At 59.6% G+C, this 56,378-nt stretch carries 54 protein-coding genes, 1 tRNA gene and 1 pseudogene (1 of these 56 only partly in view); 31 read left to right on the top strand and 25 right to left on the bottom strand.

Annotated elements, in window-relative coordinates:
* Positions 1–359 precede the first annotated feature (359 nt).
* A complete protein-coding gene (locus ABID12_RS12170; RefSeq protein ID WP_354434414.1) occupies positions 360–866 on the bottom strand; it encodes a hypothetical protein in 507 nt (168 codons plus the stop codon).
* Between ABID12_RS12170 and ABID12_RS12165 the strand changes: the two genes are divergently transcribed.
* Positions 849–1,448, top strand: coding sequence for a helix-turn-helix transcriptional regulator (locus ABID12_RS12165; RefSeq protein ID WP_106310334.1), 600 nt, complete (start codon positions 849–851; stop codon positions 1,446–1,448). The genes ABID12_RS12170 and ABID12_RS12165 overlap by 18 nt on opposite strands.
* A gap of 20 nt (positions 1,449–1,468) precedes the next feature.
* Entirely contained in the window at positions 1,469–1,795 is a 327-nt protein-coding gene (locus tag ABID12_RS12160; RefSeq protein ID WP_319517430.1) for a tetratricopeptide repeat protein, read from the top strand.
* A gap of 21 nt (positions 1,796–1,816) precedes the next feature.
* Here ABID12_RS12160 and ABID12_RS12155 read toward each other — a convergent pair whose 3' ends face one another.
* From ABID12_RS12155 to ABID12_RS12145, 3 genes are read right to left on the bottom strand one after another with little or no spacing between them, the layout of a single operon-like run.
* Positions 1,817–2,365 carry a flavin reductase family protein gene (locus ABID12_RS12155; RefSeq protein ID WP_354434413.1) on the bottom strand — a complete coding sequence of 183 codons (549 nt, stop codon included), beginning with the start codon at positions 2,363–2,365 and terminating at the stop codon, positions 1,817–1,819.
* Positions 2,362–2,703: a ferredoxin FdxA gene (fdxA, locus tag ABID12_RS12150; RefSeq protein ID WP_106310024.1), complete on the bottom strand. Its 342-nt coding sequence runs from the start codon at positions 2,701–2,703 to the stop codon at positions 2,362–2,364. Before fdxA ends, ABID12_RS12155 begins: the two co-directional genes overlap by 4 nt.
* Positions 2,704–2,761: 58 nt before the next feature.
* On the bottom strand, positions 2,762–3,364 hold the full coding sequence (locus ABID12_RS12145; protein WP_354434412.1) for a superoxide dismutase: 603 nt from the start codon (positions 3,362–3,364) through the stop codon (positions 2,762–2,764).
* Between the two features lie 358 nt (positions 3,365–3,722).
* On the opposite strand from ABID12_RS12145, the gene ABID12_RS12140 reads away from it, so the two are divergent.
* Positions 3,723–4,154, top strand: a complete 432-nt coding sequence (locus tag ABID12_RS12140) for a group III truncated hemoglobin (protein WP_354434411.1) — start codon at positions 3,723–3,725, stop codon at positions 4,152–4,154.
* A gap of 358 nt (positions 4,155–4,512) precedes the next feature.
* Here ABID12_RS12140 and pdxH read toward each other — a convergent pair whose 3' ends face one another.
* Positions 4,513–5,133 carry a pyridoxamine 5'-phosphate oxidase gene (pdxH, locus tag ABID12_RS12135; RefSeq protein WP_354434410.1) on the bottom strand — a complete coding sequence of 207 codons (621 nt, stop codon included), beginning with the start codon at positions 5,131–5,133 and terminating at the stop codon, positions 4,513–4,515.
* Positions 5,134–5,391: 258 nt separating this feature from the next.
* Here pdxH and fabI point away from each other — a divergent pair, with 258 nt between their 5' ends.
* The 3 genes from fabI (at position 5,392) to aroC (ending at position 8,146) form a co-directional block, all read left to right on the top strand.
* On the top strand, positions 5,392–6,210 hold the full coding sequence (gene fabI / locus ABID12_RS12130) for an enoyl-ACP reductase FabI (protein WP_106310014.1): 819 nt from the start codon (positions 5,392–5,394) through the stop codon (positions 6,208–6,210).
* Positions 6,211–6,393: 183 nt separating this feature from the next.
* Positions 6,394–6,987, top strand: coding sequence for a histidine phosphatase family protein (locus ABID12_RS12125; RefSeq protein ID WP_354434409.1), 594 nt, complete (start codon positions 6,394–6,396; stop codon positions 6,985–6,987).
* A 61-nt stretch (positions 6,988–7,048) separates the two neighbouring features.
* A complete protein-coding gene (aroC, locus tag ABID12_RS12120) occupies positions 7,049–8,146 on the top strand; it encodes a chorismate synthase (protein WP_354434408.1) in 1,098 nt (365 codons plus the stop codon).
* A gap of 35 nt (positions 8,147–8,181) precedes the next feature.
* On the opposite strand, the gene ABID12_RS12115 is transcribed toward aroC, so the two are convergent.
* Positions 8,182–9,375, bottom strand: coding sequence for a winged helix-turn-helix domain-containing protein (locus ABID12_RS12115; protein WP_354434407.1), 1,194 nt, complete (start codon positions 9,373–9,375; stop codon positions 8,182–8,184).
* Between the two features lie 112 nt (positions 9,376–9,487).
* Between ABID12_RS12115 and ABID12_RS12110 the strand changes: the two genes are divergently transcribed.
* Genes ABID12_RS12110 through ABID12_RS12100 form a run of 3 tightly spaced genes read left to right on the top strand, consistent with a single transcriptional unit; the run spans position 9,488 to position 11,348 of the window.
* Entirely contained in the window at positions 9,488–10,165 is a 678-nt protein-coding gene (locus ABID12_RS12110; RefSeq protein WP_354434406.1) for an energy-coupling factor ABC transporter ATP-binding protein, read from the top strand.
* A complete protein-coding gene (locus ABID12_RS12105) occupies positions 10,165–10,788 on the top strand; it encodes an energy-coupling factor transporter transmembrane component T family protein (RefSeq protein WP_354434405.1) in 624 nt (207 codons plus the stop codon). Before ABID12_RS12110 ends, ABID12_RS12105 begins: the two co-directional genes overlap by 1 nt.
* Positions 10,785–11,348 carry a biotin transporter BioY gene (locus ABID12_RS12100; protein WP_354434404.1) on the top strand — a complete coding sequence of 188 codons (564 nt, stop codon included), beginning with the start codon at positions 10,785–10,787 and terminating at the stop codon, positions 11,346–11,348. The genes ABID12_RS12105 and ABID12_RS12100 overlap by 4 nt, the downstream gene beginning before the upstream one ends.
* Positions 11,349–11,353: 5 nt before the next feature.
* Here the strand turns inward: ABID12_RS12100 and ABID12_RS12095 are convergent, their stop codons facing one another.
* Positions 11,354–11,752 (bottom strand): acyl-CoA thioesterase, encoded by a 399-nt coding sequence (locus tag ABID12_RS12095; protein ID WP_106309988.1) that lies wholly within the window; start codon positions 11,750–11,752, stop codon positions 11,354–11,356.
* A gap of 301 nt (positions 11,753–12,053) precedes the next feature.
* Between ABID12_RS12095 and ABID12_RS12090 the strand changes: the two genes are divergently transcribed.
* The 5 genes from ABID12_RS12090 to ABID12_RS12070 all read left to right on the top strand — a co-directional run bounded on the left by ABID12_RS12090 (position 12,054) and on the right by ABID12_RS12070 (position 17,343).
* Positions 12,054–12,308 (top strand): exodeoxyribonuclease VII small subunit, encoded by a 255-nt coding sequence (locus tag ABID12_RS12090; RefSeq protein WP_354434403.1) that lies wholly within the window; start codon positions 12,054–12,056, stop codon positions 12,306–12,308.
* 41 nt (positions 12,309–12,349) lie between these two features.
* Positions 12,350–13,279, top strand: a complete 930-nt coding sequence (locus ABID12_RS12085) for a pirin family protein (RefSeq protein WP_354434402.1) — start codon at positions 12,350–12,352, stop codon at positions 13,277–13,279.
* A gap of 61 nt (positions 13,280–13,340) precedes the next feature.
* Complete coding sequence (gene dxs, locus ABID12_RS12080; RefSeq protein WP_354434401.1) at positions 13,341–15,260, top strand: 1-deoxy-D-xylulose-5-phosphate synthase; 1,920 nt, start codon at positions 13,341–13,343, stop codon at positions 15,258–15,260.
* A gap of 60 nt (positions 15,261–15,320) precedes the next feature.
* On the top strand, positions 15,321–16,100 hold the full coding sequence (locus ABID12_RS12075; protein WP_319517445.1) for a TlyA family RNA methyltransferase: 780 nt from the start codon (positions 15,321–15,323) through the stop codon (positions 16,098–16,100).
* A complete protein-coding gene (locus ABID12_RS12070; RefSeq protein WP_354434400.1) occupies positions 16,090–17,343 on the top strand; it encodes a class I SAM-dependent RNA methyltransferase in 1,254 nt (417 codons plus the stop codon). Before ABID12_RS12075 ends, ABID12_RS12070 begins: the two co-directional genes overlap by 11 nt.
* Positions 17,344–17,507: 164 nt before the next feature.
* On the opposite strand, the gene ABID12_RS12065 is transcribed toward ABID12_RS12070, so the two are convergent.
* From ABID12_RS12065 to ABID12_RS12040, 6 genes are all read right to left on the bottom strand, one after another.
* Positions 17,508–17,999: a BA14K family protein gene (locus ABID12_RS12065; protein ID WP_319517447.1), complete on the bottom strand. Its 492-nt coding sequence runs from the start codon at positions 17,997–17,999 to the stop codon at positions 17,508–17,510.
* A gap of 180 nt (positions 18,000–18,179) precedes the next feature.
* Positions 18,180–18,860, bottom strand: a complete 681-nt coding sequence (locus ABID12_RS20860) for a BA14K family protein (protein WP_435528224.1) — start codon at positions 18,858–18,860, stop codon at positions 18,180–18,182.
* A 148-nt stretch (positions 18,861–19,008) separates the two neighbouring features.
* Entirely contained in the window at positions 19,009–20,046 is a 1,038-nt protein-coding gene (locus ABID12_RS12055) for a histone deacetylase family protein (RefSeq protein WP_354434399.1), read from the bottom strand.
* Between the two features lie 149 nt (positions 20,047–20,195).
* The gene (locus tag ABID12_RS12050) at positions 20,196–20,726 is read right to left on the bottom strand and encodes a GNAT family N-acetyltransferase (protein WP_354434440.1); all 531 of its coding nucleotides are present in this window, start codon (positions 20,724–20,726) and stop codon (positions 20,196–20,198) included.
* A 9-nt stretch (positions 20,727–20,735) separates the two neighbouring features.
* On the bottom strand, positions 20,736–21,302 hold the full coding sequence (locus ABID12_RS12045) for a helix-turn-helix domain-containing protein (protein WP_435528227.1): 567 nt from the start codon (positions 21,300–21,302) through the stop codon (positions 20,736–20,738).
* Between the two features lie 97 nt (positions 21,303–21,399).
* Positions 21,400–22,788 (bottom strand): hypothetical protein, encoded by a 1,389-nt coding sequence (locus ABID12_RS12040; protein WP_354434397.1) that lies wholly within the window; start codon positions 22,786–22,788, stop codon positions 21,400–21,402.
* Between the two features lie 355 nt (positions 22,789–23,143).
* Between ABID12_RS12040 and lepA the strand changes: the two genes are divergently transcribed.
* Positions 23,144–24,970 carry a translation elongation factor 4 gene (gene lepA, locus ABID12_RS12035; RefSeq protein ID WP_354434396.1) on the top strand — a complete coding sequence of 609 codons (1,827 nt, stop codon included), beginning with the start codon at positions 23,144–23,146 and terminating at the stop codon, positions 24,968–24,970.
* A 78-nt stretch (positions 24,971–25,048) separates the two neighbouring features.
* On the opposite strand, the gene ABID12_RS12030 is transcribed toward lepA, so the two are convergent.
* From ABID12_RS12030 to ABID12_RS12010, 5 genes are all read right to left on the bottom strand, one after another.
* Positions 25,049–25,606 carry a YceI family protein gene (locus ABID12_RS12030; protein ID WP_354434395.1) on the bottom strand — a complete coding sequence of 186 codons (558 nt, stop codon included), beginning with the start codon at positions 25,604–25,606 and terminating at the stop codon, positions 25,049–25,051.
* Between the two features lie 19 nt (positions 25,607–25,625).
* Positions 25,626–26,198 carry a cytochrome b gene (locus ABID12_RS12025; protein ID WP_354434394.1) on the bottom strand — a complete coding sequence of 191 codons (573 nt, stop codon included), beginning with the start codon at positions 26,196–26,198 and terminating at the stop codon, positions 25,626–25,628.
* 78 nt (positions 26,199–26,276) lie between these two features.
* Positions 26,277–26,852, bottom strand: coding sequence for a YceI family protein (locus ABID12_RS12020; protein ID WP_106310666.1), 576 nt, complete (start codon positions 26,850–26,852; stop codon positions 26,277–26,279).
* Between the two features lie 196 nt (positions 26,853–27,048).
* On the bottom strand, positions 27,049–27,594 hold the full coding sequence (locus tag ABID12_RS12015) for a sugar O-acetyltransferase (protein WP_354434393.1): 546 nt from the start codon (positions 27,592–27,594) through the stop codon (positions 27,049–27,051).
* Positions 27,591–28,091, bottom strand: a complete 501-nt coding sequence (locus ABID12_RS12010; protein WP_106310662.1) for an acyl-CoA thioesterase — start codon at positions 28,089–28,091, stop codon at positions 27,591–27,593. Before ABID12_RS12010 ends, ABID12_RS12015 begins: the two co-directional genes overlap by 4 nt.
* Positions 28,092–28,305: 214 nt before the next feature.
* On the opposite strand from ABID12_RS12010, the gene ABID12_RS12005 reads away from it, so the two are divergent.
* Positions 28,306–29,154, top strand: a complete 849-nt coding sequence (locus tag ABID12_RS12005) for a hypothetical protein (RefSeq protein ID WP_354434392.1) — start codon at positions 28,306–28,308, stop codon at positions 29,152–29,154.
* A 3-nt stretch (positions 29,155–29,157) separates the two neighbouring features.
* Here the strand turns inward: ABID12_RS12005 and ABID12_RS12000 are convergent, their stop codons facing one another.
* On the bottom strand, positions 29,158–30,201 hold the full coding sequence (locus ABID12_RS12000; RefSeq protein ID WP_354434391.1) for a magnesium transporter: 1,044 nt from the start codon (positions 30,199–30,201) through the stop codon (positions 29,158–29,160).
* 237 nt (positions 30,202–30,438) lie between these two features.
* Between ABID12_RS12000 and clcA the strand changes: the two genes are divergently transcribed.
* Positions 30,439–31,785, top strand: coding sequence for a H(+)/Cl(-) exchange transporter ClcA (gene clcA / locus ABID12_RS11995; RefSeq protein WP_435528226.1), 1,347 nt, complete (start codon positions 30,439–30,441; stop codon positions 31,783–31,785).
* Between the two features lie 21 nt (positions 31,786–31,806).
* Here clcA and ABID12_RS11990 read toward each other — a convergent pair whose 3' ends face one another.
* On the bottom strand, positions 31,807–32,760 hold the full coding sequence (locus ABID12_RS11990) for a formylglycine-generating enzyme family protein (protein ID WP_354434389.1): 954 nt from the start codon (positions 32,758–32,760) through the stop codon (positions 31,807–31,809).
* A gap of 90 nt (positions 32,761–32,850) precedes the next feature.
* On the opposite strand from ABID12_RS11990, the pseudogene ABID12_RS11985 reads away from it, so the two are divergent.
* A pseudogene (locus ABID12_RS11985) lies at positions 32,851–32,937 on the top strand (integrase core domain-containing protein); the annotation flags it as partial.
* Here the strand turns inward: ABID12_RS11985 and ABID12_RS11980 are convergent.
* The 3 genes from ABID12_RS11980 to tssM all read right to left on the bottom strand — a co-directional run bounded on the left by ABID12_RS11980 (position 32,930) and on the right by tssM (position 38,634).
* Positions 32,930–33,208, bottom strand: coding sequence for an Hcp family type VI secretion system effector (locus tag ABID12_RS11980; protein WP_354434441.1), 279 nt, complete (start codon positions 33,206–33,208; stop codon positions 32,930–32,932). The pseudogene ABID12_RS11985 and the gene ABID12_RS11980 overlap by 8 nt on opposite strands.
* A gap of 421 nt (positions 33,209–33,629) precedes the next feature.
* Positions 33,630–35,045, bottom strand: coding sequence for a TssA family type VI secretion system protein (locus tag ABID12_RS11975; RefSeq protein WP_354434388.1), 1,416 nt, complete (start codon positions 35,043–35,045; stop codon positions 33,630–33,632).
* Between the two features lie 19 nt (positions 35,046–35,064).
* Positions 35,065–38,634, bottom strand: coding sequence for a type VI secretion system membrane subunit TssM (tssM, locus tag ABID12_RS11970; RefSeq protein WP_354434387.1), 3,570 nt, complete (start codon positions 38,632–38,634; stop codon positions 35,065–35,067).
* Positions 38,635–38,938: 304 nt separating this feature from the next.
* Here tssM and tssB point away from each other — a divergent pair, with 304 nt between their 5' ends.
* From tssB to ABID12_RS11905, 13 genes are all read left to right on the top strand, one after another.
* Positions 38,939–39,532: a type VI secretion system contractile sheath small subunit gene (tssB, locus tag ABID12_RS11965; RefSeq protein ID WP_354434386.1), complete on the top strand. Its 594-nt coding sequence runs from the start codon at positions 38,939–38,941 to the stop codon at positions 39,530–39,532.
* 32 nt (positions 39,533–39,564) lie between these two features.
* Positions 39,565–41,103, top strand: a complete 1,539-nt coding sequence (gene tssC / locus ABID12_RS11960) for a type VI secretion system contractile sheath large subunit (protein WP_435528223.1) — start codon at positions 39,565–39,567, stop codon at positions 41,101–41,103.
* Positions 41,104–41,116: 13 nt separating this feature from the next.
* Entirely contained in the window at positions 41,117–41,575 is a 459-nt protein-coding gene (tssE, locus tag ABID12_RS11955) for a type VI secretion system baseplate subunit TssE (RefSeq protein WP_354434385.1), read from the top strand.
* Positions 41,576–41,726: 151 nt separating this feature from the next.
* Complete coding sequence (gene tssF / locus ABID12_RS11950) at positions 41,727–43,517, top strand: type VI secretion system baseplate subunit TssF (RefSeq protein ID WP_354434384.1); 1,791 nt, start codon at positions 41,727–41,729, stop codon at positions 43,515–43,517.
* On the top strand, positions 43,481–44,575 hold the full coding sequence (tssG, locus tag ABID12_RS11945; RefSeq protein WP_354434383.1) for a type VI secretion system baseplate subunit TssG: 1,095 nt from the start codon (positions 43,481–43,483) through the stop codon (positions 44,573–44,575). Before tssF ends, tssG begins: the two co-directional genes overlap by 37 nt.
* A 2-nt stretch (positions 44,576–44,577) precedes the next feature.
* Positions 44,578–46,062, top strand: a complete 1,485-nt coding sequence (gene tagH / locus ABID12_RS11940) for a type VI secretion system-associated FHA domain protein TagH (protein ID WP_354434382.1) — start codon at positions 44,578–44,580, stop codon at positions 46,060–46,062.
* Between the two features lie 4 nt (positions 46,063–46,066).
* On the top strand, positions 46,067–46,603 hold the full coding sequence (gene tssJ, locus ABID12_RS11935; RefSeq protein ID WP_354434381.1) for a type VI secretion system lipoprotein TssJ: 537 nt from the start codon (positions 46,067–46,069) through the stop codon (positions 46,601–46,603).
* Positions 46,604–46,632: 29 nt separating this feature from the next.
* The gene (gene tssK / locus ABID12_RS11930; RefSeq protein WP_354434380.1) at positions 46,633–47,985 is read left to right on the top strand and encodes a type VI secretion system baseplate subunit TssK; all 1,353 of its coding nucleotides are present in this window, start codon (positions 46,633–46,635) and stop codon (positions 47,983–47,985) included.
* Positions 47,982–48,809: a type IVB secretion system protein IcmH/DotU gene (icmH, locus tag ABID12_RS11925; protein ID WP_354434379.1), complete on the top strand. Its 828-nt coding sequence runs from the start codon at positions 47,982–47,984 to the stop codon at positions 48,807–48,809. Before tssK ends, icmH begins: the two co-directional genes overlap by 4 nt.
* Before the next feature lie 15 nt (positions 48,810–48,824).
* Positions 48,825–51,521 carry a type VI secretion system ATPase TssH gene (gene tssH, locus ABID12_RS11920; protein ID WP_354434378.1) on the top strand — a complete coding sequence of 899 codons (2,697 nt, stop codon included), beginning with the start codon at positions 48,825–48,827 and terminating at the stop codon, positions 51,519–51,521.
* A gap of 2 nt (positions 51,522–51,523) precedes the next feature.
* Positions 51,524–53,128, top strand: a complete 1,605-nt coding sequence (locus ABID12_RS11915; protein WP_354434377.1) for a sigma-54 interaction domain-containing protein — start codon at positions 51,524–51,526, stop codon at positions 53,126–53,128.
* A gap of 30 nt (positions 53,129–53,158) precedes the next feature.
* Positions 53,159–54,013 carry a type VI secretion system-associated protein TagO gene (locus ABID12_RS11910; protein ID WP_354434376.1) on the top strand — a complete coding sequence of 285 codons (855 nt, stop codon included), beginning with the start codon at positions 53,159–53,161 and terminating at the stop codon, positions 54,011–54,013.
* Between the two features lie 309 nt (positions 54,014–54,322).
* On the top strand, positions 54,323–54,553 hold the full coding sequence (locus ABID12_RS11905) for a response regulator transcription factor (RefSeq protein ID WP_354434375.1): 231 nt from the start codon (positions 54,323–54,325) through the stop codon (positions 54,551–54,553).
* Between the two features lie 830 nt (positions 54,554–55,383).
* Here the strand turns inward: ABID12_RS11905 and ABID12_RS11900 are convergent.
* Both ABID12_RS11900 and ABID12_RS11895 read right to left on the bottom strand, forming a co-directional pair.
* Positions 55,384–55,460: transfer RNA gene (locus ABID12_RS11900), tRNA-Pro, on the bottom strand.
* Positions 55,461–55,610: 150 nt separating this feature from the next.
* On the bottom strand, positions 55,611–56,378 hold the 3' portion of the coding sequence (locus ABID12_RS11895; protein WP_354434374.1) for a cation:proton antiporter. 1,821 nt of this gene lie beyond the right edge of the window; 768 of the gene's 2,589 nt are visible here — the last part of the coding sequence; its start codon lies beyond the right edge, outside the window; the stop codon is at positions 55,611–55,613.

Genomic DNA, 56,378 nt, shown 5'->3' with positions numbered 1-56,378 from the left:
TTACAAAAAGACAACGCTTCCGACAGATGCGTAGGCGACAACGAACTTTGAAATTCTGAAAATATCAGCGCCAGAATGGAAGCAAAATTGGCTGTTGTGCTGTGCACTGGACTAACAAGTTACGTATACGTTAAAAAATGATACAAAAGATTTTATAAAAACTGCTTTTATTGGCTTTCAGTCCCTTACGTAAGCGCAATTTGACTAATTCAGGACTTATTTTCAAACCATATTTTTTTTAAAAAATATAGAGATATTACAATGCGGTTATTTTCTTGCACCTATTGCGGACATAATTTGCGTTTCAGGCGCGCCATTTGCTCGAGTTGCTATCAACCGACACCGATATACAACCGTCTTCAATTGTGGCTCCTCTTGGTCGTAGCTATTGTGATCGCACTCGCAGCGATTGTTGTGGCAGTGGTTTCCTGATCAGCAGCCGACGAACACCGCATTTTCCGTCCGAATGTCCGGTGTTCGTCCGGCTTACCGGCTACATCTTTGCCGGTCGCCCGGAGAAGGGCAATATCCTTGCGGCCACCTTGTGCAAGGTGAGTGCCCCTGCGGATCGTGCCGCCAGCCGTGCCATGCTTCATGACGGACATTGACAATGGCGCCGAAAACGGGCTTTCGGTGTCCGGCCACTTCGGATCACCCCGAACAACCGTGGCGCAACGGACCACGCCATTTACAAAGCTATTGCTTTGAAAAGACGTGATCGTTATATGTTGCAAGGCAGGACAAAACACCGGCAGAGCATGGCACGCGACACCGAAATACTCCACAGCAGCGACAGTAATGCTGAGCGCGCCGAGCGTGGGTTCCACCGAACCAGCGACCGCATCTTGATGCAGTTGAAGATGCATGGTCCGCTGACGGCAGCCGACCTTGGAAAACGCCTGGGCACAACCGGTGAGGCAGCGCGGCAGCAATTGATGCGGCTTGGCGAAAGCGGCCTCGTTGTCGCAACCAGCCAGCGCTCCGGCGTCGGCCGCCCACGCCAGGAATGGAGCCTGACCGAGGCCGGCCAGACGCGCTTTCCCGACACCCATGCAACACTGACCGTCGAATTGCTCGACAGCATCCGCTCCGAGCTTGGAGAACAGGCGCTGAACACGGTGATTGCCGCACGCGAACGGCGCACCGGAAACGTCTATGCTGCCGCAATGGCCGGTTGCCGGAGCCTGAACGAAAAGGTCGAGGTCCTGAGCGAATTGCGCTCGGCGGAAGGCTATATGGCCGATTGGTCGGAACAGGAGGACGGAACGGTGCGGTTTGTCGAACATCATTGTCCGATCTGCGCGGCGGCAACGGCCTGTCAGGGCTTCTGTCGCTCGGAAATGGCGATTTTTCGCATGCTTCTCGGCCCCTCCGTCGAGATCAGGCGGGATGAACATATCGTCAATGGCGGCAGGCGCTGCACCTATGTGCTGAGCGAAACGCAATGACCAGAATGAGGGAGAGCTGCATGCCGCCCGGAATACGTCAGGCACTTGAAAAGCAGGTCGCCGCAGGCAGAGACAATGCGCTCTGTCGGCTGACCCTTGGTCGCATCGTCTTCGCCGAAGACCGGTTTGACGATGCCATCGCCCATCTTCTGCGCGCAATCGAACTCGACCCGGATTACTCCGCCGCCTATGCCGCCCTCGGCCGCGCCTACCAGCGCAAGGGCGAGACCGGAAAGGCTGTCGATACATTCGAAAAGGGTGCGGAAGTTGCCACCCGCAAGGGTGACCTTCAGGCAGCACGTCAGATGCAGGTTCTGCACCGCAAGCTTTCAAAGGCGAAGTCCTAGAGCGTTTCGGACCGAAGCGCCCTAGCCGGAGACCGCCTTGTAGCCGCGATCATGCCAGATCAGCGGCGATGCCCTCTCCTCGCGCGCGATATCGATAATGCCGCCGGCAAAGAGCGTGTGCGTGCCGGTATCAATCCGGCCGATCACCTCGCAATCAAGCGCCACCATGGCCCCTTCAAGCTTGGGATTGCCGGAAGACCAGGCCGTCCAGGTGCCGCATTTGAAGCGGTGAGCGGGCGCAATGCGTCCGGCGAAGGCATCCGCCACGGTCCATTGCGTAGCGGCGAGCATGGCAAGCGAAAACCTGCCCTCGCGTCCGATCAGCGTGGTCAGATGCGCACTGGTGTCGATCGACACCAGAATGGAGGGCGGCGAACCGCTGAGGGAGAAAACGGCGGTCGCGGTACGACCGGCCCGCTCCCCCTCAGAGGCTGCCCCCACGATGCAGACGGTTGCGGCAAGCGAGGCCATCGCATCGCGGAAGTCGCGTGGATCGATTGACGGACGGGCCGGCTTGGCAAGCGGCATCGGCCGGGAAGCGCCGTTTGCGGCAAAGGCATCGACCGTCATGATCCGTCTCCCGGCTTTTCGGAAAACAGGTCCCGGTATTTGTTCGGCACGCCTTCCATTTCCTTGGCGTTGTCCGGCGGCGTGCCCTTGACGATGATATTCGGCCAGACTTCGGCATATTTCCGGTTCAGTTCGATCCAGAAATCGAGGTCGGGTCCATCGACATCGGGAATGATCGCTTCCACCGGACATTCGGGTTCGCACACGCCGCAATCGATACATTCATCGGGATGGATGACGAGAAAGTTCTCGCCCTCGTAGAAACAGTCCACGGGACAGACTTCCACACAGTCCATATGCTTGCAGGCGATACAGTCTTCGGTAACGACATAGGTCATGAGATCACTGCTGGCGGGCGCCCTGCGCCTTCGAGGCGCAAGGCACCCGTCCTTTTCATCAGCCGAGGTTGGCTTCGGCGAATTCGTAGTTGGCGAGCTTGTCGAGGAAATTGCCGACATAGTCGGGACGACGGTTGCGGAAGTCGAGATAGTAGGAATGTTCCCAGACATCGAGACCGAGCAGCACCTTGCCCTCGCCGGTGGCCAGCGGGTTGGAACCGTTCGGGGTCTTCGCGGTCTTCAGCTTGCCGTCTTCGCCGAGAACCAGCCAGGCCCAGCCGGAGCCGAACTGGCCGACGGCGGCTGCCTTGAAGGCGTCCTTGAACGCGTCGACGGAACCGAAATCCTCGACGATCTTGGCTTCCAGACGGCCGGGAATACCGCCGCCATTCGGCGAAAGCGCGTTCCAGAAATGCAGGTGGTTCCAGTGCTGGCCGGCATTGTTGAAGACCGGCGCAAGATCGGGCTTATCCTTGGAAAAGGCGATGATTTCTTCAAGCGACTTACCCTGAAGGTCGGCATTCTTCTCAACGAAGCCGTTCAGCGTCGTCACATAGGTCTGGTGGTGCTTGCCGTGATGCAGTTCCAGCGTTTCCTGTCCCATGCCGCGTTCGGCAAGGGCGGAATGGGCATAAGGCAGGGCGGGCAGTTCAAAAGCCATTTTGTTTCTCCCGTGGTTGCGCGCCGAAGCGCGCCGGTTTAATTAACAAGCAATGCCTTTGAAAATCATGCGGCTGAATATGTCAAGAAAAGACTTGGAAAATTAACCGACGATCACAGGACAGGCGGCTGACGGTGCGCTGAAAGCAGAGCGTCAGGCTGGCGTGGCGCAAAACGAGATGAATGCATTCGCGCCCGGCCAGTCCGCCTCCCCCTCAGTCTTGAGCGGACGTCGAGGCGACAACCCGCGCCTTGCCGGACGCTGGCCATGATTGACGCGTTGAACACATCGGATGCGCAGCTTCGGTCCGGCGAGATACCGACTGAAGCAGGCGCATCAGGAAAATGGAACAGAAGCGATGTCAGAAATCCCCGAAAACACCCCGAAAGACGATGTCGTCACCGAAGACCTGATCCGCGACGTCGTGACCGAATTCTATGCCAAGGCACGCGAGGACGAGCTTCTCGGACCAATCTTCAAACGTGTCGTGCCGGATGAAAAATGGGCCGCGCATATCGATACCATTACCGATTTCTGGAGTTCGGTATTCCTGAAGACCCAGCGCTATCACGGCAAGCCGATGCCCAAACATCTGGCGATCCCGGAACTTTCCGATGAGCACTTCCTGCGCTGGCTAAAACTGTTCAGCGAGACGGCGCAGCAGCACTGCACGCCGGACACCGCACTCCGCTTCACCGAAAGAGCCCAGAAAATCGCCAACGCCATGCGCATCAACATCGCCATGCAGCGTGGACAGAATCTGGTGGAGTTGAAACCGCTGGGGGCATGAGCGCAGGCGCCAGACTGCTGACAAAGCTCGCCCCACTCTCCTTCGTCACCCTCGGGCTTGTCCCGAGGGTCCAAGCACGCATGAACGCGATAAGCGTATCGGTCAGAAAGTCAATTTAAAACAATCTATTACGGACCGCCAACGCCGCTCGTGCTGAGCGGTGGTTAGATCCTCGGGACAAGCCCGAGGATGACGTCCGTAAAAAGGATAGGTCTGTCAGCAGACTGAGCGCAGGCGCCTGCCTGCGCCGTTCGACTTCAGGCGCTTGGGTGCAAGCGCAAATCCGATTCTCGTCACCAAAGCCCTCGAAATCGCCTATGGTTCGAAAAACAGGCCCGCGCTCAACAACTGGCCGGTTTCAGGGGTACATCCTGACCTTATGCCAGCCGCCCTCGGGTTGTGACCGGCGGAATTCGATACGGTCGTGCAGTCTGAATTTGCCGTCGTGCCAGAACTCAATTGAAAGCGGTTTCAGCCGGAAACCGGACCAGTAGGGCGGCCGCGGCACTTCGCCGACGCCATATTTGGCGGTCTTCTGAGCAACGGCCTTTTCCAGCGCGAACCGGCTTTCCAGCGGGCGCGACTGTTTCGAGGCCCAGGCGCCGATGCGGCTGCCGCGCGGGCGCGACTGAAAATAGGCATCGGCTTCGGCATCGGAAACCACCTCGACCGGGCCGCGCACGCGCACCTGGCGGCGCAGCGATTTCCAGTGAAAGCACATCGCCGCCTTTGGCTGGGCGATAAGCTCCCTGCCCTTCTGGCTTTCGAAATTGGTATAGAACACGAAGCCGTTCACATCGACTTCCTTTACCAGCAGCATGCGCACATTCGGCAGGCCATCCTCGTCGACGGTGGCAATCGAGGCTGCGTTGGGGTCATTCGGCTCGCTCGCCTCGGCATCCTTCAGCCACTTGCCGAAGAGCGCGAAGGGATCGTTTTCCGCTGTAAAGTCGTTGGAGGTTTCGTCTGACTGGGACATGATCTGGTCTCCCGCATTGCACCGGGCCGGTGCATTTCATTGCGCATGCCCGCCCGAAACCGAAACCATGTCATTTGCCGTCCTGCTGCCTCAAAAGGCATTCCGGGCACCCGCCAGCGGGTGGCGGCGAATTTTGCAAGGGCTTGGCAATAACCTTTTCGGAAGCTAAAGCGGGTTCGACACGGTTCTGATTGCTTGAACCGCATTGCTGCCTATGCCATAGGCAGAAACGAAGAGAGTTGCAAGGAGCATCGACACATGGCTGAAGCAAACGGCCTCATGAAAGGCAAACGCGGCATTATTCTCGGTGTTGCCAACAACCGATCGATCGCATGGGGCATTGCCAAAGCGTGTCATGAAGCCGGCGCCGAGATCGCGCTGACCTGGCAGGGCGACAACCTGAAAAAACGGGTCGAACCGCTGGCTCAGGAACTGAACGCGCTGATGGCCGGCCATTGCGATGTGACCGACCCGGACAGCGTCGAAGAAGTGTTCAAAACCCTCGAGCGGGAATGGGGCAAGATCGACTTTGTCGTGCATGCGATTGCCTTTTCCGACAAGGACGAACTGACCGGCCGCTATCTCGACACGTCGCGCGAGAATTTCACGAAATCCATGGATATTTCGGTCTATTCCTTCACCGCCATTGCCCGGCGCGCCGAACAGATCATGAATGAAGGCGGATCGATGATCACGCTGACCTATTACGGTGCGGAAAAGGTGATGCCGCACTACAATGTCATGGGTGTTGCCAAGGCCGCGCTGGAAGCCAGCGTCCGCTACATGGCCGTCGATCTCGGCAATCGCGGCATCCGCGTCAACGCCGTTTCGGCCGGGCCGATCAAGACGCTTGCCGGTTCCGCCATCGGCGATTTCCGCTACATCCTGAAGTGGAACGAATACAATTCGCCGCTCAAGCGCAACGTCACCATCGACGAGGTCGGCAACACCGCGCTGTTCCTGCTTTCCGACCTTTCAACCTCGGTGACCGGCGAGGTTCTGCATGCCGATTCCGGCTATCATGTCGTCGGCATGAAGGCCGTCGATGCCCCCGATATTTCGGTCGTGAAAGACTGATCTTCCAGACGGCGCGGACCTCATCCCGCGCCGTTTTGCTTTGCGCTTTCCCCCCGCCACCGATAGATTCCCTCCTGTCCTCACCGCTTTTGCGGGCGCAGAAATTTCAAAACATGTGCAAAACCATTCTAACGCTTTGAATTTTCGCATCATCCTTTAACGAAAATTGAACGGTAAAAGACATTGCTGATTTACGCCATTCGCCACGGGCAAACCGACTGGAACGCCGAATACCGGCTGCAGGGCCAGAAGGACATTCCACTCAACGAGACCGGACGCGGCCAGGCGAAGAAGAACGGCGTGAAACTCGGCGAAATCCTCGGCAATGAAGCGCGGCACTACGATTTCGTCGCAAGCCCGCTGTCACGCACGCGCGAAACCATGGAGCGGGCACGCGCCGCCATGGGGCTGACACCCGAACTCTACCGCACCGATGACCGGCTGAAGGAGCTTTCCTTCGGCGACTGGGAAGGACGCACGCTGAAAGAGGTCGGCGGGTTCAGCCCGGAACTTCTGCATGAGCGCGAAAACGACAAGTGGGCTTTCGTACCGCCCGGCAACGATGCGGAAAGCTATGAAATTCTGTCCTGGCGCGTCGGCGCCTGGCTGAAGGATGTGGTCGGTCCGACCGTCTGCGTCTGCCATGGCGGCGTGATCCGGTCTCTTTTCCGCCTTGTCGGCGGTGTTTCTACCGAAGACGCCGCCGAGCTTCCGATCCCGCAGGATGCCGTTTTGCGCATCGATGCGGAAGCGAAAACCATCGGCTGGATGGAGTAGGCTTTCCCTCTGCCCTCAATTGCGATAGAGCGAAGCCGCGAAACGACGGCAGAGGTATTTCATGTCGCATAATACATTCGGACATCTTTTCCGCGTCACCACCTGGGGCGAGAGCCATGGCCCCGCCATCGGCTGTGTGATTGACGGTTGCCCTCCCGGCATTGAATTCGAACTCTCCGAGATCCAGAAATATCTCGACCGCCGCAAGCCCGGCCAGTCGCGTTTCGTCACCCAGCGCCGCGAGGCGGATGCCGTGAAGGTGCTCTCCGGCGTTCTGCCGCAAAGCGAGCGCGACAGCTACATCACCACCGGCACGCCGATTTCGCTGATGATCGAGAATACCGATCAGCGTTCCAAGGATTACGGCGAGATCGCGCGGCAATACCGTCCGGGCCATGCCGATTATACCTATGACGTCAAATACGGTCTGCGCGACTATCGCGGCGGTGGCCGCTCGTCCGCGCGCGAAACGGCAACCCGTGTCGCCGCCGGCGCCATTGCCCGCAAGCTGTTGCCGAATGTCACCTTCCGCGGCGCGCTGGTGCAGGTCGGCAAGCACAGGATCAACCGCGAGAACTGGGACTGGTCGGAAATCGACAACAACCCGTTGTTCTGCCCCGATGCCGAAATGGTGCCGATCTGGGAGCGTTACCTCGACGACATCCGCAAGGCCGGCTCCTCCGTCGGTGCGGTGGTGGAAGTGATTGCCGAAGGCGTGCCTGCCGGTCTCGGCGCTCCGATCTATGCCAAACTCGATCAGGATATCGCCTCCGGGCTGATGTCGATCAACGCGGTCAAGGGCGTGGAAATCGGCGAAGGTTTCAGTGCGGCCGAACTGACCGGCGAGGAAAACGCCGATGAAATGCGCATCGGCAAGGACGGCACCCCGCGCTTTCTGTCGAACCATGCCGGCGGCATTCTCGGCGGGATTTCAACCGGCGAGCCGATTGTCGCCCGCTTTGCGATCAAGCCGACATCATCGATCCTCACCCGGCGCCAGACAATCGACCAGGACGGACAGGAAGTGGAATTGAGAACCAAGGGTCGCCACGACCCCTGCGTCGGTATCCGCGCCGTGCCGATCGGCGAAGCCATGATGGCCTGCACGATTGCCGACCATTATCTGCGCGACCGCGGACAGACAGGCCGACTGGACTGAGCTTTTGCCGGAGCGTCCGGCAACACCGCAAAGCGTCAGACGTCGCGCCACCCTAGCAGGTATTCAACCCGCTCCACGCCGGTGAAGCGGGCAAGCCGCGACAACTCGGCATCGAGCTTTTCCAGCCGTCCGTTCGACGGACGCACGCCGGGCTCAAGCCATAGTTTGCGCACATCAAGCGCGCCACGCTTGCGATCCGCCTTCATATCGATGCGGCCGATCAGCCGTGCGCCCTCCAGAAGCGGGAAGACATAATAGCCATATTGCCGTTTCGGCTCAGGCACGAACACCTCGATCCGGTAGGAAAAGCCGAACAGGCGTTCGGCCCGCGCCCGGTCGCGCAACAGCGGGTCGAACGGGCTCAACACCCGCAGGCGTGACGGCGGCTCCGGCACCTCGGCGAGCGTATCGACCTCTTCGGCAAGAGCGAAGGCCTGGCGCGGCTTTCCCGCATCCACGGTTTCAAGGGCAACCTCCGCCAACTGGTCACGGTTGTTCTCCACCCAGATCCTCGCCTCCTGCGGCGTGACGATATCGAAGAAGGCGGCAATCTCGCCCGAGGTCGCAAAGCCCAGCCGCTTGAGGGCGGCCCGGCAGGCCCAATCGACGAAAGCGTCATGATCGACTTCGCCAAGGCGGTGTTCGTCCGGGATCACCCGCTCGGAGAGGTCATAGGCCTTCTGGAAATTGACCCGGTGGCAGATGGCGATGCGACCGGTGCGCCAGTGATATTCAAGCGCAGTCTTGGCCGGATGCCAGTTCCACCAGCCACCGGAGACGTGATCATCGTCCTTGAGATCACGGGAGAAAAGCGGGCCATTGTCCCTGACTGCGGCATAGGTCTGTTCGAAAACCGCTTCGAAGCCCTCCCCCTGCCATTTGCGCCAGCGTTCGACGAGGCGTTCCCGCTCGCGGGCAAAACGGTGCTTCCAGTAGGGATAAAAGCGCGTGGGAATGAGCGAGGCGTCATGGGTCCAATGCTCGAACAGACCGCGGTCCTTTTCCAGAAGCGCCGTCAGGTGATGGCGACGAAAGGTCTGGTTGCGGGAAAACAGAATGAGATCATGCGCGCGCTCGACGGTGCGGATCGAATCGACCTGAACAAAACCGATCTTCTCGATCAGTGCCAGAAGGCCAGCCTTGTCCATCGCCTGCGCCGGTGAGCCCGCAAGCCCCTGCCGGGCAAGAAAGATGCGGCGTGCATCCATGTTCGAAATCAATTTAGCCATACAGCGACCGTAGAGCGATTCGGACAAAATAAGAACATCCAAGCCTTTCGGAACCGTAGATTGATGCCTATAAGGAAGCGCCGGAGAGTTTGCACAAAAACCGGGGACGAATGTGAAGATCGAATTCCGTGAAGCCGGTGTGACCTTTGAGGGCCGTACGGCGCTTCATCCGCTGACATTGACACTGACCGGACACCGGGTCGGCATTATCGGGCTGAACGGTTCCGGCAAGACCACCTTTGCGCGGCTGATCAACGGGCTGACGAAACCAGGCACCGGAACCGTCATCGTCAACGGTCGCGACACGGTGAAAGAGCTGGCTGCCGTCAATGCCGATGCCGGCTATGTGTTCCAGTCACCGCAAAACCAGATCATTCTGCCGATCCTGCAGGATGATATCGAACTGGGACTGAAGGCGCGCGGCGTGGCAAAGGCAGACATTGCCGCACGTGCCGAAAGCACCCTTGCGCGGCTCGGCATCACCCATCTCGCCAGGCGGCGCGCCCATGAGCTTTCGGGTGGCGAGCTGCAACTCGCCGCCCTTGCCGCCGTGCTCGCCCCCCGCCCCTCGCTGGTCATTCTCGATGAGCCGACCAACCAGCTCGATCTCAGAAACCGCCGCCGCGTTGCCGAAACCATCGACGCATTGCAAGAGGACGTCATCGCGATCTCGCACGATCTGGCGACACTCGCTTCATTTGAGCGCGTATTGCTGTTTCACGAAGGCCGTCTCATCGGTGACGGCCCCGCCGGAACCGTTATCGAGCAATACGAGGCGATGAACCGCTGATGCAGTCGCTTTACGTCGAAGGCAACTCATTCCTGCACCGCATGGCGCCGGGGATAAAGCTCGCCGGCCTGATCGCATTCAGTATCGCCATCTTCCTGATCGGCAGTCTGACTGTGCTTGCCCTCATGATGGCCGTTGCCGCAGGCCTTTATTTCACATTGCCGATGCGGCCGCGTCAGGCGCTGGCGCGTCTTGTGCCGATCGGCGCGGCAATTCTTTTGGTTGGCGGATTCAATCTGATCTTCAATCCCTGGCAGGTCGCCGCCACCTCCGTTCTCAGGCTTTCGGCACTGATGTTTCTGGCTGCAGCCATCACGGCGGCAACGCCGGTTCCCGCCTTCATCGATACCATCACGCGCTGGGCCATGCCGCTTGAACGCGCCGGGCTCATCAGAGCTGCAGACATCGGCCTTGCAATCGGACTTGTGATCCGCTTCGTTCCGGATATCCTTTCGCGCTACAGCGCCATTCGCGATGCGCACCGGGCGCGCGGCATTGCCTTCAGGCCAACCGGCGCAATCGTGCCGCTGATCATCTTGACCCTGCGGGATGCGGACAGTATCGCCGATGCAATCGACGCCCGCGGCATTCGCGGACAGCCACAGAAAAGGAAGACGAAATGACCTCACGCGACCTGGTTCTGGTATCGCTCTTTGCGGCCATCATCGCGGCGCTCGGCATTCTCCCGCCGATCCCGATCGCCTTCATTCCCGTACCGGTCACGGCACAGACACTCGGTGTGATGCTGGCCGGCATCATCCTCGGCCGCAAACGCGGCGCGGCGGCGGTGTTGCTGCTATTCGTGCTGATCGTCATCGGCCTGCCGGTGCTTTCCGGCGGACGCGGCGGCCTTGGTGTGTTTGTCGGCCCCACGGCCGGCTTCCTGGTCGGCTGGCTGCCGGGCGCCTATATCGCAGGTGCGCTAGCCGAAATCTACGCCGATACGCAAAGCCCGCTGAAACAGACCTTCGGCTTCTTCATCGCGGCTACCATGGGCGGCATTGTGGTGGTCTATTTCCTCGGGATTGCCTGGCTGGCCTACGGCGCTGGCACCGGCGTCTCGAAAGCGGTGGCCGGAACGCTGGCTTTTGTGCCCGGCGATCTGATCAAGGCCGGGCTTGCAGCCCTTGCCGGCCGGGCGGTGATGCTGGGATATCCATTGCTGCCGAAAAGGTCGCTTTAAACGCCTCAGTCCAGAAACGAATAAAGCCAGTCCCGCGTCGCCTCCGGCAGGGGCGCGGGCTCGCCGCTTTCCTGATGCACGGCAGTCCACAAAAGCTCGACCTCTGCGGCAATCTCGTTTCCCGCCTGTACGGCGACGTTGAACCCGATCGACTTGCCGCCGATCTTTGCCGCGCGCACCGTCAACTGCGCCAGTTCGCCGTTTCTCAGGCCACGGTAATAGGTGCAGCCGACCTTGCGCACGACATAGGCCGGCTCGCCGTCCACCGCCGGGCGATAGCGCCAGAAACGCGCCAGCGCCTCTTCCGCATGCTCGATATAGGCGGCGGTGTGCATGCGCCCATGCATATCGATATCCCGGTAGGGAACACGCAGTTCAATTCGCTCCGGATGCCTGTCATCCATCGGCCACACCTTCCCGGCCACGCTCACCGCTTGCGGTCACGCAACCCTTTACGCAAAACCCGGCAAACCGGCATTGCGCACATCTGCGGCAATGCGGTCTACGTCTGCGTTCTATAGAACCTTTCCACATCAAATGCCATGACGGGCTGTTTGAAAGCTTGGGGCAATGGCCGCCTTGCCTGCCGGCCGCCCGATTGTCGACACGACAGCGCCTTGCATTCGCCACGCCTTGCATTACCTTGCCTGAACGGCATCGCCACGATAAGTGCGGGCGACAATCGAAATTTCAAGAGGCAAGACTATGACCGATCCAGCAAAGCCCACCGCCGTCTCCGAGCTGACGTTCGAACGGGCCGTGGAAGAACTCGAGCGGATCGTTGCGCGCCTCGAGCGCGGCGATGTGGCGCTCGATGAATCGATTGCCATTTACGCCCGCGGCGAAGAATTGAAAAAACACTGCGAAAAGCTGCTGAATGCCGCCGAGGCGCGTGTTGAAAAGATCCGTCTCGACCGGGATGGCCAGCCCGCGACGACAGAACCGCTCGATCAGGCCTGACGAACTCATGACAGCGCGGAAAGCGCAGGGGGTGTGCAGCAATGTCGTTCTTTCCGGGACCTGATCCTGAATTCGGTGATGCGCAATCCTGCAAGGCCGTTTCGCAGCTCATTCTTCCGCGCACCAGCGACATTGGCGGGTTCGAAGTCCGTCGCGCACTGCCGACCATCAAGCGGCGGCTCGTGGGGCCGTTTATCTTCTTCGATCGCATGGGGCCTGCCCGTTTCGGCGGCAATGGCGAGGCGCTCGACGTCAAGCCGCATCCGCATATCGGGCTGTCGACCGTCACCTACCTGACCTCCGGCGAGATCGGTCATCGCGACACGCTCGGCAACCACACCGTCATCCGCCCCGGCGATGTCAACCTGATGACCGCCGGGCGCGGCATTGTCCATTCGGAGCGCACGCCGGAAGACCTGAGGCTGCGCCCGCACGCCCTTTCAGGCGTCCAGACCTGGCTTGCCCTGCCCGAAAACGACGAGGAGATCGACCCGACCTTCGGCCACACCGAAAAGAACGCCCTGCCCACCATTTCGGAAAACGGCCTCAGCGGCCGCGTTGTACTTGGCAATTTTTCGGGCCTGAAGGCCGATGTGCATACATTTACCGATACGCTGTTCGTCGATCTCGCCTTGAGGCCCGGCGCCCGGTTTTCCTTTCCCGCCGAACATGAAGAACGCGCGATCTACGTGCTCGAAGGCGAAATCGAAATTGCCGGGGATGCCTTCAAGGCCGAGCAATTGCTGGTTCTTGCCCCGCACGACACGATCACAATTTCGGGCGCGGGGGAACACGGATGCCGTCTCATGCTTTTTGGTGGAGCGGCGCTCGAAAAACCGCGACATATCTGGTGGAATTTCGTTTCGTCCTCGAAGGAACGGATCGAACAGGCGAAAGAAGACTGGCGGCAGGGCCGTTTCGGCCTGGTGCCCGGCGACGAAACCGAATTTGTTCCTTTGCCCGGACGCTGAAATTCGCTAGAAACGATTTAGAAACAAGAGCGCGATCGGCTCGCGCATGAGGCCCGTTGCAGTGACGCTACCGTCCAAAACTTCCATTCTCGACCGGATCAACCTGCCCGCAGACCTGCGTGAGGTGGAGGATCACGATTTGCCGCAGCTTGCCGGTGAAGTACGCGCGGAGATGATCGATGCGGTTTCGCGCACCGGTGGCCATCTGGGCGCAGGCCTTGGCGTTGTCGAACTCACGATTGCGATCCACAAGGTATTCAATACACCGCATGACCGAGTGATCTTCGATGTCGGTCACCAGTGCTATCCGCACAAGATCCTGACCGGGCGGCGTGAGCGGATGCGCACCCTGCGGCAGGAAAACGGCCTTTCCGGCTTCACCCGCCGCGCTGAAAGCGAATACGACCCCTTTGGCGCTGGCCATTCCTCCACTTCGATTTCTGCCGGGCTGGGCATGGCGGTTGCTTCCGATTTGCAGGAAAATCCGCGCAATGTCATCTCGGTCATCGGCGACGGCGCGATGTCCGCCGGCATGGCCTTCGAAGCGCTCAACAATGCCGGCGCAATCGGCGCCCGCCAGATCGTGATCCTCAACGACAACGATATGTCGATTGCCCCGCCGACAGGGGCGATGAGCGCTTATCTGGCGCGTCTTGCCTCCGGCCGCGCCTATCTCGAGGTTCGCGATTTCTCCAAGCGGATCACCTCCTATCTCGGCAAGTCGATCGACCGCGTGATATCGCGCGCCGTTGGCCATGCCCGCGGTTTCGTCACCGGCGGAACCATGTTCGAGGAGCTCGGCTTCTATCATATCGGCCCGATTGACGGCCACTCCTTCGAGCACCTGCTGCCGGTGCTGCGCAACGCCCGCGACAATGCCCGCGGACCCGTGCTGATCCATGTGGTAACGCAGAAGGGCAAGGGCTATGCGCCGGCGGAAGCCGCGGCCGACAAATGCCACGCCGTCAGCCGCTTCGACGTGGTAACCGGGACGCAGACGAAATCGAAACCGAATGCACCGAGCTATACCTCCGTCTTTTCAAAAGCCCTGATCGAGGAAGCGCGGCGCGACGAAAATGTCGTGGCGATTACCGCCGCAATGCCATCCGGCACCGGTCTCGACAAGTTTCAGGAACTCTATCCGACCCGGCTTTTCGATGTCGGCATTGCCGAACAGCACGCCGTCACCTTTGCGGCGGGTCTGGCGAGCGAAGGCATAAAGCCCTTCTGTGCGCTCTATTCGACCTTCCTGCAGCGCGGCTATGACCAGGTGGTCCATGATGTCGCGATCCAGGGCCTGCCGGTGCGCTTTCCCATTGACCGGGCCGGGTTCGTCGGTGCTGACGGCCCGACCCATGCCGGCTCGTTCGACACCACCTACCTTGCCACCCTGCCCGGCTTCGTGGTGATGGCGGCAGCCGACGAGGCGGAGCTGATGCACATGGTCCGCACGGCCGCCGATTACAGCGAGGGGCCGATCTCGTTTCGCTATCCGCGTGGCGAGGGAACGGGCATCGAACTGCCGGAGCGCGGCGATATTCTTCAGATCGGCAAGGGTCGGATCATTTCGGAAGGCTCGAAGGTGGCGCTGCTCTCCTTCGGCACGCGCCTTGGCGAATGTCGCGAGGCGGCAACCGTGCTGAATGCGGCAGGCCTGTCGACGACAGTCGCCGATGCCCGTTTTGCCAAGCCGCTCGACCGTGACCTGATCCGCCAGCTTGCCGCCCATCACGAAGTGCTGGTGACCATCGAGGAGGGTGCAGCCGGCGGTTTCGGCGCCCATGTCATCCAGTTCCTTGCCAATGAGGGCCTGCTCGATCAGGGCCTTCGTGTGCGCCAGATGGTGCTGCCCGACATCTGGATGGAACAGGCCAAACCCGAGGACATGTACCAGAAGGCGGGGCTCGATCGTGACGGCATCGTCGATACGGTCTTCCGCGCACTCGGCCGCTCCGGCATCTCGACCGGCACGACGGGGTAACAAAGGCTGTCGCAGGCGCCGCCGCTTGCACTTTCGGCAAAATGCGTTCATGGAGCGGCTATGACCGATACCGCCCGGCGCCTCGACCAGCTTCTGGTCAGCCTCAACCATTTTGAAACCCGCTCGAGGGCGCGCGATGCCATTTTGCGCGGCGCCGTCAGCGTCAACGGAAAGACCGCCAGGAAACCGGGTGAAACCGTTTCGCCCGACAGTCTGATTTCGGTTGAAGATCCGGCCGGCGGCTATGTCTCCCGCGCGGCGCTGAAGCTGATTGCCGCGCTCGACCATTTCGCCCTGTCGCCGAAGGATGCGAACGCGCTCGATATCGGCGCCTCCACCGGCGGTTTCACGCAGGTTCTGCTGGAACGCGGCGCGGCCCATGTGACCGCCATTGATGTCGGCCATGACCAGATGGCAGCACGGATTGCCGATAGCCCGCGCGTGACCAATATCGAGGGTGTGAATGCGCGGCATCTTTCGCGTGACGATATCGGCGAAAGGCCTGTCGGCTTCGTGGTCTCCGATGTCTCGTTCATCTCGCTAAAGCTTGCCCTGCCGCCTGCGCTTTCGCTGGCCGAACCCGGCGCATTCTGCGTGTTGCTGGTCAAGCCGCAGTTTGAGGCCGGCAAGGCGAATATCGGCAAGAAGGGCCTGCTCAGGGATGCAGCGCTCGGCCCGGAAATTGCCGCCGAACTCGAAACCTGGCTCGTTGACGAGCAGGGATGGGAAAGCTTCGGCATCGCCCCCTCGCCGATTGAAGGCGGAGACGGAAACCGCGAATATCTGCTTGCCGGCAAAAAGCCCGGCGCAACCGGAAAACAGGACCGCCATGGCTGCTGAAACATTTGTGATCGAACGGCTCGGAAGCCAGGGCGACGGCATTGCTGCAAGCGCCGAAGGACCGGTTTACATCCCCTTCACCCTGCCCGGAGAGAAGGTCACCGTCGCGCGCGAGAAATCGAAGGCGACAATGCTGTCGCTGCTGGAAACATCGCCCGAGCGCATCGCTCCCCTCTGTCGCCATTTCGGCCCGGACGGCGAGAACGGCACCTGTGGCGGCTGTTCGCTGCAACACCTTGAGCGTAGCGCCTATGATGCCTTCAAGCGGCAGGTGGTGATCGATGCGCTTGCCACCCACGGCATCGACTGTCCCGTCGCGCCGCTGGTGCCATCAGGCCCCGGCGAGCGCAGACGGGCAAGCTTTGCCGGGCGACGCACCGAAAAGGGCATCCTGCTCGGCTTTTCCAGCCCGGAAAGCCATCACATCGTTGCCATCGAGGAATGTCCGGTGCTGACGCCGACGCTGTTTGCGCGCCTGCCCGCACTGAAGCTTCTTGCCGGCATACTGGTCTCCTCCGGCGAACCGTTCCGTATCGCCGTCCTGGAAACGCAGACCGGCCTCGACATCAGCTTTACCGATATAGCGGCCCCGTCTGAAAAACGCCGGCAGGCCGCTATTCGCGCTGTCATGACCGTCAAGGGCATCGCCCGGCTGACCATCGGTGACGAAATCGTCGTGGAACCGGTGAAAGCCGCGCTTGAAATGGCGGGCACCAGAATTCTGCCGCCGCCCGCCGGTTTTGCCCAGGCAACGCGGGCTGCGGAAGAGGCCATGGCCGCACTGGTTCTCAAGCACCTGAAAGGCCGCAAACGTGTGGCAGACCTGTTCAGCGGCTTCGGCACATTCGCACTCCGGCTGGCGGAAAAAGCACGCGTTCATGCCGTGGAATTCGACGGGCCGGCGCTGGCCGCACTGGATCAGGCGGCGCGAAACCGGCAGGGCCTGCGGCAGGTAACGACCGAGCGGCGCGACCTTTTCCGACGCCCGCTTCTGCCGCGCGAACTGGCGCCCTATGATGGCGTCGTATTCGACCCGCCGCGCGCCGGCGCCAAAGAACAGGCCGAAGAACTGGCGCGTTCTGCCGTTCCGCGCATTGTTGCGGTGTCGTGCAATCCGCAGACACTTGGCCGCGATCTGGCAATCCTGAAGGCGGGCGGTTATCGCATCGACAGGGTTGTCCCGATCGACCAGTTCTTCCGAAGCGCCCATGTGGAGGCTGTTGCCTTTCTCAGCCGCGGTTAGAGCATCGGGCGAAAAAGTGGAATCCGGTTTTTCGATAACCCGATGCGTCAAAACAAAGAGCTGGATCATCGGGCGGTTCAGATTAACCGCCCGATGATCCGGGACACAAAAAACCCCGGGGCCGCTGGCCGCCGGGGTCTTCGTTTTCATGACATGCGCCGAAATCAGTAATACGGCGACAGGCACTGCTTGCGCGGCCCGTTATAGGGCTGGAAGCTGTTATCGCTCGGGCGATAGGAGCGATAGCGCGACTCGCACCAGTTATAGTGCTTCGGATTGAGCCCGTAAGCCTGCTGCGGCCGGCTCCGCTGGTTGTTGGAGGCAACCGCGCCACCGATGATGAGGGCGCCCGCGCCGAGAATGGCGAGCGGAACCCATGAATCATTATCGTCGTCATAACGATGGTGACGGGGCGGCGGACGATGGCCCCAGCCATGACCGTTGTTGTGGCCATTGTGATAGTTCCTGCCGCCGTGACGGTAATGGCCTCCACCGTGATGACGGCGATCGCCACCGCGATACTGCACCGTCTCGATATTATCACTGACCGAGGAAGCCGGGTTCATTACCGGCATTGCTTCCGCAGGCAGAACGCTCACCGCCATGAATGCGGAGGCAATTGCGGCGATTGCCGTTTTGTTTGCCAATCTGGTCATCTGTTTCTCCTGTTTTCTGCTTCAGTGCCGAACGACCGGACGCCGAATTCGTTACTTTCAAAGCAGATGCTAATAGATCCAATCTGAACCCGGGATTAACGTTTCAGAAACCAGATAGGGTGCACGCGTTGCCGGTAAAATGACAGCGCATGCGTTCACAAATCGTGTTTCACCCGCCTGTCAGTAATACGGCGAGGTGCACTGTTTGCGCGGCCCGTGATAGGGCTGATAGGTGTTGTCGGATGCCCTGTAGGATTTGTAGTGATCCTCACACCATTGATAATGCTTGGGGTTTATCCCCGCCTGGGCCGGCGCCGTATTGCTGCTCGTTGCCGCAGCGGCAACACCACCGCCAATCAGAGCGCCTGCACCGAAGGTCAGGGCCGGACCCCAGTTGTTCCAGTACGGCCCACCATACCAGCCGGGTCCGTAAGGGCCGTAGGGGCCGCCATAGGCCGGCACCGGATAGGGCACGGGATACGGCCTGTAGGGCGGCGGCGGATGGCCATGATGCGGGCCGCCATGTCCGTAATGCGGACCGCCGTGCCCGTGGGGAGGACCACCATGCCCGTGCGGGGGGCCGCCGTGTCCATGAGGAGGGCCGCCATGCCAATGGGGATTGCCTGTGGGGTGAAACGCCGGTGGCCGGTGCAGTCCGCCGTGAAGCGCCGGCCCGGGGCCTCTGGGAAAACCACCGTGAAAAGCCGGTCCCCCGGCATGCGGCATCCCGCCGCCGTGAAAATGCATGCCGCCGCCATGGAATCCACCCATGGGCCGCGCCTGTGCGGGAACGATGGCCGCCGAGGCCAACATGCCTGCCGTTACAAGTGTAACAAATGCCTTTCTCGCTGTCTTGAACATGAGCTGCCTCCTGAACAAACATCGGAAGCGTCGGCGGATCACCGTATAAGCGACCCGTCCGCAATCCTGGGTCGTCTCGTTAGAACATTCAACCTGAATGCAGCATTAACGCAAAAGACATCGAAAATATGTCGCCCCGGACGGCCGGTCAGGCTTTGCCGTTTTCCAGCCCGATCAGGACATTGGCAACATTGTCGCCAATCTCATGCACGCCGTAACCGCCCTCCATGACGGTCAGCACCGGCAATCCGCATGCGGCAATGCGTGCCCCCATGGTGAGAAAATCCTCGGTCTTGAGGCGGAAGAAGGAAATCGGGTCCTTCTCGAAGGTATCAACGCCGAGCGACAGCACCAGCGCCTCTGCGCCGAAAGCCGAAATCCGTTCCAGCGCCGCCTCCAGCGCTTCGCTGTAGACCGGCCAGGCGGTATTGCGCAGCATCGGGAAATTGGCGTTGAATCCTTCGCCCCTGCCCTTGCCGGTCTCTTCCTTGTGACCCCAAAAATAGGGAAAGGCATCGTCCGGCTCGCCATGCAGCGAGGCAAAGAAGATGTCATCCCGCTCATAGGTGACATCCTGGGTGCCATTGCCATGGTGGAAATCGACATCGAGGATTGCAACCTTTTTCGTGCCGTTGTCGCGAAGCCGCTGGGCGGCAATCGCCGCGTTGTTCAGAAAGCAGTAACCGCCGAACAGGTCGATACCGGCATGATGGCCCGGCGGACGGCAGAGCGCAAAGGCGAAGCGGTTTCCCTTGCTCAGATAGTCGGCCCCGGTCATGGCGCAGTCCTTGGCCGCCAGTGCGGCCTGATAGGTGCCCTCGGTGATCGAGGTTTCGACGGAATTGGCATAGTAACCGATGAGACCGTCGATATTGTGCGGCGGGCGGGCATGATAGGAGCGGCGAACGGGCAGCGAAATCGGGATTGCCTCTGTGGTGAAGCCGGCTGAAAGCCAGCGCTCCCATACCGTTTCAAGAAATGCGAGATAGCCCGCATCATGCAGTTTCAGCGGCACGGAAAGATCATATCGCGTCGGCGCGACCTCGTCGGCAAAGCCCTTTTGCTTCAACGCCGCGCGGATCCACTCCGCCCGGAAAGGCCCCTCGAAGGGTTTCACCAGTTCACCGCCGTGCAACTCGGTTCTGGCATCACGCAGCTTGTGGTCTTCGGAGTAGATAACGCGCATTTCGAGGCCCCTTCATTCAAGAGTTACTCCCTTTCGGTAACCCCATTCTGACGCGAAATCCACAACACACGCCAAGTTCGGCCGGACAATTGCAGCGGCATGCCATTTGCCCGTCCGGCCCCGCCGTCCCGGAACGAAAATAACGGCTTTTACCGTGGCTGATCACCGAGCCGTTTGTAGAAGAACGTGGTGTCGCAATAACCGCCTTCGGGATAAAGCGCATAGTCGGGAACAACGCCCACCCGCTGCCAGCCAAGGCGCGGATAAATGGCCTCGGCATCGCTTCCTGTCGCCGTGTCGAGTACCAGAAGCCATCGGCCAGCTTCGATGCAGACAGTATCCAGCGCTTCCATCAGCTTGCGGGCAATCCCCCGTCCCCGAACCTTGCGGCGAACGATCAGTTTCATCACATCGGCGCGATGCGGCTGATTGGGTTTCTGGGCAAAGCCGGCCTGCACCGTCCCGACGATTTCACCCTCGATCTCAGCCGCCAGAAGCACAAGGGAACCGGCGGCGACCCCCGCGGCCACTTGCTGCCAGTAGGTTTCAACCCCTTCGTTATCATAAGGGGCCATGAAGCCCATGGAGGCATTGTCTTCGATACTGTCGGCCAGAAGTGCTGAAAGTGCGGGGATGGCGGCTTCGGTCTGCTGCCCGTTCAGGAGCGTGATTTCCATGATAAATCCTGTCTATGGTGCGCGTTCAATGATCACGGAATAGGTGACGTCGACCTGGCCCGGGTTTGAAAAAACATGCGGTTCGGCGACCGGCATGAACAGGCAGTCCCCTTTGGAAAGCTGACAGTTCTCCTCGCCGAAAGCGACATCGAGAACACCCGACAGCACCCAGATATGCTGGTTCAATCCCTCGGCGCCATGCTTGGGCGGGTAGGCAATACGGCCGCCAGCCGGAAAGCGGATCAGCACGATATCGACCGACGATCCGGTGCCCGCAGGCGAAATCGAACGGCGCGAATAGCCGGTTTCGGGATCGCGCCAGACCGGCTGATCGGCCCGGCGCGACAACGGATCGAACGGCCTGTCGGCATCGGCAAAGAAAGCGGAAAGCGAAGTGCCGAGCGCCGCACAGAGCTTGGCCAGCACCAGGGCCGAAGGCGACGCCTCAGCCCGCTCAATGCGTGAGATCATTGCCCTGCTGACATCGGAATATTCGGCAAGCCGGTCGAGGGTCAGCCCCTTTTCGGCGCGAAGCCGCTTGAGGTTGAGCGCAATGGTCCGGTCAAAGGTGACATCGATATTTTCCATGATGTGACCATGGAATTCTATTATAAGAGAGTCAAGCGTTTATTCTGAAGAAGTGCACACATCGTCGGGTGCTGTCAGCGTGGATATCTCAGGGATAGGAATAAGGCGCCGGCCCGCCACTAAATTTTGTCATTGTGCCATTGTCAGGAAACTGCGAAACGAGGTTGATGGTGTCGCCGTCTATGTAAGCGCCAGGAAACAGGTACGGCGCTTCGAAACTTGTTCCGGAGACAGTATAGTTGACAACCAATTTCCCGTCGCTCGATCGCCAGCCCTTGATGACCTGGCCGGGCAGCGGGGCAATGCCGGTAATGCCTGTCGGCGTGACGTTGCGAACGTAGACATAATTGTCGTCTTGCGATTGACCGATGACCGTTACAAAGGCACCCGATTGTGGTCCATATTTTTCAAAGGACGCAGTGGCTTCTATTCTATCGCCATCGTTCAGGTTTGCGTCGAAGTCCATGGACCAGGCGCCGTGTCCATCAGCCTGCACTGTAGCATAGCTTCGGGTTGTCGAATTTTCTGTCACAGCAACCGTCACCCAGCTATCGGGCATTGCCTTCCCGCTTACCCAATAATTTCGGCAGCCGTCAACGGCCTTGCTCAATGTCAGGATGCCGCCAGGAGAGGATGTGACCCATACGATTCTGATCCCGGAAAAATCACCATACATTCCCGGTGAGCAAACTGGATATACTTTCTCAAGTTGTTTGGCAGCGCTCCAGCCCGAATTTCTGGTCCAGGCCGTCGTCAATGCGTGGAGGTTAGGATAACCGTACCATGTCATCCGCAGTTCTTCACCATTGCTTGCAAGAGCGGGCGCACATTCAGAAATGTAATTGGCTTGGATGATTGCCGGTGTTGACAATGTGTCGTTTGAGTATCGAATGTAGACAATCGGTAAGTTGTTACCTCTAGCGCAGGCAAAAAATAGTTCACCATTATGTGCCGCCATTGCCGGGCCACCGGTGGCGAGGTAGCGGGTATTTTGCGGCGCGGACCAGTTTGTTCCGTCAAACCAGCAATACGAGAGCGTGGGAGTACTGTCATTCGTACTCCAGGCAAGAAAAAGTTGATTGTTGTAGACTGCAAGCGCCGGAGAAGCACTTGTGAAAGCACCTGAAATTTGTATCGCGTCACTCCAGCCGCGATTATAAACAGACCAATAGATCGCGCCGTAACCAGCGTGTTTGTAGGCAGCGTGGACCTGATTTCTATAGGTCGCCACGCCGGGAACCTCATCCGAGGAGAAACTGAACGGATACGCGGAGCAGGAGGGCCACGTTTGATCGGTTCCACACTTGTAGAGGATGGTATTGGAGTATAAGTCCTTCCAGAACACCCAATCTTCGCCGTTGAGACGCGTACAGCGTGCTCCCGAATTCGCCTGATAATACAGATGAGAGGCAACTTCGACTGGGTCACCCCAATATAGAAGGTCGCCAGAAACATATCCACGCATGCCGGGCTTCATGTGGTTCTCCATTGGTATATTCAGTTTTTTTAATGCAATTAATACTTGCACTCTTACCAATTTTTGCAACTTATGAGTATATTACAACGCCGCTGGCATCGCAATTTGGTTCGCCCACAGCCATTCATGGGTGTTTTAACCCGTGCAAATAAACTGTCAGGCTTTCGAGCTTACCGGAGCCCCTTCCAGCGACCGTCGACGAGAACATTAAATTGGTCGCCCTTCCGGCCTTGTCGAGTCAGCTTGACGAACAGTCGGTTTCAGGACCTCCAGGTTCTCTGCGGGATGGCTATTATTGAACCGTCGTGTGCAATTTCGCTTTCAGGAAACCGCGTCCGCTGCTATATGCGCGCGCATGAGCACAAATGATGACCGCATTCCGCTGGACCATATCCGCAACTTTTCCATCGTGGCCCATATCGACCACGGGAAATCGACGCTGGCCGACCGCCTGATACAGACATGCGGCGGGCTGGCGGAGCGTGAGATGTCCGCTCAGGTTCTCGACAACATGGATATCGAGCGCGAGCGCGGCATCACCATCAAGGCCCAGACCGTGCGCCTGCACTACAAGGCGAACAACGGCGAAACCTATGTGCTGAACCTGATCGACACGCCCGGCCATGTCGACTTCGCCTACGAAGTCTCCCGGTCGCTGTCGGCCTGCGAGGGCTCGCTGCTGGTGGTTGACGCCTCGCAAGGGGTGGAAGCGCAGACGCTTGCCAATGTCTATCAGGCGATCGACAACGACCATGAACTGGTCACCGTGCTCAACAAGGCAGACCTGCCCGCCGCAGACCCGGAGCGCGTGAAAGAGCAGATCGAGGATGTCATCGGCATTGATGCCTCGGATGCCCTGCTGATCTCCGCCAAGACCGGCATGGGCGTGCCGGATGTGCTGGAAGCCATCGTCCACAAGCTGCCGCCGCCGAAGACCGAAAAGGGCGCCGATGCGCCGCTGAAGGCGCTGCTGGTCGATAGCTGGTACGACACTTATCTCGGCGTCATGGTTCTGGTGCGCGTCATCGATGGCGTGCTGAAAAAGGGCCAGACCATCCGCATGATGGGCACGGATGCGAAATATCCGGTCGACCGCGTCGGCGTGCTGACGCCGAAGCTTCTGGTGGTCGATGAACTCGGCCCCGGTGAAATCGGCGTCATCACCGCCTCGATCAAGGAGGTGGCCGATACCCGCGTCGGTGACACGATCACCGAGGACAAGCGCCCGACCGAAAACATGCTGCCCGGCTTCAAACCGGCCCAGCCGGTGGTGTTCTGCGGCCTGTTCCCCGTCGATGCCAATGATTTTGAAGACCTGCGCGCTGCCGTCGGCAAACTGCGCCTCAACGACGCATCGTTTTCCTATGAAATGGAAAGTTCGGCCGCACTCGGCTTCGGGTTCCGCTGCGGCTTCCTTGGCCTGTTGCATCTGGAGATCATCCAGGAGCGGCTGGAGCGCGAATTCGACCTCGACCTGATCGCCACCGCCCCGTCCGTGGTCTATGAGCTGACGATGACGGACGGTTCGGAAATCGAGCTGCACAACCCGGCAGACATGCCGGAAGTGGTCAAGATCGCCGAAATCCGCGAACCGTGGATCAAGGCCTCGATCCTGACGCCGGACGACCATCTCGGCGGCATCCTCAAGCTTTGCCAGGACCGGCGCGGCATCCAGACCAACCTCACTTACGTCGGCAACCGGGCGATGCTCTCCTACGACCTGCCGCTCAACGAGGTGGTGTTCGATTTCTACGACCGGCTGAAGTCGATCTCCAAGGGCTATGCCTCCTTCGACTATCACCTCGACGACTATCGCGCCGGCAATCTGGTAAAGATGTCGATCCTCGTCAATGGCGAGCCGGTCGATGCGCTGTCGATGCTGGTTCACCGTACGGCAGCGGAAAAACGCGGCCGCGACATGTGCGAGAAGCTGAAGGAGCTGATCCCGAAGCACATGTTCAAGATCCCGATCCAGGCGGCCATCGGCGGCAATGTGATCGCCCGCGAGACCATTTCGGCGCTGCGCAAGGACGTGACGGCCAAGTGCTATGGCGGCGACGCCACCCGCAAGCGCAAGCTTCTGGAAAAGCAGAAGGCGGGCAAGAAACGCATGCGCCAGTTCGGCAAGGTGGAAATCCCGCAGGAAGCCTTCATCGCCGCGCTGAAGATGAGCGACGAGTAACAAGCAAGGCTGCTATCGATAAAAAGCCGCCGCATCTGATCGGTGCAGCGGCTTTTTCCGTATAAATCGCAGACTGCTTTATCGCGTCGCGGTCAGGTCCAGCGTTACCGTCACCGTTTCGCCAACGGTCTCGGCGTTCACCGCCGGGCCGAGTTTATAGTCCTTGCGCTCGAGCGTGGCCGTGCCGACGGCATGGGCGGTGTCGCCTTCGATATCGAGGGTGAAATTCAGCTCGATCGGCAAGGTCATCGCCTTGATGGTCAGCAGGCCGTCGGCCTTGTAGCTGCCATCGTCCAGCACCATCACATTGTCCGTGGTGAAATCGGCTGATCCGAATTCATCGACCGCGAACCAGTCGGCGGTCTTCAGCATGCCGTCATACTGGCCGTTTCCGGTCGCGGCACTTCCGGTCTCGATCTCGACGGTGATGAACGCGTCTTCCGGCGCGTCCGTGTCGAAGTCGATCGACGCCGTCCAGCTTTCAAACGTGCCGGTCAGCGTCTTGCCGCTCTGCGGAACTTCGAAACCCAGCGTGCTGCTGTCCTGGTCGACCGTCCATGTCTCGGCCATGGCCGGTGAGGCAAACGGAACAGCGAGCGCAAGGATGGTCGCGAGAGCTTTGATATTCAGGGACATAACGTTCTCCGATTTTTTGTCACGCCGCGTGCGAGGTGCGCACGGAAACCATGCGCTTCAGCGTCTCGTCACGGGCGATGAAATGGTGTTTGAAGGCTGCGGCAACATGGCCGGCAATCAGCAGGATCAGGAAATAGGCGCCGTATTCGTGCACGGCAGAGGCGAAGACCTCGGCCTGCCCCTTGTCCCCCGGCACCGGCAGATGCGGCATCTCGAACAGATTGAACACAATCGTCGGAATGCCCCAGGGCGAGGCCGAGACCACCAGCCAGCCGGAAAGCGGCAGCAGGAACATCATCGCATAAAGCCCGGTATGACCGAGATGGGCGACGCCCTTTTCCCAGACCGGCATATCCGCTGGAAGCTTCGGCGATGGATTGACCAGTCGCCAGGCCAGACGCAGCACGGCGAGCGTCAGCACCACGAAGCCGATCGACTTGTGCAGCTGAAACAGTGCGAAGGCATTCGGATCCGATTGCGGCAGCCGCACCATGTAAAGGCCAAGACCGAGCATGCCGATAATCAGCAGCGCCATGGTCCAGTGAAACAGGATGGCGACGGCGCCATAGCCAAGTCGTGTGTTCTTGATCATCGAAAAATCTCCGCAGCGCGTGGGCGAAACCGGTTGCCCGGTTCCGCCTGGAGCAGCACGATATCAGCTGTTCGGATCTTACTCGGCAATCAGCGCTTCGCCGGAGAACACGATGGAAACCTCATCACCGACATACGGCAAATACATGTCCATGCCGTAATCAGAGCGCTTGACGGTGGCTTCCATCAGGAAACCGGCAGCCTGCTTTTCCGCCATCGGATGCTCACCGAACGACAGCACATCAACAGTGAGAACTGCCGGATTGGTGATGTCCTTGATGGTCAGGTCGCCGGTCACTTCAAGCTCGGTATCCGAAACCTTCTTCACTTCAGTGCTGGTGAAGGTGATTTCCGGGTAATTGGCAACGTCGAAGAAATCAGCGCTCTTGAAGTGTTCGTCGCGGGCTTCCCAGAACGTGTCGAGGCTGTCGGCGTCGATCACGAACTCAACCGAGGAATTTTCCGGCGCATCGGCATCGATTGCCAGCGTGGCATCCCAGTCACCGAAGCGGCCATCGGTGATGGAATAGCCCAGATGATTGTAGCTGAATGACAGGTTGCTGTGCGACTTGTCGAATTCGTAGGAGACCGGCGCGGCAAAGGCCGAAGCGGACATCAAGGACAGAGCGACAGCCGTAGTAGCAAAACGAATCATAAATAACCTCTCGCTGGTGCGGTTGGAATGACGACCGGAATGGCCGCGTTCAGAACAACACCTAGAGCATTTCGCGCCATCGACAATTTCGCAAATATTGAACGAACTGTTCAACACCTCAAAGCATTGTTTCAAATGCGCTTTTTTAAGATGAAAAAAACGTGAGCGGCCGAAATATGCTGCAATGCAACCTCAATCACCGCAGCGGGCGGGCCGGATTTCCGGCAACAATGCTGCCCGCGGCAACATCACGGGTAACAACAGCCCCCGCCCCGACGATTGCCGCATCCCCGATCGAAACACCACCGAGAATGATCGCCCCGCCACCAATCCAGACATTCCGGCCGATACTGACGGGCCGCGCCACTTCCTCGCCCGCCCGGCGCCGTTCTGCGTCCCGGTGATGTTCGGCACAATAGATCTGTACCGAAGGCCCGAGCATCGTCCCCTCGCCTATTTCCACCCTGCCGCTGTCCAGAATGGTACAGCCGGCATTGATGTAGACCTGATCGGCGAGCCTGATGTTGAAACCGTAGGAACAGTGAAACGGCGCTTCGACGAACACCTCTTCGCCAACGCCGGCAAAACAGGCGGAAAGCAACGGGCCAAGAGCGCCGCGCCGGTCCGGCGACAGAGTATTATGCTCATGCACCGCATTCCGGGCCTCAGCCCGCAATCTATCGAGCTCCGGCTCGAGACAGCAATACCACTCTCCCGCCAGCATCCGGTCCTTTTCCGTCATCCCCGGTCGGCCTTGCCCGATTTGAGATCCCTGAACTTCTCGGCATATTCACGGCGCAGCTGATGACGCATCTTTGCTTCCTCGAACCGGCGTTTCTTGTCGTCCGTGTTCAGATCCAGAGGCGGAACAGGGGTCGGTTTTCCGTGTTCGTCCACCGCCACCATGGTAAAATAACAGGAATTCGTATGCCGCCGCTGACCGCTGCGAACATCTTCCGCTTCAACACGGATGCCGATTTCCATCGACGTCCGGCCGGTATAGTTGACCGATGAGCGCAGCGTCACCAGTTCGCCGACGGCGATCGGTTCCTTGAACGTGACCTGATCGACCGACAGCGTGACGGCATAGTCCTGCGAATAGCGCGCGGCGCAGGAATATGCGACCCGGTCAAGCAGGCTCAGCAGCGCACCGCCATGCACCTTGCCGGAAAAATTCGCCATATCGGGCGTCATCAAGACCACCATCTCGAGCTGGCTCGGGTCGTGAGCACGATCCATCTGTAACTGTCCCTCTCTTTTATCGTATGTCGCATCGGTTTGCCGTCCCGCTCAGCAAGCGCGGCCGGTGAGTTTTGCCCGAAAGCGTTTTGCAATCAACACCGGATCACAGATCGTTTCAGACGGTGCACTTAATCGGCTGTGTTGACCTTGTGCGCGCAAGCAGCCAAAGTCGCCGGCAACCGGATACATGCCAATAACAGAAGATTTCACGATGTCACAGGTCACCCATGCCGAGGCGCATCTTCAGCGAGGGCCGTGGCCTTTCGTGACGCTGCGTCATGAAACGCGCGGCGGGCAACTGCTGGACTGGCGTGCCCGCGATCACCGCAAGGGCCTGTTCAGGCACAGGCGCGCACTGGCGGGTGTACGCGCACCCGTCTGGCAGACTGCGTTCTATAACTGGATCATGGGCCTTGTTTTCGTGATCGGCGCCTCGCTGTTCATGGCCGGCAGCGCCATGGCGCTGTTTCCGAAAATCGTTGCCGGCCTGCCGGGCTGGACGACCAATGTCACCTTCTTCATCGGTTCCATTCCGTTCACGACCGCCGCCTATCTGCAATTGTTCCAGGCCGCCAATGCCGACCAGACGGCAGCGACCGCCGGCACGCGGGTCAAGCTCTTCGGGTGGTCACCCGAAAGCCCCGGCTGGCTCAGCGCCATGACCCAGTTCATCGGCACCGTGGCCTTCAATTTCAACACGTTCGATGCCATCAACACGCCGAAGGGATGGGCGGCCCAGGACCTGGTGATCTGGGTGCCCGGCATGATCGGCTCGGTGCTGTTTCTGGTCTCGGCCTATCTCGCCTATATCGAGGTTGGCCACGCCCATTTCTCCCGCCCCCGCCGCGAACTTGGCTGGTGGATTGCGGCAATCAACCTCATCGGATGCATCGCCTTCATGATCGCGTCGACGATTGCCTATGTGCCGCGCGCCGGAACCTCCGGCACCGTCATGAACATCTCCAACGCCAATCTCTGGCTGGGTGCGTTCTGTTTCGCCCTCGCGGCCGCCCTCAGCATGCGCGAAGCCCGCCATGCGGGAAACAATGCTGCGGTCTGAAACCTACTGGTGGACGACGACGATACCGAGCATCATGGTGGTGATGGTGAAATAGAGCAGAAGCCCGGTCAAGTCGACAATCGTGGTCAGGGCCGGGCCGGACACGACGGCCGGGTCCTGCTTCACCGCAATGGCCCCGAGCGGCAGCAATGCGCCGATCAGCGTGGCCGAGACCACCTGAGCGGCCAGCGCAACGGCAATCGCCAGCCCGATGCCCGAAAGTGTCAGCCCCTCCGGCACGTCGGCGACATTGGAGATCAGCACCACCTTGAGGAAGGCAAAGGCAAACAGCATCGCCGCCATCATCAACGATACCCGCATTTCCCGCCACATGATCGAAACGGCCTGGCTCCAGCGAATACTGCCGGTGGTCAGGACACGGGTGACGAGACTTGCCGACTGGGTGCCGACATTACCGCCGGTATCGGCAACCATCGGCATGTAGAGCGCGAGGATCACCAGCGCATCGAGCGCGCTTTCGTAGATATGGACGACATAGCCCGCGGCAAGACCGGCGATTGCCAGCCCCAGCACCCAGGGGAAGCGGCGGCGGAAATCCGACCATACGGAATGTTCGAAATAATCATCATTGACCGCGCCGGAAAGGCCGACAAAAACCTGGGCGTCTTCCTGAAGCGTATCCACCATGAAGCGGCTGGCTGTTGCGCCTTCCACGGTGCCGACAAGCCGGTTTTGCGGGTCCACGACCGGCATGAAATCACAGTCGCCCTCAACCATCTCGTGGGCCACGGATTCGGCGGACCGGCCGGATTGCGCCACCGGACCGTCAGTCCGTGCGACCTTGCCGACGGGTTCATCCGCCGGATGGCGCAAACAGTCATGCAGGCAGACGACACCGGCAAAAAGCCCCTGCGCATCACGAATGCAGGCCATCGTCGTGTGCCTGCCTGCCCTCTTGGAGAAAAGCTTCACGGCCTCGCCGCAGCTCGTATCCGGCTTCAGCATCAGCGGTGAGGTATCGGTTATCCGCGCCAGCGGCGTCAGAGGAGCGCCCAGTTCAAAATCACCAGCTGTTGCATCCGTCACGGCAGAGGTCCTTTCAGTTTTCCCTCATGAAACAAAGCCGTTTGAAACCTTGATGACGGTTTACCCAACAGGTGTGAACGACCCGCCGCCAAGGCTGGACTTCATTTCGCTTGTCTGCATACTGAGCCTGCGTGAAGGGGATGACACATGGCGCGCCTGCAACGCAAACAGGCATGACATACCCACTTTTCTGCTGATACTGACCCTTTGCAATCCGGCGCGTTCCTCATGGATGACATGTCACAGCTTCCCGATCAACCCGGCAACCGGCGTGCCGAGGCGCGTTTCATCATTCTGGCCGTAGCCGCGGGCATTCTGACCGGAACCGTCGGGTCGTTCTTCCATCTCGTCATCGACAAACTGCTGCGATGGCCGGAAGTGCTGGCGCACCATCTGGACGGCGCGGTTCTGGTCGCGGCCGCCGCGGTCATCACCATGTGCATCACCCTTGCCTCGGTTTATATCGTGCGCCGTTATGCGCCCGAGGCGGGCGGCAGCGGCGTGCAGGAAATCGAAGGCGCGATGAGCAACCTGCGCACCGTGCATTGGCGCAGGGTTCTTCCGGTGAAATTCCTGACCGGTATTGCCGCATTGTCGTCAGGGCTTGTGCTCGGTCGCGAAGGGCCGACGATCCATATCGGGGCGTCGCTTTCGGCAGCAATCACCGGTTTTTTCAAGGTTTCCGATGTCGAGCGGCGCGGGCTTCTGGGCGCCGGGGCTGCGGCAGGGCTTGCCTGCGCCTTCAACGCGCCGCTGGCGGCCGTGCTGTTCATCATCGAGGAAACCCACAGCCAGTTCCCCTACACATTCCGCACCTATATGGGCGTTATCGCCGCCGCCTTCTTTTCAACCGTGATGACAGAGGTCATCGGCGGCACGGCACCGGATTTCTCGATGTCGGTTCCCGCCCCCGCGCTCGCCCTTCTGCCGGCATTCGTGCTGCTTGGATGTGTTCTGGGGGCCGTCGGCGTCAGTCTCAATGCCGCGCTCATGGCCGTGAGCGGCTTCGTCATACGCATGCACAAACACGTGCCCTTCCTGATGCCGGCGCTGATCGGCCTTGCCGTCGGGGCAATGTTCATCCTGTTTCCGCGCGCCGTCACGGGCGGCGAGAACGTGATCGTCATGATGGCGCGCGAACATCTGGCGCTGAGCGCCCTTCTGGGGCTTGCAGTGCTGCGTTACATCAGCATGGTGGCCAGCTATTCCACGGGCACGCCGGGCGGCATTTTCGCGCCGATGCTGGCGCTCGCCATCTGTATCGGCCTTGCCTTCGGCACTTCGCTTGAAGGTCTGCTGCCTGCCGGAACCGCCGTGCCGCTCGCCTTCGGGATTGCGGCCATGGGCGGCCTGTTTTCTGCCTCCGTGCGCGCTCCGATTGTCGGCGTGGCGCTGACGCTGGAACTCACCGGCGCCTATACGATGACCATGCCGTTGATCGCCACCTGCCTAACGGCCAACCTGATCGCCCAGTGGCTCGGCGGCCATCCGATCTACGAGCAGCTTCTGGAACGCACCCTTGCACAGGCCGGCGTCCATCCCGAGCGCATGCCGAAAAAACGTTCGGGCACCGGTATTGCCTGAGGCAGGCCTCTGGCCGAAGCGTCAGGCGTCGTAAGCGACACGAAAGCCGACATTGCTGGCCGCGCTATCCGGGGTGAGCGCCATGCGCGCGGCAATCCTGTAGCGATAGCAATAGGAAATATGGCAGAGGAAAGAGCCGCCCTTCAAGAGCCGCTCGTCGGCGGCCACCGCATCGGCATTGCGCTTCTTGGCATGGCGTGACAGCGAGCGGATGCGATAGGGATCGGCCGTCCATTCCCAGACATTGCCGGCCATATTGTAGAAACCGCCCTCATTGGGCTCGAAGGAGCGCGCCGGGGCTGTCGCCATATAGCCATCGGCCATCGTATTGTGATGCGGAAACTGTCCCTGCCAGATGTTGCAGAAGATGGTCTCGTCGTCCGGTTCGGCATTGCCCCAGGTGAACTTGCGGCCACGCACGCCGCCATGGGCCGCCCGCTCCCATTCCGCCTCGCTCGGCAACCGACCGCCGACCCATTCGGCGAAAGCCTGCGCATCGGCAAGGGAAATCTGGGTCACGGGATGGTCGAGCCTATCATCGGTGTTGCTGCCCGGCCCCTCGGGCTGGTGCCAGTACGCACCATCGATACGCACCCACCAGGGCGTCGAAGGCGCATTTCCGTTCACATCGCTATCCGGCGGCAAAAGCCCGGCAAACACCGCCGACCAGCCGAAACGCTCCGCCTCGCTGACATAGCCTTTCGCAGCCACGAAATCGGCAAAGCGGCGAACGGTCACCGCCTCGGCCTCAAGATGAAATGGATTGAGCTTGACGCTGCGCGCCGGGCCTTCGCCATCAAGCGGAATTTCAGGCTTGTCGGTGCCGACATGGCTGCGCCCGCCGGGAATGAAAATCGGATCTGCCCGTTGGCCCGCCGTTACCGGCGCGTCACGCACCGTTGCGGCAGCAGCCGGCGGCGGCTGCGAGGCATTTCGAGAAACGGCGCAACAACTGCCCTTTACCGCATCCGTCATCATCTCTCCCTTCACAGAACCAGACTTCATCCGCCCCGGTTACATTGAAGCGATTTCTAGAACTTTTTGATCTGGATGAAAACCGTCTGCCCGGAAGACCTCGAAACTCAGATCGGTGCATTCATCGAACATTACAACAACCGCCGAAACCATGAGAGCTTCGACAATCTCACGCCGCCGTCCCGGAGCTGGCAGAAACCGTGCGCCAGTCCGGACGCGTCTTGGCCGACTCGTTACAGCCAGTGGTTCTGTCATCCATCGGGATGCCGAACCGCTGCCCTGGGCCATGGCTGATCTGCGGGTCGCGGAGAATGACAACGGTGTGGTCGATGACCTCCTCCTCATGGCCTTCCTGCCAGACATGGCCAATGGGATCCCCGGTAAAGGCGCCTTGCGTGATCGGGCCCTGCGTTGCGCCCTCGATCGTGATATAAGCGCTTGTGGGCATGGGGTATTCCTGCCTGTTCTCGAGACGTCTGCCGGTGCTGTCGCCCAACATGCAAAAACCGGCAGGCGTCTTTCGTTTCCTTGCTTTCAATTGCCGCGGCACCGTGCCGTCGACAGGCTCAAGCCCGTCAGCGTCAAAGCGCGGCGAACAAGCTCTATCGTGCATGAACTATGCCCTAGACGATTAATTTGAATCGAAAGACCACAGAAAACTGATTTTAAAAGGGGGTTTTTGTCGCCAAGGGCAACATGCAACCAAAATGAACGATTACTTATGCAGGTGCGCCCAGGACGCTTCCACCCAAAATGGTCGGGACAGGCACGGACATAACGTTATTTTTTTACATAACCTATTGATAAAAAAGAAGCTTCCTAGCCAATTTGAAGTTCCCACCATTGAGTACGAAAAATTCCTCTTTGATTCAAAATGTTGGCGTGCACCATTTTCCGAATTTCTCCAGTCTTCGGAAAAGCTCCGGGTCCCATTCCCTGACACTGGCGCCTTCGGCCGCCCGTTCGAGGCGGATGGCCTGATCGGCGGTGATCGCGGTAAAGCCGGATGCCGCCAGCATCTCCAGTGTTGCAAGCTCCAGAAAGGCGCGCATGCGCGGTGACGGGGCCTGTCGGTAGTTCTGATCCCATTCGCTGGCCTTCGCCGGGTCCGCCGCCATGCACTCAAGTGTCGGCATCTCGACACCGTAACGTTCCTGTGAGATCTCATTTCCATTCGTCGGCGCCGCCTGTCCGGTGTGCCCGGCAAGCTGATCGAGCGCCGCGCGATCGTCGGCAGGCACAAGCGGCTGCCCATCAAGGAAATTGAGGTCCGCAAGCCCCGGCAGGCGCGCCAGAAAATGGCGCGTTTCTGCGGCGATGACTGTGGCTGCGGCGGAACGCCCGCATTTTTGCGCGAGCCGCGCGGCAATCACATGTCCGCCGATCCAGAAAGGCAGCGACTGAAGCGTACGCTCCAGCCGTTTGGCCAGTGCCGGATCATCAGGATTGTCGCGCAAGGTCGTTTCGTAGCGCTCGACGCTTTCAATGGAGACCGGCGGAACGATCGTGTTCTGCCCTTCCTTGAGCGGCGGTGGCGCGGTCACGTCGAGCCAGGTCACATGGCGGCGCAAAAGGTAGGAAACGGGAGCTGCCGGATCGAGATCGAACAGCAGGTCGGCAAGCTCTCCGGTCTGGCGGCGCAGCAGCCGGAAATCGACCGTCGTTGAAGGAGGAGGCTCGACCTGTCTGGCCTCCGCTGTTTTGCCATTGGTCTGGGAATTCGGCTCAGGTCGGGCTTTGGCACTCGCGCCGTGGTCCCCGGCCTCCCCATCCGCATCATGGGCCAGCCGGTCGAGAAAGCCCGAAATCACCCGCGACTGTCCAGCTTCCTGAAGCTCGTCATTTCCGCCGAGAAGCCGGAGGTTGGCGGTCAGTTCCTCGGCCAATATACCGGCCGGCCCGGGAGGGCCGTCTTTCAGCAAGAACCCCAGCAGCCGCGTCAGAACCGATTGGAACTGTGCTTTCTTCTCGGGCCGCCGCAAGGATTTCGGCAGGGCCAGAAAGGCGTTCAGCCCGTCAAGACAGACAAACAGGCCCTCACGGTCGCGGGTTGCGAACCGCGCCATGCAGATCGCTTCGATCAGCCGGATATCCTTGGCATTGCGGGCGAGAAGTCTTGACGCCGCTTCCTCGACCTCCTGCCAGTCGACCGATGCCTGACTGGGCGTGCCACGCCGGATCAGCGCGTCGCCGATCACATCATAGGCGGGCAATTCCTCGATGTCGCCATCACAGGGATCTGCAAGCGTGGCATTAATCGCGTTCAGGAATCCCTCATTCGCCATCGACCTCTCCCACCCGCAATCACAGACGGGCAGGCAGAACGAGATCGGCCAGCGGGTCCTGTCGCGCCGGGTTTTTCTGCCCCTGCTGGGTGATCGTGTAGCTCGCGGTGCCACCGCCGACATCGAACTCAACCACTGTGCCATTGGAATCGTAGTTGACGATCTTGCCGGAATTCAGAAGCCTGTAGCCCGACCACGGCCCGCTGAAGGACATGGTGCGCGGCCTGCCACCGCCGCTTGGAAACAGCGTCAACACGCTTTCGGCCTTTTTCGAAAGCTCGTTCGGCCAGATAATGCGGACCGGAAAACGCGGCCCGTGCGAATAGGGCACAAGCTGGCCTTCGACATTCATCACCGAGCGACCGAAGCGTCCGGAAAGGCCCTTCGGTTCCACCGTGTAGTTCACGCCAAGCGCGCCGTCATTGCCGAAATAGCTATCCTGCAGGGCGAGCGCCTTCTTCAACTGCACCAGGAATTCGGAATTGATGACAAGGCTTTGTCCGTCAATCACCTTCGGCTTGCCGGTTGCGTCATCAATAAACAGGCTCAGATTGTCATTGTAGAAATTCTCGATCTTTCCGTTCGGACCGAAAAAGTCGGTAAATTCCTTGAGCGGCACATCCTCCTGAGCGTCCATGGTGAACGGATAGCGCGTCGCCAGCGAAAGATTATACTCGCCGTAGACATCGTCGTTCCAGGCGCGCTGGAGTTCGTCCTTGGCCTTGTCCAGCACCACGGCCCAGCTCTGGTCGGAAATCGTCGCGAAGAACCGGCTCATCGGCTCCGGCAGGTCAACCCCCTGGCGCTCGACGACATAGATCGGGTCATCGCCTTCCAGCTTCACCCGCGCCTTGGCCTTGGCCAGCGCCATTTCGCCCGAGCGGTCTCCTGCCTGACGGACCTCCTTGAGATATTCGTAAAGTTTGGACAGCGAGGCCTCCAGGTCCTCAAGATAGCTGCCCTTGTTGTCACGGGGATCATCCAGCGCATCGAGCCGGGCAAAGGCACGATTGATGCGCATGCCCTGCTCCCGGTAAAGATCGTAGGGCTGCTTGGCATCGGCTGCCTGGTCCGGGGTCTGGGTAACGGTCTTTTCCGCGTAGATCTGCGTCTGCGCCTTCACAAGCGCGATAAGCCGGGCGAAGGGAGCATCCGGTCCGGTGATTTCCTCCAGCACGTCAACGCCCTTGTCGAGGCTGCCGAAATCGACGATATCCAACTGGTTCAGGGCATTGGTCCAGGTGTTGATGTAATTGGTCGCATAACGTTCGGCGACCTGCTTGCGGAAAGCGTCCAGGTCCTCCTGCGAATAGCTCACCGTGTCGCGTTCGCCGGCCACCCAGGCATCCTCGATGGCGACGACGGACAGCGCCTCGTTCTGCTTAACGAAAAAGTCGGTAAAGCCGGTCCTGGTGAAGAAGGGCGGGATTTCCACCGGTTCGGCATTTCCGTTCGCATTTTTCGGTTGCCGGAAAATGATATTATAGGCCGGGCCGATCTCGTTTCTGAAGTTGACGGCCGAGACAAGCTGGCTTTTGGCAAGCTGCTCGATATTGCGATAGAGGCGCAGGTCGCGCGGCACGGCGCGCAGATCCGCCTGTGCCGAGGCAACTTCGCTCTGGTTGAGAGGAACTTCGAGATTGGCGTCTTCGACGGCAAATTTGAGGTGCGTGGACAGGTCCTGCTGTGTCTGGTCGTCGCCGGTGTAGAGCGTTTGCCAGACCTCGCCGTACCATTCTTCCACCAGCGCATTGTTGCGTTTCGCGGTATCCCCAAGCATCAGGTAGATGCGCAGGTCCTCAAGGCGTTCGTCGCCGTCGCGGGTATCGTCCGCCGTCCCGAGCTCCACCACATCCGCTTCCACATAGCTTGCAAGATCGGGAAGGAAACCGTCTTGCAGCAAGGCAATGTAGGTCTTGTCGATGACCGGCCCGATTCGTCGTCCCTGCGACAGCGTCAGGAAGGACGGCACGACGCCCCAGCGGTCATAATTGCCGAAAATCGTGCCAGCAGAGCGCAGCGCATTCAGCGGCTGCAGGAAGGACCGGCCGGCGTCACCCTTGTTGGCAGCCCGATTGTCGCTGTTGGCCTTGTAGGTTTTGGCAATGCTGACGACCTCGTCCATCTTGGCGCGGTTGCTTTCATAGGCCTGCCAATAGAAACCGACGAAACCGATGAACAGAACCGAAGCCGCGGCGCCCGAAAGAATGAACCGCGCCCGTTTGGCGCGCTCCAGCCGGATATTGTCGCCGGCAAGGCCTGCCTCCTCGAAGATTACGGATTTGAGCACATTGGACGAGAAATAGTGTTTGGAGTGATCGCCATGAACGGCGAGCACGGGCGGACGGATTTCGTATTTCTGCGAGGCCGCAGTCAGCACCGCATTGAATGGCACGGCTTCCTGGCGGCAGGAGGCCATGAACACGCCGCGCACCAGCGGCGCCGTGGAGAACTTGTCCTGATGGAGGCTGGTCGTGAGAAAATCGCCGATCAGCGCCTTCAGACCGGAAAGCTGACGCGTGAATGTATAGAGCTTGCGCCGCGCCTCGGAAGAGTGCTGATCGGCAATGCGATCCAGCATCAGGTTGTTGAGACGCTCGAGAAAACCGTCATAGGCCTTTTCGAATTCCTCTACCCAGCTGTCTCCGGATTTTTCCGAATAAACCGAGAAGGTAAAACCGAATGGCTCCTCGCGTTGCGCTTTGGTCAGGCCTGAGACGAATTCGTGAAAGCCGTCGAGAAGATCGAGCTTTGTCAGAATGACGTGCACGGTATAGCGCGTACTGAGCGCTTCCGACATTTCAACCAGACGGGCATGCAGAAGTGCTGCCTTGTTTTCCCGTACTTCGGGCGAGGACTGGATAAGATCAACGAGATCAATACAGACGATCGCGCCGTTGATCGGCCTGCGGGGCCTGTATTCGTTGAGCAGGCCGAGAAATTTATCCCAGAGAAGCCGCGAAACATCGAGAATATTATCGTCCGCGCGATTGCGCTGATGGGTGAGCAACTGGCCGGCAACATCGAAGACAACGGCGTCATCGGTCACCCAGTAATCGACATCCTCGGTTTTCGTTACGGTCTTGGCGTCTTCCTGCGAGAAAAGATGCGCCAGAGGGAATTTGAGGTTGGACTCGACGATGAACGAGGTTTTCCCGGCTGAAGGAAAGCCGAGCATCACATACCAGGGCAGCGAATAGACCGAGCGTTTCCCGCGCTTGCCATCGGAGCCGATCCAGTGCCTGGCGATGGCGGACATGGCATTGCGGAAACTGCGATCGAACGCATCGACCCGCTCCTTTACCGGGTCTCGCGGGACCTTTTCCACCTTCTCCTCGACAGCGCGCTCCTGCCTGCGCCGGTGCAGGAAACCGACGAGAAGGTTATTCAACCCCCAGAAGAAAATTATCGCTATGATTGCGACCAAACGGACAGTTGTCGGTTCGAAGGGACGGTATCCGTATATCCTCAATCGAGGGCCAAAAAACCATATCAATACACATAGTCCGACAGCAATAATAAGACTTACCGAACTATATGAAGTGAATACCTTTTTTACACCTCTGAGGGAAGCTTTTATGAACTTCATGAAAAATCCAAAAATGCGGTTCACAGCCAACCTCCCTGCACTTGCATCAAAAGTACAAACTTTATTCACCTATGATATTAGAAAAATCGAATATAATTCGAACTTTATATCATAATACTAACGTGTTATGCAGCCTTATCTAATATTTTGATGAATGGTTATTGTCAACTATATACACTGCCTGTAAGGTTCGAGCTACCTATACAGGTAAACCTAATTTGGGTGGGTTCATGCAAGAATTCGCGCAGTGATGGTAATGAAATTGCCATCTCGGCAACAATGGTGGAACTGGAGAACCAAAAAAATGGCTGGAAAAGATAGCTCAGTCGCTCCCAAGGAGCGGATCAATATCCGGTATGTCCCGGCAACAGGCGACCAGCAGGAAGAGGTCGAGCTCCCGCTTCGTCTGGTCATGCTCGGCGACTATCTCGGTCATGACGATGGTTCTGCTCTGGAAGAGCGTGAAATGCTCTCCGTGGACAAGAACAGTTTCGCCTCGGTGATGAAGGAGGCCGGGCTGAAGCGCGAGATGGAGGTGAAGGATACGCTTTCCGACGACGAGGAAGCCCGTCTTCGCACCACACTCGAGTTCAAAAGCCTTGCGGATTTCTCGCCGGATGCGGTGGTGCGGCAGGTTCCGGAACTGCAGAAGCTGATCGAGCTTCGCGAAGCGCTTGTCGCACTGAAAGGCCCGCTCGGCAATATGCCGGCCTTTCGCCAGCGGCTGGAGCAGATTCTTGAAGATGAGGATGCCCGGCAGAAGCTGGTCGAAGAGTTGCAGACCATCGAAGCGCGGGAGGCTGAAAAACTGGCGGCAGAGCCAAAGCCTGACCTGCCCGGCACGCCCGAAGGCGATATCGCCGTCAAGGATGACGCGCCGAAAGACAAGAAAAGCTGAAGTCGTCCCCGTTTTCCTGAAGGAATACCGGAATGCTGTTTGAACAGCCGAATTCATCGGCGCGTAGTTCGGAGTTGAAAAACATGGCCCAATCAGGTGCTGCTCTCAAGGAAAAATCCGGCGAGACACAAAGCTTCTCGCTTCTCGACCAGATCATGGAAGAAACCCGGATCCGTCCGGACGATACGGAAAGCTATTCCATCGCGCGCAAGGGCATGGAAGCGTTCATCGCCGACATGCTTTCAAGCCGCAAGCCCGGCGAACGCATCAATCGCGTCCTCGTCGACCAGATGATCGCCCAGCTTGACGAGAAGGTTTCGCGGCAGGTGGACGAAATCATTCACGACGAGGGGTTTCAGGAGATGGAGTCTGCCTGGCGGGGGCTCAAGCTTCTGATCGACCAGACGGATTTCCGTGAAAACATCAAGATCGACCTGCTGCCGGTTTCCAAGGAGAGACTGCTGGAGGATTTCGAGACCGCGCCGGAAGTGGTGCAGTCCGGTCTCTACAAGCATGTCTATTCATCCGGCTACGGCCAGTTCGGCGGCGAGCCCGTGGGCGCGATGATCGCCAATTACGATTTCGGCCCCGGCGCCCGTGACGTCAAGTTGTTGCAGTTCGTGGCCTCGGTTGGCGCCATGGCGCATGCACCGTTCATAGCGGCCGCCTCTCCGGAGATGTTCGATGTCGACGAATTCGTCGATCTGCCGGCGCAGAAGGACCTGTTCTCGATTTATGAAGGGCCGCGCTTTCGCAAATGGATGGGGTTCCGCCAGAGCGAGGATTCCCGCTATGTCGGCCTGACCTGCCCGCGCTTCCTGCTGCGCCAGCCCTATGATGCAGAGGAAAACCCGGTCAAGAGCTTCGTCTATTCCGAAAGCGTGACCGACAATCACGAGCACTATCTGTGGGGCAATACCTCCTTCGTTCTCGCCACACGGCTGACCGAGAGTTTTGCCAAATATCGCTGGTGCCCGAACATCATCGGCCCGCAGTCGGGCGGTGCGGTCCATGATCTGCCCGTTCATGTCTACGAGGCCTTCGGGCAGCTCGAAGAAAAGATTCCGACCGAAATCCTGGTAACCGACCGGCGCGAATACGAACTTGCCGAGGAAGGCTTCATTGCGCTGACCATGCGCAAGGGATCGGACAATGCCGCCTTTTTCTCCGCCAATTCGGTGCAGAAGCCGAAAATCTTCCAGAACACCAAGGAAGGCAAGGCAGCCGAGACCAATTACAAGCTCGGCACGCAGCTTCCCTACATGATGATCATCAACCGGCTGGCGCACTATATCAAGGTGCTGCAGCGCGAGCAGATCGGCAGCTGGAAGGAGAAGGAAGACCTTGAGCGCGAGCTCAATGTCTGGCTCAAGCAGTATGTCGCCGATCAGGAAAACCCGCCGTCGGATGTGCGGTCGCGCCGTCCGCTGCGTGCGGCAAACGTCGAAGTTTCCGATGTTGAGGGCGATCCCGGCTGGTATCAGGTGACGCTGAAGGTGCGGCCGCACTTCAAATATATGGGCGCCAATTTCGAACTGTCCCTGGTGGGCAAGCTCGACAAGGAAGAATAGGCGCAATCCGGCCATGCGAAGGGACCGCGAAAGCGACATTCGGGACAGCATCGACCGCCGGTCGGCAGGCAGCCTGTTCGAGCGTCTTGTGCTGGATGAGGAGAATGTGGCGATCGAGCGCACGGAAGATGCCGCAGAGGCGACCGTGCGTTCGATCAAGCGCCACCTTATCCGCCTGCTCAATGCACGCAGCGGCGGCTCCCAGTCCGCTCCCGGTCTCGGCCTTGCGGATTTCAACGAGTCATCGATCGAATCCAATGACTTGACCCGGCACATCGCGGCCTCGATCCGCGATTGCATCAACACCTACGAGCCTCGTGTTGACGTCAAGCTTGTCGAGTGCATGCACGACGCCGATCGGCCGCTCGATCTGAAATTCCGGATCCAGGCGCTGGTGCCGGCAAAATCGCGGCAGGAACTGGTCGAAATCGATCTGCTCATGCGGGACGGACACACCACACAGATCATTTAGCGCGCGCGGCAGGAGGGCGCGCTCTGACGAAAAAGATCAACGCCAACGAAAGCCCTGACCGGCGGGGCCTGCCTGATGACAGAACAGGCAGGTCAATCGCGCGGCCGAAGGCATGTCGGAACAGTTATGTAAGAAGTTGCAGGAGCCAGAATTGGCAAACTCGGCGCGCTCACGTTATTTTCAGGACGAACTGACCTATCTGAGGGAAAGCGGTCGGTTCTTCGCTGAAAACAACCCCAAACTCGCTCGGTATCTGTCCGAACAGTCGACGGACCCCGATGTCGAACGTCTGCTTGAGGGGTTTGCGTTCCTGACCTCGCGGCTCAGGGAAAAGCTGGATGACGAACTGCCGGAACTGACGCACTCCGTCGTCAATCTTCTGCTGCCGAATTTTCTGCGACCATTTCCGTCCACCGCGATGATGAAGCTTACGCCGCAGGAAAAGGCGATCACCGAACGGCAGGTCGTGCCGACCGGTACCGTCATCCTGTCGCGCCCGGTATCCGGCACGGTCTGCCCGTTCCGCACGACGTCGGAAACCCATGTCTACCCGCTCGAAATCGCCGGGCAATATCTCGAGCGATCTCGGCAGTCGACCACGTTGCACATCGATTTCGAAACGCTGTCCGACCTGCCGCTCGGCATGATCGACCTCAGGGATCTGCGGCTGTGGTTTTCCAGCGGCGATCAAACCGCCCAGATGCTTTATCTGTGGTTCGGTCGCTATCTGAAATCGATCGAAATCACCGTCATGGGCGGTGAAGGCGGCGGGCGAACCGTGACCTTTCCGCTGAAGAACGTCCATCCCGGCGGTTTCGGGGCCAACGAGGCCATATTGCCGTCAGGCAATACGGCCTATGAAGGCTATCGCCTGCTGCAGGAATATTTCGTTTTCCCGGAAAAATTCCAGTGCTTCGACCTCATCCGTTTCGGCGAGAGCCTCGGCAATGAAAGCGGTATGACGTTTCGCCTTTCGGTTCAGTTCGAGCGGCCCTTGCCGGCCGATGTCAAGGTGCGTCCGGACACGATACAGCTTTACTGCACGCCGGCCGTCAACCTGTTCCGCCATGATGCCGAACCGATGAAGGTCGACCACCGCCGGCTTCATTATCCCCTGCGGCCGTCCTCCAATGGTGACGGCGCGAAGGCAATCTTTTCGATCGACCGGGTGGTGAGCTGGCGCTCCGAGGGCGAACCCGCAACCGGTCAGCATCTGCGCGAATACCCGGCCTTCGAATCCTTTCACCACGAGGTCGAGCGCCAGCAACACCTCACCCAGATCTATTACCGGCTCAGGCTACGCGAATCCCTGAAACAGGCCGACGCCGACCATCTCATTTCCTTTGTCCGGCACGACAATTCGACCGCCGTGCCCGACTATGAAGTGGTTTCAGCGGAACTGAGCTGCTTCAACAGCCGAGATGCACGCGAACTTGGCGGCGGCGATATCTGCGTCATGACCGAGGATACGCCCGCCTTTGTCACATTTCGCAATCTGCGCCAGCCGACAGCGCCGATCTACCCGCCGCTTGACGGGTCTCTCTACTGGACGATGATCTCCAATCTTGCCCTGAATTATGTGTCGCTTCTCAACAAGGACGCGCTTGGCGCGGTGATCGCCATCTATGATTTTCAGGCCTATGCCGACCGTCGGGCCGAGCGCACCAGCCGCCAGCGTATGGACGGCATTCGCACAATCGACACCAAACCCTTCGACAAGCTGTTTCGCGGCCAGCCCATCCGCGGGCTTCAGTCGCGCATGACCATTCGGGAGTCATGCTTTCACAGCGAAGGCGACATGTATCTGTTCGCCAGCGTGCTTGCCGAATTCTTCACCCTTTATGCCAGCATCAACTCCTTCCACGAGCTCATCGTGGAGGGCGAGGAAAACAACGAGGTTTACAAATGGCCAGCGAAGACAGGCCGGCAGCCGATCATCTGACGGACCTTCTGGTCCGCGATGCGCGCGCCTGGTCCTTCTTCCAGGCGGTCGAGCAGACGCAGCGCGTCTATGACGACGGAACGGAAGTGGGAACCCACCTGCTTCCGACCGACGAGAAGATTGTCTTTGGCGTCGACAGCCGGCTTGGTTTTCCGGTGTCCGATATCAACGATATCGTGCGCGAAGAAAAGCTGCCGGAAGACGACCGCGATGTTGACGACCGCGACAAGGCGGTCCCGACAAACGATCTCGAACGGCTTCGTATGGAAGTGACCTTTCTCGGCCTGCATGGCGCCGGCTCGCCGCTGCCCTCCTATTATCAGGAAACCATTGCCCGTTACGACGCCGAAGGCTCGCTGCTGAAGGGCTTCTTCGATTTCTTCCATAACCGGCTTGTCGGCCTGATGCACCGCACGATGCGCAAGTATCGGTACTATGTCCGCTACCGACCGGCCGCCACCGACAGTTTTTCGCAGGCCATGTTCTGCATCTTCGGGCTTGCCGACCGGGAAGCGCGGGAACAATCGCCGATCAACTGGGCCAGGCTTTTGACCTTTACCGGTCTGCTTGCCTCGCGCAACAGGTCGCCCCAGGTGGTGTCCTCGGTCGTCTCCCACGCCTTCTTCCATCCGGACGTCGAGGTTGAGGAATGGGTCCGGCGCAAGGTGGATATTCCCGCCGAGCAGCAATTCTCTCTTGGCCGCCTGAACTCGGTGCTCGGCGAAAGCGCGGTCATCGGCGAGCGGGTTCCCGACATCGCCTCGAAATTCAATGTCTACCTGAAAAACCTCGGTTTCGAGCGTTTCCAGGAATTCCTGCCCCGTGGCAGCAGCCATCAGGCGCTGAAACAGCTTATCGAGTTCATGCTGCGCGATCAGCATGCCTATGACATCAAGCTCGGTCTCGCCGCCGGAGAGGCCAAACCGCTTTGCCTGCACGGACGCGAAGAGATTTCGTCCGACGAGGTCGATGGCTATCGCTCGCATCTCGGCTGGTCTTCGTTTCTGGGAACAGGCGAAGCGAGCCGCCGCGATGTCCGCGTGACGGGGAGGCTTTGACGATGCGCCTGATCCTCGCCGTCAACAACACCATCAATCTGGAAAGCGGCATCGTCGCCACCGCCGTGTTTACCGAACGCGGCGGCACTGTCGGCTCGGCGGAGGATGCGAACTGGCGCCTTGCCGATCGCGCCGGAACCGTCAGTCCGCACCATGTCCGGATATACCTTCAGGACGGTCAGTTCTGCGCTATGCCCGAAAATGACGAGGGCATGGTCATCAACGGCTCCTCGCGCCCTCTGCCCAGAGGCGCTGCGTTTTCGATTTCCGATGGTGACCGCTGGAGGGTCGGCGATTTCGACGTTTCCGTCTATCTCGCTGCCGACGAGGCCGGAGAAAAGAGCAGCGCCGAGAGCTTCCAGGGCTGGGAGGACCGCTTTTCTGCGGTCGAGACCATCATTCCCGGAACGCTCAAGGGCGAAAGCCGCGATGAGCACATCGACGCTGCGGCACTGCTCGCCGATGCCTCTGCCGCTGACGACGGCAGAAACGACTTTTTCGAACTTGACGAAACCGACATCGATGAGGGGATCGACCCGGTTACGCATCTCGACCGAACCGCCAGCAATGAAACGGATTTGTCGAACGACCCGGTTGTTCTGTTTGACAGCGAACGAGGAATGAGAGCCATGCCCGATAAAAAGGATCTGATCGACGACCTGAATATCCAGCCGAAGTCGAGCAAGAAGGCACTCGGCATAGACGATCCGGCGGCGCAGAATGCGAATTTCGCAACGCCCGGCGTCCGGCAGGAAAACGGGGAACTGGAAGACTATCTCGACGAACTGGCAAACCGTTCGGTTGAAGGCGGCCTTCAGGAGATGCGCGAGCGGGAGGAATGGCCCGCTGCCGCCAGAACAGGGCAGATGGAGGACGACGAGCAGGTCGACCATGTCGTGCTCCGCCCGTTGATGCAGGCCATGGGACTGCCGGTCGCCGACATGCCGGTTCCGGAGGCCAACCGGCTTGCGCGCGAGGCGGGTGCCGCTCTAAAAACGGCGGTTTCCGGTCTGATGGCCATTCACAGCCTTCAGGGCGAAGACCGCAACAATCTCAGCGATACGCATCTGCATCCCGTCGAAGACAATCCGCTACGTCTCGACATGAGCACCGAGGAGGCGATGCGCGATCTGTTTCTGGTGCAAAGCCCGGTCCATCTGAACGCCACCGCCGCCGTCGAGGAAAGTCTTGAGCAGATCAGCGCCCATGAACAGGCGAGCCGGGTTGCAATCGATACGGCCTTGGGCGCGGTGCTGGCCGCACTGGCGCCCGACCAGCTTTCGCGTCGCTTTGCCCGCTACAAGGGCCATGCGCCGCGCGTCGGCGATCAGGACGCCTGGCACTGGCAGATGTATCGCCACTATTACGAGGAGATGAAGTCCGACCGCCAGCGCGGTCTGGCACGCATGTTCTGGGAAATTTTCCGGCAGGTTTACGACCGCGAAATGCGCAGCAAGGCGCTCGCTGGCTTGGGCGAGGAGCGTTAGGCGAATGTGTGTGCGTCGGCGTGTTGTGTGTGTTGCGTTGCTTTCCGTCGTGGCCGGATTGTCGTCATGCGGCATTCCCCAGGCCACGGGCAAGATCCTCAAGGTTATCGGCAATCCCGATATCCCCGTCGGCGACGCGACAGACCAGCCGAGCACGATCGACATGATGATCTTCGAGGAAAGGGGCGCCAACCGCGGCGATGACGGCCAGCCGCTGCCCATCGATGTCTGGGTGTTCCAGCTGTCCGATGACGGTCAATTCATGCAGTCCGATTTCGAATCGCTGACCATGGACCCGAAAGGTACGCTGAAATCGACCTATGTCGACATGACGCAGGTTCAGGTCACGCCGGACCAGTCCAAGCCCATCGAAAACATCGAACTGAAAAAGAATACGACCTTCATCGGCATCGTTGGCGGCTATGTGAACTACAGGGATGTCAACTGGCGCACGACCGTTCAGGTGAATGCGAAGGGAGAGACCTACCAGCTGTTCACCGCGATCACGCCAACAAAAATCATCACGAATCTGCACCGCTAGGCGTTACCCAGAATGGAACAAACCGAAAAATGTCATTGAGAAACCATGTTGTCTGGCGCGACGGACTTTTTCTGAAACCCCATCACTTCCAGCAACAACAGCGTTATATCGAATATCTGATCAGGACGCGGGTCGAAGGCATCGACGCCTATCAGACCGGCCTGTCGAAGGTCGAGATCAGTCCCGAGAACCTGCTGCATGGAAAGGTCGTTGTCGACAGCGCCAGCGGCGTTTTCCCCGATGGCTCGGTCCTCGACATACCCGGCGAAACCATGCCGCCGGCAGCGCTCGATGTCAGCGGCCGCAATATCGTCGACCAGCGTGTTTTTCTCGCATTGCCGCTCAGGCTCAACGGGGTGCCGGAAATCGAGGATGCCGTCCAGCCGCAATCGAACGTGCGCATGAACGCCGTGCTGCAGGAAGTGCGCGACAACGCCTCGGTCGATACCGAACCCTTCGATATCAATGTGGCGCAGTACCGCCTGCGGCTGATGCTAGAGGAAGAGGATCGCTCCTCCTATACCTGCCTGCCGGTTGCCCGCATCCGCGAGAAGCGCTCGGATGGAAGCCTCGTGCTCGACGATCGTTTCCTGCCCACCGCATCGACACTCGAGGCGACGCCGCAACTGAAAAAAACGCTTGAGGATTTCGTCGGCCTGTTACAGCAGCGAGCCCGCCAGATTGCCGAACGGCTCGGCACGCCCGGCCAGCGCGGCGTCTCGGATGTCTCGGACTTTCTCATGCTGCAAACCATAAACCGTCTGTGGCCGGAATTCAGGCACCTTGCCACGGTTCAGGGTGTTCATCCGCGTGACCTCTATCTGGTTCTGGCGAGAGCGGCAGGCGAGCTTGCGACCTTTACCCATGAAAAGCGGATGCCGGAAATGTGGCCTCCTTACCACCATGAGGAGCCGGCGATCTGCTTCGAACCGGTGATTACGTCATTGCGTCAGTCGCTGACGGCAATCTTCGAGGCCAATGCTGTCGCCTTGCCGCTCAACAAGCAGAAATACGGGGTCTACACCACGCCGGTGCACGACCGCTCGCTGCTGAAGACCGCGATTTTCGTGATTGCGGTGAAGGCGAGCGTTCAGCTGGAAAAACTGTCGCTGGAGTTTCCGGCACAGACCAAGGTGTCGTCAATCGAGAAGATCCGCGAGTTGATCCATGTGCAGTTGCCCGGCGTGGTGCTGCAACGTCTGCCGGCGCCGCCGCGCCAGTTGCCGTATCACGCGGGCTTCACCTATTTCCAGCTCGACGAAAACTCACCGGGCTGGAAATACATCGAGAACGCCAGCGGTTTCGCCTTCCACGTGACCGGCAACTTCCCCGATCTCGAAATGCAGTTCTGGGCCATCCGCAATGAGAGGGCAATGACATGAGCGATCTATCGGAGAGCGCACCGAGCGTATTCGAGCCCGGTCAGGACGACGATAACGGACGGCTGATCGAGGCCACCGAAACCCCGGAAATGAAGACGGTTTCGGCAAAGACCTACGCCCCTTCCCGCCTGTCGTTTCCGCTGCGCGGCAACAGCATCAACAGGATCGTCGATGCCAGCCAGCCATTGCTGGCGCTTCTGGCGCGCATTCCCGATGTCCGCAATTTTGAAAACATCGATCATCTTCATCACGATATCAGCGCGGAAATCGAATCCATCGAGCTGGAGCTGCATCGCGAGGGCTACGACCGGGCGACGATCCTTGCCCATCGTTATTGCCTGTGTACCGCCGTCGACGAAGCGGTCATGTGCTCGCCCTGGGGCCAGGATTCCGACTGGTCGGGGCGCAGCCTGCTGGCGCAGTACCATTCCGAGACCTGGGGCGGCGAGAAATTCTTCATCGTGCTGGCGCGACTGATGCGCGATCCGGAACGCTATATCGAGCTGATAGAGTTTCTCTACCTGCTGCTCTGCCTCGGTTTCGAAGGCAAATACAGGGTCATGCACAATGGCCGCAGCCAGCTCGAAACCGTGATCCGCGAAGTCCACAACGCCATCCGCAAGGAACGCGGCGACCCGCCGGAAGTGCTGACCTCGTTCCGCGACAAGGTCATCAGCAAGGCCCATATCATCCGCCGCCAGACACCGGTGTCGCTGATATGGCTTCTGTTTGCGTTTCTGTGCATCGGCACCTTCGCCGCCTTTTACATCAGCCTGGGGCGCTACACCGACCAGGTTATCCAGCAATTGCAGAACATTCTATGAGAACGGGGAACTGACATGGCGCGTCTGGATATCCGGGCAATCATCGAAAGGCTCAACCGGGGATCGCGGCTGGCGATCGAGGAAGCCGGCTCGCTTTGCGTGGCCCGCTATCACCGCGAAGTCACGATAGAGCATTTTCTGTTTTGCCTTCTCGGTCAGCCCGGCAACGATATCCGCGTCATATCGCAGGAGAACGGCCTTTCTCCCGATCAACTGAAAGAGGCTGTCGAAGGGCCTTTCGCGCGGCTGCGCCAGAGCGAGGCCGACCGCACGCCAACCTTTTCGCCGCTTCTCCTCGATCTGCTGCAGGACGCCTGGATCGTCGCATCGGTGCAATTGAAGGAGCCCGCAATCCGCTCCGGTGCCGTACTGATCGCCCTGCTGTCCGACGCCGGCCGCTATCTCGATTTCTCCTATTATAATCTGCTGGAGACGCTCTCCGCCGAGGATATTCTCAAGCGCTTCGAAACGCTGACGGCCGGTTCGGTCGAGACGCTGGGAACCACAGGTTCCGGCGGGCAAGCCGGCGCGGCGGAGCCCGACACATCCGACAGCGCGCTTTCCCGCTTCGGCACCAATTTCACCGAACTGGCGCGCAATGGCGGCATCGATCCGGTGTTCTGCCGTGACTCTGAAATCCGCCAGATCGTCGAAATTCTGTGCCGGCGGCGCAAGAACAACCCCATCTGCGTCGGCGAAGCCGGTGTCGGAAAGACAGCGCTGGCGGAAGGTTTCGCGCTGAAGATCGCCGAGGGCAACGTGCCTGAACCGCTCAAGGGTGTGGAGGTCTGGGGCCTCGACATCGGTTCGCTGCAGGCGGGCGCCTCGATGAAGGGCGAGTTCGAAAAGCGGCTGAAGGCCGTGATCGACGAGGTAAAGGCCAGCCCCACGCCGATTGTGCTGTTTATCGACGAGGCCCATACGCTGATTGGCGCCGGTGGTGACAAGGGCGGCTCAGATGCGGCCAACCTGCTGAAACCTGCGCTGGCGCGCGGTGAACTGAAAACCATCGCAGCCACGACATGGAGCGAATACAAGCAATATTTCGAAAAGGACCCGGCTCTGACCCGCCGGTTCCAGTTGATCAAGCTCGATGAACCGACGGTCGACGAGGCGGTGATCATCCTGCGCGGGCTGAAGGCGGCTTATGAGAAGGCGCACGGCGTCTACATCACCGAGGCGGCGCTGGATGCCGCCGCCCGCCTTTCCGCCCGCTACATTACCGGGCGGCAACTTCCCGACAAGGCGCTCGATGTGATCGACACGGCCTGCGCGCGGGTGTCTGCCGCGCGCTCGGCAAGTCCGCCCGTGCTGCAACAACATGGCGAGGAGCGCGCCGCCCTGTTGCGGGAACGCGACGGCCTGCTGCGTGACCAGACACTCGGAACGCTCACGGCCGAGCAAGACGAGCGCCTTGCAGTTATCGAGAACCGTCTGGATGCACTTGAGGACGAAATCGGCAGATTGGAGACGAAATTCTCCGAGCAGAGCGAAATTGCGGGTGCGCTGCTGGCGCAAAGACGCAGTCTCCTTGAAGCCGGCTCAGACGATGACAACGCCCCGCAGACCGACACGCACCAGCCGGATATTGCCGAAGCGACCGAGCGCTTTGGCCGCATCGACATTGCCGACCGCATGGTGCCCGTCGATGTGGGCGCTGCCGAAATTGCCGCCGTCATCGGCGACTGGACCGGCATTCCGGTCACCTCCATGGTGGCCGACGACTATCAGAAACTGCTGACGCTGGCCGAAACCATGGGACAGACGATCCTTGGCCAGGGCCATGCGTTGAAGGCGATCGAGGAACGGCTCAGGGCATCGCGTCTCGACCTGCACCGCAAGGGACAGCCGCTGGGCGTGTTCTTCCTTGCCGGACCTTCCGGTGTGGGCAAGACCGAGACGGCGCTTGAAATCGCCCGCCAGCTTTTCGGCGGCGAACAGTTCCTGACCACGATCAACATGTCGGAATATCAGGAACGCCACACCATCTCGCGCCTCATCGGCTCGCCGCCCGGCTATGTCGGTTATGGCGAGGGCGGCATTCTGACGGAAGCCATCCGCAAGAAACCCTATTCGGTCGTACTGCTCGATGAGGTCGAAAAGGCCGATGCCAATGTGCTCAATCTTTTCTACCAGGGCTTCGACAAGGGTGAGCTCGCCGATGGCGAGGGCCGCGCCATCGACTGCAAGAATGTCGTTTTTTTCCTGACCAGCAATCTCGGCTCGGACCAGATCGAAAACTGGGTGACGACGGCCGAGGACGGCAAGACGCCATCGGCCGAAACCATGGCGCGCTCGCTGCAACCGGTCTTTGCCCAGCATTTCAAACCGGCGCTGCTCGCGCGCATGCAGCCGATCGTCTACCTGCCGCTTTCCGAAGCGATCATGGCTGAAATCGTCGACATGAAACTCGGCGGACTGAAGGAACTGCTTGCCGACAGCCAGCGTATTGCCCTGACGGTCACCGACAATGCCGCAGCGCGCATCCGCTCCATGTGCGGTTTTTCGACCAATGGCGCGCGCTTCGTCGACCAGATCATCCAGCGCCAATTGCTGCCGACCATTTCGCTCGAAATTCTGGAGGCCGGGCAACAGGGCATCGCGCTCGGCGCCATCATCGTCGATCATGACGAGGCGCACGGTTTCTCGTTTGAAACCATTGCGCGGACGGAATCACGCGAAAAAACGCCGCAACTGGCGGACGGTGGCTGACGATGAGCGCTGCGGCCGGCGACATGACTGAGACAGGCTTGCGCATGATGAGGGCGCGCAGCGAAAGCCAATTGCGCTTTCGGTTTGTTGAAGCCGTCCTGGAAATTCAACCTGCCAACGGCGTTGCGATCTACGCCGTGGATGCCAGCGGTCGCGCGCTCAATCCTCTCGCCAGTGAAAACACGTTTCCGACAGACCGATTGCCGCCGTTTCCCCTTGGGTTCGACAAAAGGCCGCCGGCTGCCATTGCCGCCTTGCAGCGCCAGAGCGCATATCGCCACGGGCAGACGACTTTCAACGACGATGAAGCCCTGAGAAACCGCCTGTTCGGGGCCAATGGCCGCCTGCTCGCTTTCCGCCTGGCGGCCAGCCAAACCGAAGATGCCGGCAGCGGGCTTCGCCCCGGAAACGGTGTCGCTTTTTTCAACGTCGGCATTCTTCCGGACAACGGCTTTGCCGAAAATGCGAATGTTCTTTCCCACCTGTTTCAAACCTTTGTTGCACTGCATCCGCTGGTCGAGGCCTTTGAACAGCGCGCCAGCGATCAGACCCGCAAAAACGCCGAGGAAGGCTGGAAGAGGATTGATGACGCCCTTTCGGAAAGGTTGGTCGGACAGTCACCACAGATGGGCAAGCTGCGCAGCCAGATCGCGCGTTGTGCCGGACGCGACTACGCCGTGCTGCTGGAAGGCGAGACCGGAACCGGAAAGGAACTGGCCGCCCGCGCGCTGCATCGTCTGTCGCCCCGCAAGGCAAAGGCTTTCGTCGCCGAAAACTGCGCCGCGATACCGGAAAGCCTGATGGAAAGCGAACTGTTCGGCTACGAGAAAGGCGCGTTCACCGGCGCGGAAAAAGCCCGCGCGGGACTGATCAAGAAAGCAGATGGCGGCACGCTGTTTCTTGACGAAATCGGCGACCTGCCACCGGCCCTTCAGGCCAAGCTGTTGCGGGTGCTTCAGGAACGAAAGCTGCGCCCACTTGGCGCCGACACCGAGCATGATGTCGACTTCCGGCTGATCACCGCCACGCACCGCGATCTCAGGGCAGCTGTCGGTGAGGGAACATTTCGCGCCGACCTCTACCACCGCATCGCCCAGCTTGCGATCAAGCTTCCGCCATTGCGCGACCGCGAGGGCGATATCGCCTATCTCGCCCAGTATTTTCTCGCCGAGATCGCCGCCCGCGAGGACGAGCCGGTGAAGGCGTTCACCGACGAGGCGATGGCCGAACTGCAGACCCATTCCTTCCCCGGCAATGTGCGCGAACTGCAGAATTTTCTGCTCCGCTGCGTGCTGCTGGCCCGCGACGAGGCCGAGATCTCTCTGGCACAGGTGCGCGAGGCGCATGCTTCGCTGCTTGCCGGGGCTGCCCCTGCGACCGTCGAGCCCCCCGATGACGCAAACGTCGATCAAGGCGGGCTTAGGGAAATGGTCGGCAAGGCCGAGGCCGATATCCTTGCGCGTTGCTTTCGCCGCTTCCACGGAAATCAGGCCGACATGGCGCAAGCTCTCGACGTTCCGCGCCGGACCCTGTCACGAAAGCTGGCGCGCTACGGCATCTGCGCCGGTGACGAGCGCATAACCGAAACGCATAGGGAAGAGGTCTGAGCGATGACCGCCACAAACACGAGGTTTTATATGAAGACGCCGGTTCTGCTCTCCCTGATGAGCGGTCTTCTGCTTGCCGCGCACCCGGCAGCGGCCGACACCGTGGCCGTGCCAAAGGCGGGGCTCGATACCTGCCTGCAAACCATCGACCGGCTGAACCGGCTCGATTGTTTCGACAAGCTGTTGGGCACGCCGATGTCGGTGCTTTCCGGCGGAACGTCATCAGTTGGTTCTCCCGCGCCGTCTTCGCAGGAAAAACCGCCGATCGCCGTGCTCGCTCATGCGATGGAGCAGGCGCGCAAAGCTGGCGATGACGGCTGGCAGTTCCGCTATTCCCGCGTCGGCTCCGACGATTTGCTGACCTTGCCCGAGCTGATGGCCGAAGCCGCCGCAGCCCCCACGGCCCCACCGCCGCCGCTGGCCGAAGAGGACGCACTGCCGGAAAAAAGCGCAGCCATATACGCGGCGCAAAACCCCGGCGACCTGCTTCAGCCGGGAACCGCAAACGTCTACCTGACCATGCCCGAAACGCCGCCTTCGGACGCAACCGACCCCGCCGACCGCGCCATCCTGATGTTGTCATGCGAGGCCAATATCACCACCGCGCGCATCATCCTGCCGCAATCTCTTTCGCTGGGCCCTCACACCATCGAGATCAGGACGGCAAGCGGTCGGCCGGAAACCGAAACCTGGCAGGCCGTCGCCGATGGCACCGTGCTGATGAACGCCCGCGGCCTCACCAGCATCGCCGACATCACACAATGGCGCGCCGCCCCGCGCATCCAGATGTCACTCGGCATCGGCAATGAAAACCGCGCCCTGCTGTTCGAAATGGAAAACCTCGCCGAAATGCTGCCGCCACTACGTCGCGCCTGCCAGTGGTGATCTCGTATGCATCGGCACACCAAGGGAATAATACCGGATAGAGTATTTTCTCCTATGGAGAAGAAGTCCGCGCGGCATAGCCATAGCTATGACGAAGGGTTTCAACAAAGTGGATGGCCGGTTTCGGCAAACCCGCAAGGGCGGCATTCCATGATCTCCAGATCATGGAATGAACACGCCCGCGATTTAGTCGGTTCAGCGCGTCAAGCGCGCTGAACTGGGCGGCATGAATTCGCGCCATTGCCGGCGGTCTTGGCGCAGATTCCTTGCCGCAGAACGATTCCGTATAAACCTGAAGGGCTCTAAGCTATGGCTATAGACAGAATACGGAAAGACGGCGACCGTCCTTTGCTATCTGCGCGAGAACTCGAATGCCTCAAATGGGCAGCGGAGGGGAAAACTGAGTGGGAAATCGCTCAGATACTTACCATCTCGGAAAGCACTGTAGACAAACACCTCACCTCGGTAAACAAAAAGCTAGGCGTACACAGCCGGCCCCACGCGGTGGCAGAAGCATTTCGGCGCGCCCTCATCCACTAGAAAATACGCACTACAAACACCACCGCTAAATATTTTCTCGGACTAATTAGTGAGGAGCAATTACGAGTAAATCATTGCTTACATAGCCTTAAAAAATACGGTTTATATTGTATTAGACAGCAACACTCCCAAATTTCCAGACATCATGGAGCGACCTCGAGGAGGGTTCTGGAGAAGAGGCCGACGAGTTCGACACAGAAAATGCTGTTCATCATATCGCGATGCGTGACGAACGAGTGGTCGGGTACAGCGCTCATCAATCTCCACCAAAAGGGGGCAAATTTTTCTGAAGGACCACACTGACCTCCGCTCTGCTTGTTTTCCTGCCAGTGAGCATCGTCGCGCTCTAACTATGAGCTTTCAGGCGGTTGTCCATTCGCAGCAGACCGCGGAGACTGGGGTTACCAGGCTTCAGCACTCACCGGAGGCTCCGAATGAATATCCACAACAATGCCCAACTGGCCCGCTGCGTCGAGAGGAGATGGCCGTTGCCGTTCTCTCTGGCGCGCTCACGCACCACTGCGAGATCATAGAAACCAGAACCGAATCCCGGCGCGTCAGAAACCATTCTCAAAGCTAAAGCCGAAGAAAACCAAAGAAACCGTACACGCAGGTCTTTTGCGCCAAATTGATGGCTCGGTCCTGCGCACGCTGATCGGCGTGTGCAACCGAAAAGAGGGTCCCATTGTAACGCCAATTGACAGCGGCTGTCGCGGCGCTCGAAAGGATCGAAATCAGAACAAAAATTATAAACCCAACCGAAAACGGTAAACCAAATGAGGTTTCCGGGGCCAAGAAACTCAATAACGATGTGAAATGATTTTAGAAAATGGTCGGGGTGGCGGGATTCGAACCCACGACCCCTTGACCCCCAGTCAAGTGCGCTACCGGGCTGCGCTACACCCCGACCAGCCATAACGGCCCGTTCCCATTAGACTTTCGGGTTTCTGCGCGCAAGAGGGAAATTGGGTTTCTTGAACAAAAACGGAAAAATAGCCTTGAAAGATCGGCAACGGGAACGGAAATACCGCGCCTGCCGAACGATATGTCCTGAACTCTAACGCTCTCCAGACGCCTTGCGCGCCTTGAGGCGCAGCGATCCGGCCTTGACCAGAATCGCGCGGATTGTGCCGGTCCTCTTCTCTTCCGGCTGGTCGAAAACCTCGGGCGGAATTTCGACGCCGCGTGCGGCCGCGCTTTCAATAACAGCCGACCGGAATGTGCCTTCGCGCGCGATGAGCGTGCGAAAGGTGTGTTCATCCAGCGTCAAAAGCGTGCAATCCGTGACTGCCGTAACCTGGATCGACCGGCGCCACCGGGCGAGCACGGCGAACTGGCCGAACAGATCGCCCTCCGTCAGCCTTATCTTCACACCGTCGGTCACGACATTCACCGTGCCTGCGGCAATGAACCAGACTTCGCGGGCCGAACTTTCCTTCCGCAATATCTGCTGGCCGGGAGCGGCATAGACAATGCGGACCTTCTTGCCCAGCAGCTTGCGCTCCTTCTCGCTGAAATCGGCAAATGCGGCAAATCCGTCGATCGTGACGGATTTCTGTTGTCTGAGATCGAGAACGGGCCTGCCCTTCAGCCGCGCCCGACGCCTGTCGATGTCCGCACCGAGGGTGGATCGCAGTTCTGGCCCGATCAGCCCGTCTTCCACCAGCGCTTCATACTCGCCTTCCTCAAGCTGCAATGTGGTCCGCCGGATCAGCCGCCGTTCCAGCGCCTCCGCATAGCCGGGGAACTGAAGGCGCAGGCTTTCCAGTTCCTGACGGGCCTCATCAAGACGACGGTTCAGCAATTCGTGCAGCAGATCGGCAAT

Origin of the sequence: Martelella mangrovi (assembly GCF_040545495.1) — a bacterium.
GTDB classification, from domain to species: domain Bacteria; phylum Pseudomonadota; class Alphaproteobacteria; order Rhizobiales; family Rhizobiaceae; genus Martelella; species Martelella mangrovi.
The sequence above is the reverse complement of the archived record's forward strand: the minus strand, read 5'-3'. Positions and strand labels throughout refer to the sequence as shown.

What these genes read in the sequence shown, in the direction of transcription:
- pdxH (WP_354434410.1), bottom strand. Translation starts at nt 5,133, where the DNA reads ATGTCCCAGTCAGACGAAACCTCCAACGACTTTACAGCGGAAAACGAT.
- ABID12_RS12145 (WP_354434412.1), bottom strand. Translation starts at nt 3,364, where the DNA reads ATGGCTTTTGAACTGCCCGCCCTGCCTTATGCCCATTCCGCCCTTGCC.
- ABID12_RS12165 (WP_106310334.1), top strand. Translation starts at nt 849, where the DNA reads ATGCAGTTGAAGATGCATGGTCCGCTGACGGCAGCCGACCTTGGAAAA.
- ABID12_RS11990 (WP_354434389.1), bottom strand. Translation starts at nt 32,760, where the DNA reads ATGACGGATGCGGTAAAGGGCAGTTGTTGCGCCGTTTCTCGAAATGCC.
- ABID12_RS12090 (WP_354434403.1), top strand. Translation starts at nt 12,054, where the DNA reads ATGACCGATCCAGCAAAGCCCACCGCCGTCTCCGAGCTGACGTTCGAA.
- ABID12_RS11905 (WP_354434375.1), top strand. Translation starts at nt 54,323, where the DNA reads ATGGCTATAGACAGAATACGGAAAGACGGCGACCGTCCTTTGCTATCT.
- tssE (WP_354434385.1), top strand. Translation starts at nt 41,117, where the DNA reads ATGCGAAGGGACCGCGAAAGCGACATTCGGGACAGCATCGACCGCCGG.
- ABID12_RS12085 (WP_354434402.1), top strand. Translation starts at nt 12,350, where the DNA reads ATGTCGTTCTTTCCGGGACCTGATCCTGAATTCGGTGATGCGCAATCC.
- ABID12_RS12005 (WP_354434392.1), top strand. Translation starts at nt 28,306, where the DNA reads ATGTCACAGGTCACCCATGCCGAGGCGCATCTTCAGCGAGGGCCGTGG.
- ABID12_RS12100 (WP_354434404.1), top strand. Translation starts at nt 10,785, where the DNA reads ATGACCTCACGCGACCTGGTTCTGGTATCGCTCTTTGCGGCCATCATC.
- ABID12_RS12010 (WP_106310662.1), bottom strand. Translation starts at nt 28,091, where the DNA reads ATGGATCGTGCTCACGACCCGAGCCAGCTCGAGATGGTGGTCTTGATG.
- tssJ (WP_354434381.1), top strand. Translation starts at nt 46,067, where the DNA reads ATGTGTGTGCGTCGGCGTGTTGTGTGTGTTGCGTTGCTTTCCGTCGTG.
- ABID12_RS11910 (WP_354434376.1), top strand. Translation starts at nt 53,159, where the DNA reads ATGAAGACGCCGGTTCTGCTCTCCCTGATGAGCGGTCTTCTGCTTGCC.
- tssB (WP_354434386.1), top strand. Translation starts at nt 38,939, where the DNA reads ATGGCTGGAAAAGATAGCTCAGTCGCTCCCAAGGAGCGGATCAATATC.
- ABID12_RS12160 (WP_319517430.1), top strand. Translation starts at nt 1,469, where the DNA reads ATGCCGCCCGGAATACGTCAGGCACTTGAAAAGCAGGTCGCCGCAGGC.
- tssK (WP_354434380.1), top strand. Translation starts at nt 46,633, where the DNA reads ATGTCATTGAGAAACCATGTTGTCTGGCGCGACGGACTTTTTCTGAAA.
- ABID12_RS12170 (WP_354434414.1), bottom strand. Translation starts at nt 866, where the DNA reads ATGCATCTTCAACTGCATCAAGATGCGGTCGCTGGTTCGGTGGAACCC.
- ABID12_RS20860 (WP_435528224.1), bottom strand. Translation starts at nt 18,860, where the DNA reads ATGTTCAAGACAGCGAGAAAGGCATTTGTTACACTTGTAACGGCAGGC.
- ABID12_RS12155 (WP_354434413.1), bottom strand. Translation starts at nt 2,365, where the DNA reads ATGACGGTCGATGCCTTTGCCGCAAACGGCGCTTCCCGGCCGATGCCG.
- fabI (WP_106310014.1), top strand. Translation starts at nt 5,392, where the DNA reads ATGGCTGAAGCAAACGGCCTCATGAAAGGCAAACGCGGCATTATTCTC.
- ABID12_RS12015 (WP_354434393.1), bottom strand. Translation starts at nt 27,594, where the DNA reads ATGACGGAAAAGGACCGGATGCTGGCGGGAGAGTGGTATTGCTGTCTC.
- clcA (WP_435528226.1), top strand. Translation starts at nt 30,439, where the DNA reads ATGTCACAGCTTCCCGATCAACCCGGCAACCGGCGTGCCGAGGCGCGT.
- ABID12_RS12105 (WP_354434405.1), top strand. Translation starts at nt 10,165, where the DNA reads ATGCAGTCGCTTTACGTCGAAGGCAACTCATTCCTGCACCGCATGGCG.
- aroC (WP_354434408.1), top strand. Translation starts at nt 7,049, where the DNA reads ATGTCGCATAATACATTCGGACATCTTTTCCGCGTCACCACCTGGGGC.
- ABID12_RS12030 (WP_354434395.1), bottom strand. Translation starts at nt 25,606, where the DNA reads ATGTCCCTGAATATCAAAGCTCTCGCGACCATCCTTGCGCTCGCTGTT.
- icmH (WP_354434379.1), top strand. Translation starts at nt 47,982, where the DNA reads ATGAGCGATCTATCGGAGAGCGCACCGAGCGTATTCGAGCCCGGTCAG.
- tssG (WP_354434383.1), top strand. Translation starts at nt 43,481, where the DNA reads ATGGCCAGCGAAGACAGGCCGGCAGCCGATCATCTGACGGACCTTCTG.
- ABID12_RS12115 (WP_354434407.1), bottom strand. Translation starts at nt 9,375, where the DNA reads ATGGCTAAATTGATTTCGAACATGGATGCACGCCGCATCTTTCTTGCC.
- ABID12_RS12020 (WP_106310666.1), bottom strand. Translation starts at nt 26,852, where the DNA reads ATGATTCGTTTTGCTACTACGGCTGTCGCTCTGTCCTTGATGTCCGCT.
- tssM (WP_354434387.1), bottom strand. Translation starts at nt 38,634, where the DNA reads ATGAAGTTCATAAAAGCTTCCCTCAGAGGTGTAAAAAAGGTATTCACT.
- ABID12_RS12070 (WP_354434400.1), top strand. Translation starts at nt 16,090, where the DNA reads ATGGCTGCTGAAACATTTGTGATCGAACGGCTCGGAAGCCAGGGCGAC.
- ABID12_RS12040 (WP_354434397.1), bottom strand. Translation starts at nt 22,788, where the DNA reads ATGAAGCCCGGCATGCGTGGATATGTTTCTGGCGACCTTCTATATTGG.
- ABID12_RS12025 (WP_354434394.1), bottom strand. Translation starts at nt 26,198, where the DNA reads ATGATCAAGAACACACGACTTGGCTATGGCGCCGTCGCCATCCTGTTT.
- fdxA (WP_106310024.1), bottom strand. Translation starts at nt 2,703, where the DNA reads ATGACCTATGTCGTTACCGAAGACTGTATCGCCTGCAAGCATATGGAC.
- ABID12_RS11980 (WP_354434441.1), bottom strand. Translation starts at nt 33,208, where the DNA reads ATGCCCACAAGCGCTTATATCACGATCGAGGGCGCAACGCAGGGCCCG.
- ABID12_RS12065 (WP_319517447.1), bottom strand. Translation starts at nt 17,999, where the DNA reads ATGACCAGATTGGCAAACAAAACGGCAATCGCCGCAATTGCCTCCGCA.
- ABID12_RS12075 (WP_319517445.1), top strand. Translation starts at nt 15,321, where the DNA reads ATGACCGATACCGCCCGGCGCCTCGACCAGCTTCTGGTCAGCCTCAAC.
- ABID12_RS12095 (WP_106309988.1), bottom strand. Translation starts at nt 11,752, where the DNA reads ATGGATGACAGGCATCCGGAGCGAATTGAACTGCGTGTTCCCTACCGG.
- tssH (WP_354434378.1), top strand. Translation starts at nt 48,825, where the DNA reads ATGGCGCGTCTGGATATCCGGGCAATCATCGAAAGGCTCAACCGGGGA.
- ABID12_RS11975 (WP_354434388.1), bottom strand. Translation starts at nt 35,045, where the DNA reads ATGGCGAATGAGGGATTCCTGAACGCGATTAATGCCACGCTTGCAGAT.
- tagH (WP_354434382.1), top strand. Translation starts at nt 44,578, where the DNA reads ATGCGCCTGATCCTCGCCGTCAACAACACCATCAATCTGGAAAGCGGC.
- ABID12_RS12055 (WP_354434399.1), bottom strand. Translation starts at nt 20,046, where the DNA reads ATGCGCGTTATCTACTCCGAAGACCACAAGCTGCGTGATGCCAGAACC.
- tssC (WP_435528223.1), top strand. Translation starts at nt 39,565, where the DNA reads ATGCTGTTTGAACAGCCGAATTCATCGGCGCGTAGTTCGGAGTTGAAA.
- ABID12_RS11915 (WP_354434377.1), top strand. Translation starts at nt 51,524, where the DNA reads ATGAGCGCTGCGGCCGGCGACATGACTGAGACAGGCTTGCGCATGATG.
- lepA (WP_354434396.1), top strand. Translation starts at nt 23,144, where the DNA reads ATGAGCACAAATGATGACCGCATTCCGCTGGACCATATCCGCAACTTT.
- ABID12_RS12140 (WP_354434411.1), top strand. Translation starts at nt 3,723, where the DNA reads ATGTCAGAAATCCCCGAAAACACCCCGAAAGACGATGTCGTCACCGAA.